General features: G+C 72.2%; 51 protein-coding genes and 2 pseudogenes (2 of these 53 cut by a window edge). 33 read left to right on the top strand and 20 right to left on the bottom strand.

What is annotated here, in order from left to right; genetic code table 11:
- Positions 1-143: the end of a formate dehydrogenase accessory sulfurtransferase FdhD gene (gene fdhD / locus BUS84_RS22975; RefSeq protein ID WP_074315473.1), read on the top strand. The gene continues 712 nt to the left of window position 1, outside the view; only the last 143 of its 855 coding nucleotides appear in the window; its start codon lies beyond the left edge, outside the window; it ends in the stop codon at positions 141-143.
- Between the two features lie 8 nt (positions 144-151).
- Here the strand turns inward: fdhD and BUS84_RS22980 are convergent, their stop codons facing one another.
- From BUS84_RS22980 to BUS84_RS22990, 3 genes and pseudogenes are all read right to left on the bottom strand, one after another.
- On the bottom strand, positions 152-847 hold the full coding sequence (locus BUS84_RS22980; protein WP_074315475.1) for a GAP family protein: 696 nt from the start codon (positions 845-847) through the stop codon (positions 152-154).
- 156 nt (positions 848-1,003) lie between these two features.
- Positions 1,004-1,276, bottom strand: a complete 273-nt coding sequence (locus tag BUS84_RS22985) for a hypothetical protein (RefSeq protein WP_074315477.1) — start codon at positions 1,274-1,276, stop codon at positions 1,004-1,006.
- A 25-nt stretch (positions 1,277-1,301) separates the two neighbouring features.
- Positions 1,302-2,346 (bottom strand): annotated as a pseudogene (locus tag BUS84_RS22990) (DUF4192 domain-containing protein).
- Positions 2,347-2,540: 194 nt separating this feature from the next.
- Here BUS84_RS22990 and BUS84_RS22995 point away from each other — a divergent pair.
- From BUS84_RS22995 to BUS84_RS23015, 5 genes are all read left to right on the top strand, one after another.
- On the top strand, positions 2,541-3,455 hold the full coding sequence (locus BUS84_RS22995; RefSeq protein WP_074319031.1) for a fructosamine kinase family protein: 915 nt from the start codon (positions 2,541-2,543) through the stop codon (positions 3,453-3,455).
- Entirely contained in the window at positions 3,452-4,465 is a 1,014-nt protein-coding gene (gene moaA / locus BUS84_RS23000) for a GTP 3',8-cyclase MoaA (protein WP_074315479.1), read from the top strand. The genes BUS84_RS22995 and moaA overlap by 4 nt, the downstream gene beginning before the upstream one ends.
- Positions 4,466-4,468: 3 nt before the next feature.
- Complete coding sequence (locus BUS84_RS23005; protein ID WP_074315481.1) at positions 4,469-4,723, top strand: MoaD/ThiS family protein; 255 nt, start codon at positions 4,469-4,471, stop codon at positions 4,721-4,723.
- A 13-nt stretch (positions 4,724-4,736) separates the two neighbouring features.
- Positions 4,737-5,981 carry a metallophosphoesterase gene (locus tag BUS84_RS23010; RefSeq protein WP_074315484.1) on the top strand — a complete coding sequence of 415 codons (1,245 nt, stop codon included), beginning with the start codon at positions 4,737-4,739 and terminating at the stop codon, positions 5,979-5,981.
- 61 nt (positions 5,982-6,042) lie between these two features.
- Entirely contained in the window at positions 6,043-9,234 is a 3,192-nt protein-coding gene (locus BUS84_RS23015; RefSeq protein WP_074315486.1) for a UvrD-helicase domain-containing protein, read from the top strand.
- An 865-nt stretch (positions 9,235-10,099) separates the two neighbouring features.
- On the opposite strand, the gene BUS84_RS23025 is transcribed toward BUS84_RS23015, so the two are convergent.
- A complete protein-coding gene (locus tag BUS84_RS23025) occupies positions 10,100-11,104 on the bottom strand; it encodes an EamA family transporter (RefSeq protein ID WP_208869722.1) in 1,005 nt (334 codons plus the stop codon).
- 624 nt (positions 11,105-11,728) lie between these two features.
- Here BUS84_RS23025 and BUS84_RS41330 point away from each other — a divergent pair.
- The 3 genes and pseudogenes from BUS84_RS41330 to BUS84_RS23040 form a co-directional block, all read left to right on the top strand.
- Positions 11,729-12,004 (top strand): annotated as a pseudogene (locus BUS84_RS41330) (LppU/SCO3897 family protein); the annotation flags it as partial.
- Positions 12,005-12,398: 394 nt separating this feature from the next.
- The gene (locus BUS84_RS40935; RefSeq protein WP_074319034.1) at positions 12,399-12,806 is read left to right on the top strand and encodes an LppU/SCO3897 family protein; all 408 of its coding nucleotides are present in this window, start codon (positions 12,399-12,401) and stop codon (positions 12,804-12,806) included.
- Between the two features lie 134 nt (positions 12,807-12,940).
- Entirely contained in the window at positions 12,941-14,182 is a 1,242-nt protein-coding gene (locus tag BUS84_RS23040) for an ATP-binding protein (RefSeq protein ID WP_074315489.1), read from the top strand.
- 28 nt (positions 14,183-14,210) lie between these two features.
- Here the strand turns inward: BUS84_RS23040 and BUS84_RS23045 are convergent, their stop codons facing one another.
- A complete protein-coding gene (locus BUS84_RS23045; protein WP_074315491.1) occupies positions 14,211-14,759 on the bottom strand; it encodes a GNAT family N-acetyltransferase in 549 nt (182 codons plus the stop codon).
- Positions 14,760-14,893: 134 nt separating this feature from the next.
- Between BUS84_RS23045 and BUS84_RS23050 the strand changes: the two genes are divergently transcribed.
- Together BUS84_RS23050 and BUS84_RS23055 are read left to right on the top strand one after the other, a co-directional pair.
- Positions 14,894-15,439 (top strand): DoxX family protein, encoded by a 546-nt coding sequence (locus BUS84_RS23050; RefSeq protein ID WP_074315493.1) that lies wholly within the window; start codon positions 14,894-14,896, stop codon positions 15,437-15,439.
- 214 nt (positions 15,440-15,653) lie between these two features.
- A complete protein-coding gene (locus tag BUS84_RS23055; protein ID WP_074315496.1) occupies positions 15,654-17,120 on the top strand; it encodes a glycosyltransferase 87 family protein in 1,467 nt (488 codons plus the stop codon).
- Positions 17,121-17,124: 4 nt separating this feature from the next.
- Here the strand turns inward: BUS84_RS23055 and BUS84_RS23060 are convergent, their stop codons facing one another.
- From BUS84_RS23060 to moaC, 4 genes are read right to left on the bottom strand one after another with little or no spacing between them, the layout of a single operon-like run.
- Entirely contained in the window at positions 17,125-17,553 is a 429-nt protein-coding gene (locus BUS84_RS23060) for a molybdenum cofactor biosynthesis protein MoaE (protein WP_074315498.1), read from the bottom strand.
- Positions 17,550-18,809 carry a molybdopterin molybdotransferase MoeA gene (locus BUS84_RS23065; RefSeq protein ID WP_074315500.1) on the bottom strand — a complete coding sequence of 420 codons (1,260 nt, stop codon included), beginning with the start codon at positions 18,807-18,809 and terminating at the stop codon, positions 17,550-17,552. The genes BUS84_RS23060 and BUS84_RS23065 overlap by 4 nt, the downstream gene beginning before the upstream one ends.
- Positions 18,810-18,862: 53 nt before the next feature.
- Positions 18,863-19,333 (bottom strand): MogA/MoaB family molybdenum cofactor biosynthesis protein, encoded by a 471-nt coding sequence (locus BUS84_RS23070; RefSeq protein ID WP_074319036.1) that lies wholly within the window; start codon positions 19,331-19,333, stop codon positions 18,863-18,865.
- The gene (moaC, locus tag BUS84_RS23075; protein WP_074319035.1) at positions 19,330-19,821 is read right to left on the bottom strand and encodes a cyclic pyranopterin monophosphate synthase MoaC; all 492 of its coding nucleotides are present in this window, start codon (positions 19,819-19,821) and stop codon (positions 19,330-19,332) included. The genes BUS84_RS23070 and moaC overlap by 4 nt, the downstream gene beginning before the upstream one ends.
- Before the next feature lie 782 nt (positions 19,822-20,603).
- Here moaC and BUS84_RS23080 point away from each other — a divergent pair.
- The 5 genes from BUS84_RS23080 (at position 20,604) to BUS84_RS23100 (ending at position 26,373) form a co-directional block, all read left to right on the top strand.
- On the top strand, positions 20,604-23,132 hold the full coding sequence (locus BUS84_RS23080; protein ID WP_074315502.1) for a putative bifunctional diguanylate cyclase/phosphodiesterase: 2,529 nt from the start codon (positions 20,604-20,606) through the stop codon (positions 23,130-23,132).
- A gap of 40 nt (positions 23,133-23,172) precedes the next feature.
- Entirely contained in the window at positions 23,173-24,513 is a 1,341-nt protein-coding gene (locus BUS84_RS23085) for a glycosyltransferase 87 family protein (protein WP_425293502.1), read from the top strand.
- A gap of 40 nt (positions 24,514-24,553) precedes the next feature.
- The gene (locus tag BUS84_RS23090; protein ID WP_074315504.1) at positions 24,554-25,186 is read left to right on the top strand and encodes a phosphoribosyltransferase; all 633 of its coding nucleotides are present in this window, start codon (positions 24,554-24,556) and stop codon (positions 25,184-25,186) included.
- A 19-nt stretch (positions 25,187-25,205) separates the two neighbouring features.
- Positions 25,206-25,586, top strand: a complete 381-nt coding sequence (locus BUS84_RS23095) for a TFIIB-type zinc ribbon-containing protein (RefSeq protein ID WP_074315506.1) — start codon at positions 25,206-25,208, stop codon at positions 25,584-25,586.
- A gap of 109 nt (positions 25,587-25,695) precedes the next feature.
- Positions 25,696-26,373, top strand: a complete 678-nt coding sequence (locus tag BUS84_RS23100; protein WP_074315508.1) for a maleylpyruvate isomerase N-terminal domain-containing protein — start codon at positions 25,696-25,698, stop codon at positions 26,371-26,373.
- 19 nt (positions 26,374-26,392) lie between these two features.
- Here the strand turns inward: BUS84_RS23100 and dnaB are convergent, their stop codons facing one another.
- Positions 26,393-27,775 (bottom strand): replicative DNA helicase, encoded by a 1,383-nt coding sequence (gene dnaB, locus BUS84_RS23105; protein WP_425293503.1) that lies wholly within the window; start codon positions 27,773-27,775, stop codon positions 26,393-26,395.
- A gap of 489 nt (positions 27,776-28,264) precedes the next feature.
- Here dnaB and BUS84_RS23110 point away from each other — a divergent pair, with 489 nt between their 5' ends.
- Entirely contained in the window at positions 28,265-29,746 is a 1,482-nt protein-coding gene (locus BUS84_RS23110) for a hypothetical protein (RefSeq protein WP_244298700.1), read from the top strand.
- Between the two features lie 81 nt (positions 29,747-29,827).
- Here the strand turns inward: BUS84_RS23110 and rplI are convergent, their stop codons facing one another.
- The 4 genes from rplI to rpsF form a co-directional block, all read right to left on the bottom strand.
- Complete coding sequence (gene rplI / locus BUS84_RS23115) at positions 29,828-30,274, bottom strand: 50S ribosomal protein L9 (protein ID WP_074315514.1); 447 nt, start codon at positions 30,272-30,274, stop codon at positions 29,828-29,830.
- A 14-nt stretch (positions 30,275-30,288) separates the two neighbouring features.
- Positions 30,289-30,528, bottom strand: coding sequence for a 30S ribosomal protein S18 (rpsR, locus tag BUS84_RS23120; protein WP_013289355.1), 240 nt, complete (start codon positions 30,526-30,528; stop codon positions 30,289-30,291).
- Positions 30,529-30,569: 41 nt separating this feature from the next.
- A complete protein-coding gene (locus tag BUS84_RS23125; RefSeq protein WP_172899022.1) occupies positions 30,570-31,109 on the bottom strand; it encodes a single-stranded DNA-binding protein in 540 nt (179 codons plus the stop codon).
- Positions 31,110-31,187: 78 nt separating this feature from the next.
- Positions 31,188-31,478: a 30S ribosomal protein S6 gene (gene rpsF, locus BUS84_RS23130; RefSeq protein WP_074315517.1), complete on the bottom strand. Its 291-nt coding sequence runs from the start codon at positions 31,476-31,478 to the stop codon at positions 31,188-31,190.
- A gap of 638 nt (positions 31,479-32,116) precedes the next feature.
- Between rpsF and BUS84_RS23135 the strand changes: the two genes are divergently transcribed.
- Together BUS84_RS23135 and BUS84_RS23140 are read left to right on the top strand one after the other, a co-directional pair.
- Positions 32,117-32,908 (top strand): deoxyribonuclease IV, encoded by a 792-nt coding sequence (locus BUS84_RS23135; RefSeq protein ID WP_074315518.1) that lies wholly within the window; start codon positions 32,117-32,119, stop codon positions 32,906-32,908.
- The gene (locus BUS84_RS23140) at positions 32,905-35,298 is read left to right on the top strand and encodes a hypothetical protein (RefSeq protein WP_074315520.1); all 2,394 of its coding nucleotides are present in this window, start codon (positions 32,905-32,907) and stop codon (positions 35,296-35,298) included. The genes BUS84_RS23135 and BUS84_RS23140 overlap by 4 nt, the downstream gene beginning before the upstream one ends.
- On the opposite strand, the gene BUS84_RS23145 is transcribed toward BUS84_RS23140, so the two are convergent.
- Together BUS84_RS23145 and BUS84_RS23150 are read right to left on the bottom strand one after the other, a co-directional pair.
- On the bottom strand, positions 35,255-36,820 hold the full coding sequence (locus BUS84_RS23145) for a glycosyltransferase family 87 protein (protein ID WP_084757565.1): 1,566 nt from the start codon (positions 36,818-36,820) through the stop codon (positions 35,255-35,257). The two genes, BUS84_RS23140 and BUS84_RS23145, sit on opposite strands and share 44 nt — an antisense overlap.
- A 125-nt stretch (positions 36,821-36,945) precedes the next feature.
- A complete protein-coding gene (locus BUS84_RS23150) occupies positions 36,946-39,390 on the bottom strand; it encodes a transglycosylase domain-containing protein (RefSeq protein ID WP_244298702.1) in 2,445 nt (814 codons plus the stop codon).
- 31 nt (positions 39,391-39,421) lie between these two features.
- Here BUS84_RS23150 and BUS84_RS40140 point away from each other — a divergent pair, with 31 nt between their 5' ends.
- Entirely contained in the window at positions 39,422-39,856 is a 435-nt protein-coding gene (locus BUS84_RS40140) for a hypothetical protein (RefSeq protein ID WP_244298704.1), read from the top strand.
- 139 nt (positions 39,857-39,995) lie between these two features.
- On the opposite strand, the gene BUS84_RS23155 is transcribed toward BUS84_RS40140, so the two are convergent.
- Positions 39,996-40,445, bottom strand: a complete 450-nt coding sequence (locus tag BUS84_RS23155; RefSeq protein ID WP_074315524.1) for a DUF5318 domain-containing protein — start codon at positions 40,443-40,445, stop codon at positions 39,996-39,998.
- Positions 40,446-40,620: 175 nt separating this feature from the next.
- Between BUS84_RS23155 and BUS84_RS23160 the strand changes: the two genes are divergently transcribed.
- Together BUS84_RS23160 and BUS84_RS23165 are read left to right on the top strand one after the other, a co-directional pair.
- The gene (locus BUS84_RS23160; protein ID WP_074315526.1) at positions 40,621-41,259 is read left to right on the top strand and encodes a PadR family transcriptional regulator; all 639 of its coding nucleotides are present in this window, start codon (positions 40,621-40,623) and stop codon (positions 41,257-41,259) included.
- A 23-nt stretch (positions 41,260-41,282) separates the two neighbouring features.
- On the top strand, positions 41,283-42,362 hold the full coding sequence (locus BUS84_RS23165) for an inositol-3-phosphate synthase (RefSeq protein WP_074315528.1): 1,080 nt from the start codon (positions 41,283-41,285) through the stop codon (positions 42,360-42,362).
- Positions 42,363-42,444: 82 nt separating this feature from the next.
- Here the strand turns inward: BUS84_RS23165 and BUS84_RS23170 are convergent, their stop codons facing one another.
- Positions 42,445-42,924, bottom strand: coding sequence for a methylated-DNA--[protein]-cysteine S-methyltransferase (locus BUS84_RS23170; protein ID WP_074315530.1), 480 nt, complete (start codon positions 42,922-42,924; stop codon positions 42,445-42,447).
- 175 nt (positions 42,925-43,099) lie between these two features.
- Here BUS84_RS23170 and BUS84_RS23175 point away from each other — a divergent pair, with 175 nt between their 5' ends.
- Entirely contained in the window at positions 43,100-43,621 is a 522-nt protein-coding gene (locus BUS84_RS23175) for a hypothetical protein (RefSeq protein ID WP_208869911.1), read from the top strand.
- 26 nt (positions 43,622-43,647) lie between these two features.
- Positions 43,648-45,183, top strand: a complete 1,536-nt coding sequence (locus BUS84_RS23180) for a flotillin family protein (protein ID WP_074315536.1) — start codon at positions 43,648-43,650, stop codon at positions 45,181-45,183.
- A 47-nt stretch (positions 45,184-45,230) separates the two neighbouring features.
- Here the strand turns inward: BUS84_RS23180 and BUS84_RS23185 are convergent, their stop codons facing one another.
- A complete protein-coding gene (locus BUS84_RS23185; RefSeq protein ID WP_074315538.1) occupies positions 45,231-46,691 on the bottom strand; it encodes a CCA tRNA nucleotidyltransferase in 1,461 nt (486 codons plus the stop codon).
- A gap of 127 nt (positions 46,692-46,818) precedes the next feature.
- Here BUS84_RS23185 and murJ point away from each other — a divergent pair, with 127 nt between their 5' ends.
- From murJ to BUS84_RS23220, 7 genes are all read left to right on the top strand, one after another.
- Positions 46,819-48,564, top strand: coding sequence for a murein biosynthesis integral membrane protein MurJ (gene murJ / locus BUS84_RS23190; protein ID WP_074315540.1), 1,746 nt, complete (start codon positions 46,819-46,821; stop codon positions 48,562-48,564).
- 442 nt (positions 48,565-49,006) lie between these two features.
- A complete protein-coding gene (locus BUS84_RS23195; RefSeq protein ID WP_074315542.1) occupies positions 49,007-50,614 on the top strand; it encodes a protein kinase family protein in 1,608 nt (535 codons plus the stop codon).
- Between the two features lie 43 nt (positions 50,615-50,657).
- Positions 50,658-51,377 (top strand): RNA polymerase sigma factor SigM, encoded by a 720-nt coding sequence (sigM, locus tag BUS84_RS23200; protein ID WP_074319038.1) that lies wholly within the window; start codon positions 50,658-50,660, stop codon positions 51,375-51,377.
- Entirely contained in the window at positions 51,374-52,369 is a 996-nt protein-coding gene (locus tag BUS84_RS23205; protein ID WP_074315544.1) for a hypothetical protein, read from the top strand. The genes sigM and BUS84_RS23205 overlap by 4 nt, the downstream gene beginning before the upstream one ends.
- Positions 52,370-52,550: 181 nt before the next feature.
- Positions 52,551-53,501, top strand: a complete 951-nt coding sequence (gene trxB / locus BUS84_RS23210; RefSeq protein WP_074315546.1) for a thioredoxin-disulfide reductase — start codon at positions 52,551-52,553, stop codon at positions 53,499-53,501.
- A gap of 31 nt (positions 53,502-53,532) precedes the next feature.
- Positions 53,533-53,856: a thioredoxin gene (gene trxA, locus BUS84_RS23215; RefSeq protein WP_074315548.1), complete on the top strand. Its 324-nt coding sequence runs from the start codon at positions 53,533-53,535 to the stop codon at positions 53,854-53,856.
- 170 nt (positions 53,857-54,026) lie between these two features.
- On the top strand, positions 54,027-55,196 hold the full coding sequence (locus BUS84_RS23220) for an N-acetylmuramoyl-L-alanine amidase (RefSeq protein WP_074315550.1): 1,170 nt from the start codon (positions 54,027-54,029) through the stop codon (positions 55,194-55,196).
- A gap of 33 nt (positions 55,197-55,229) precedes the next feature.
- Here the strand turns inward: BUS84_RS23220 and BUS84_RS23225 are convergent, their stop codons facing one another.
- Positions 55,230-55,895 carry a GNAT family N-acetyltransferase gene (locus BUS84_RS23225; protein WP_074315552.1) on the bottom strand — a complete coding sequence of 222 codons (666 nt, stop codon included), beginning with the start codon at positions 55,893-55,895 and terminating at the stop codon, positions 55,230-55,232.
- Positions 55,896-56,190: 295 nt separating this feature from the next.
- Here BUS84_RS23225 and BUS84_RS23230 point away from each other — a divergent pair, with 295 nt between their 5' ends.
- Together BUS84_RS23230 and BUS84_RS23235 are read left to right on the top strand one after the other, a co-directional pair.
- Positions 56,191-57,504: an aminotransferase-like domain-containing protein gene (locus BUS84_RS23230; protein ID WP_074315554.1), complete on the top strand. Its 1,314-nt coding sequence runs from the start codon at positions 56,191-56,193 to the stop codon at positions 57,502-57,504.
- 7 nt (positions 57,505-57,511) lie between these two features.
- Positions 57,512-57,671 carry the beginning of a D-alanine--D-alanine ligase family protein gene (locus tag BUS84_RS23235; protein ID WP_074319039.1) on the top strand. It continues 845 nt past the right edge of the window, so the window shows 160 of its 1,005 coding nt (coding positions 1-160); it begins with the start codon at positions 57,512-57,514; its stop codon lies off the right edge, out of view.

Here is a 57,671-nt window from a genome sequence, read left to right on the forward strand (position 1 = left end):
CCGGAGTGCCACTGCTGGCCGCGGTCTCCGCGCCGAGCACCCTCGCCGCCGAGCTGGCCGACGAGGCGGGGATGACGCTGGTCGGCTTCCTGCGCGGTAACACGATGAACGTCTACGCCCGTCCCGAACGGGTCACCATCTGATCCACCAGTCAGTCGAGCAGCCCCAGCCGGATCGCGGCGTCACGGGCCAGCAGGAAGCCGGCGATGCCGAGGATCCAGCCGAGCATGCCGCCGGAGTGCCGCACGATCCAGGCGTTGAGCCGGACCAGCACCGGCTCGACCAGACTCGGCCACGCCATCCGAGCCCCCAGCAGCAGCGCCGCCGGCAGCACCATGACCAGGCAGTAGCCGGCGAGCAGCCCCACGATCTCCGCCACGCCGAGCTCGGAGGTGGTCAGCAGGCCGACCGCGCCGAGGTACGGCAGCATCGTCGCCACCTCCGCGAGCGCGGCGAGTAGCGCCAGCCCCACCAGCCATCGCGCCGAGGAGTCGCCGGCGGTGACCCGGTCCCGCCAGCGCAGCACACCGCCGCCGCGCGGGCGTCGTTTGCCGTCGTAGCGGAAGCTGAGCGCGAACAGCCCGATCCCGAGGACGAGCTGCGCCCAGAGCACCGGCCGGTTGTCAATCGCCCCGCCGAGTACCTCGGCCAGCCGGCTGCCGCCCACGGCGAGCAACAGCCCCACGGCGAAGTAGAAAACGGCGATCGTGCCGAGGTAGACGAGGATCCGTCGGGCGTTGACCGTCCCGGGCGCGAGCAGCAACCAGACCGGGATGAAGAGGGTGCCGATGCTGGTGCTGTCGACTAGGGCCAGGCCCGCGAGCGAAAACAGCAGTCCGACGCTCATGTGTGGCATTCGTCGGGTAGGGGCACCTGATGATTGTCCGGTGGCGCCTGCTCTGCCGAGTCGGCCGCAGACAGGAGAAACGGGTACATCGTTCGGACCACACCGAAGGTCCCGATCGACTGCCAGCCGTCCGGGCGCCGGAGAGGCAACCGCTCGTCAGTCCAGTTCGAGGATGCTCCAGTCGGCCGGCAGGACCTTCGCCGCCGCCCCGGGCTGCACGGTCGCGTAGTGCGCCCCGTACGTGAGCGCCGCGCGGGCGGCGTGACCGAGTGAGATAGCGCCGTCGACGGCGCGGGCCAGCTTGCCCGTGGCTCGGAGGTCATCGGCGTCGAGCGGCAGTAGGCGTACCACCGGTGCCGTCATCAGCGGGGTCAGCAGCGCGCCGCCGACCTCGTCGGCGGTGCCCGCGTAGGCGGCGGCCAGACACATGGAGGTGAGCGCTGTGCGATGCCGGTCACAGGCGGCCGCGTCGGCTCCTCCTGCGGGGGCGGACCACGCCGGGCAGACCGATCGACGGCCAGCCGTCCAGCTCGGACGGAGGCACGCCGCGCCGGAGCAGGTCGTCCAGGAGCAGGGCGAGCGAGTAGTCGGGGTGCAGGCTCAGCGTGCGCTCCAGCGCGACCGCCGCCAGCGCCCCCTGCCCCGCGCGCCAGGCGGCGAACGCCAGCAGCGCGCCCGGTGCGGCGGTCAGCTCCGACTCGGCCCGGCGCAGAACATCGGTCCAGAGCGCGATGTCGCGGTCCCGACCATCGGTGCGTTCCCAAGCGTGGTCGCGGATCGGCAGGTGCGTCAGCAGGAGGGTCAGCCAGGCCACCTCGTCGTCGTCGAGCCGTTCGCCGCGCCGTTGCCGGCGTTGCGCCTCGCGGACCGCCGCCACCCCGGCGGAGCGCAGCGCCCGGCCGCCGAGCAGGTCGCTCGCGGGCGCCCGCTCGACCAGCTCGGCCAGGCGCCGCTCGGCCCGGACGGTGGCCGCGCGCAGCGCGTCCCGCGCCGGGCCGTCCACCGGTGACACCTGCGCCACGAGGGCGGCCCGGTCGGGGAGCGCGACCTGGCCGGCGAAGACCGCCGAGGCGGTCACCTGGTTGGCCGCCGGGTCGTAGCGCCGGCCCTCGGGCGGGCAGCAGTCGGCCTCGGCGCAGAGATAGGACCACCACCTGCCGTCGGTCACCCGCAGCGCGTCCAGCACCTCCAACCCGGCCCCGGTCAGGGCGGCGCACCGCGTCCACGCTCGGCGTCACCCGGTCGGGCGGCCCGTAGCCGACCACGGTCGCGGCCTCCGCGCCCTGGTGATGGATCACCCCGGCCAGGTGCCGGGCGCGCTCGACCGGATCGGCCGACGCGTCGGGCAGGTCCGCGCGGGCGGCGAAGATGATCCGCCGACCGCGCAGCGCCACCGCGACCACGCTGTCGGCGGGGTGGAAGCCGAGCAGATACGGCACGGCGGCGAGCAGGTCGGCGGGTGAGCGGACGGCGAGCCGGGGGCGTTCGGTCGAGGTCATGCCGGGAGCCTGCGCCGGGCTTCCCCGGCTTTGCCGCCCCTGTGGACGACACGCGGCTCATCCACAGTCACTCCGCGTGTTGTGCCTGGTCAACGCTTATCCCCAGGTGCTGGAGAGCAACAGGTCGTACCGGTGGCCGACCCGATGTGTTCGGGCGGCGCCGTTGTGTCGTGGGGAGCGGTTACCGTGCGCTGATGGACCTGGCGTATCTGCGCGCGCACCCGGCACACCTGCCGACGTTTCTGACCCACCAGCGGATCAGGGAGACGCCGGTCGCCGGTGGGGACATCTGCGCCGCCGCCCGACTCACCCTGGACGACGGCCACTCGGTCTTCGCCAAGTCCTGGCCCGAGCGGGCCGGCCGGCCGGTGCCGGAGGGCTTCTTCGCCGCCGAGGCGGCCGGGTTGCGCTGGCTGCGGGAGTCCGGTGCGGTCGCCGTACCCGAGGTGATCGTGGCGTTGCCCGACCTGCTGGCGCTCGACTGGGTGGAGCCCGGCGAGCCGACGCCGGAGGCGGCCGAGCGCTTCGGCCGGGAGTTGGCCGACCTCCACCGGGCCGGCGCACCGGCCTTCGGTGCGACCTGGCCCGGTTTCATCGGAGCGCTCGGGCAGGACAACACCACCGACGACGGCCCCTGGTCGACGTGGTTCGCCGAGCGGCGACTCGATCCCTACCTGCGGCGCTCGGTCGACGGCGGCGCGCTGAGCAGCGACGACGCCGCGCTAGTCGAGCAGGTGATCGGCCGCGCCGGCGAGTTCGGCGCCGATGAGCCGCCGGCCCGCATCCACGGCGACCTGTGGCCGGGCAACGTGCTGTGGGGCGCCGACGACCGGGCCTGGCTGGTCGACCCGGCGGCGCACGGCGGGCACCGGGAGACGGATCTCGCCCAGCTGGCGCTCTTCGGCGGCATCCCGCACCTGGACCGGGTCCTGGCCGCCTATCGGGAGAGCTGGCCGCTCCCCGACGGCTGGCGCGACCGGGTGCCGCTGCACCAACTGCACCTGCTGCTGGTGCACACCGCGCTGTTCGGCGCCGGATACCGAGATGCGGTCGTCCAGAACGCCCGCGCCGCCCTGGGCCGGCCCGAGCGCGCTACGGTCGACAGGTGAGTGTCGCCCCGCGGACCGACGGCGTCCTCGTCGACCGGTTCGGCCGGATCGCCCGGGACCTACGTGTGTCCCTCACCGACAAGTGCAACCTGCGGTGCACCTACTGCATGCCGGCCGAGGGGCTGCCCTGGCTGGCCGGTCCCGAGCTGCTCACCGACGCGGAGATCGTCCGGTTGGTCCGGGTGGCCGTCGAGCGACTCGGCGTGACCGAGGTGCGGTTCACCGGCGGCGAGCCACTCATCCGCCCCGGGCTGGTCGGCATCGTGGCCGCGGTCGCCGCGCTGGAGCCCCGCCCACGGATCTCGCTCACCACCAACGGCATCGGCCTGGACCGGCTCGCCCCGGCGCTGCGCACGGCCGGCCTCGACCGGGTGAACGTCTCGCTGGACACCCTGGACCCTGACCGTTTCACCCAGCTCACCCGCCGCCCCCGGCTGGACGCGGTGCTCGCCGGGCTCGCCGGCGCCGCCGACGCCGGGCTCAACCCCGTGAAGATCAATTCAGTGCTGATGCGCGGCGTCAACGAGGACGAGGCGCCGGCCCTGCTGCGCTTCGCCGTCGACCACGACTACCAGCTGCGGATCATCGAGCAGATGCCACTGGACGCCCAGCACGGCTGGAACCGCAGCACGATGGTCACCGCCGAGGAGATCCTCGCCTCCCTGCGTACCCGCTTCGACCTCAGCCCCGACCCGGCCGAACGCGGCGCGGCGCCGGCGGAGACCTGGCTGGTCGACGGCGGCCCCGCCCGGGTCGGCGTGATCGCCAGCGTCACCCGCCCCTTCTGCGGCGACTGCGACCGCACCCGGCTGACCGCCGACGGCCAGGTCCGCGCCTGCCTCTTCGCCACCGAGGAGTCCGACCTGCGCGCCGCGCTACGCGCCGGCGCCGACGACGACGACCTGGCCCGGCGCTGGCGCACCGCGATGTGGGGCAAGCGCGCCGGGCACGGCATCGACGACCCCACCTTCCTCCAGCCGACCCGGCCGATGTCCGCGATCGGAGGCTGAGACGTGGACCCGACGCCGCTCACCATCCGCTACTTCGCCGGCGCGCGCGCCGCCGCCGGCCGCTCCGAAGAGGTCACCGCCGCCGGCCGATCGCTCGACGACCTCACCGTCGAGCTGGCCCAACGGCACGGCGACCGAATGGCCGCAGTGCTGCGAGTGGCGAGTTTCCTCGTGGACGGCGTCACCTGTCATGATCGTCAAGCACCCCTGCCAAGTGGGGCCACGATCGACGTCCTGCCCCCGTTCGCGGGCGGCTGAGGGGGGCGCACGGATGCTGGCGGTTCTGGGGTTCGTTGCCGTCCTGGCACTGGTCACCGGTCTCATCCATCTCTACCTGTGGAAGCGACTGGTCCGGGACACCACCACACCGGGCCGCTGGCGGCGGATCGGCGCGATCGCGGCCCTGGTGTTGGCGCTCCTCGTGCCGGTCACCCTCGCCGGCACGGAGGCCGGGCTCTACTGGCTCGCCTGGCCGGGCTACCTATGGCTCGCGGTGATGTTCTACCTGCTGGTCCTGCTCGCCGTGCTGGAAGTGCCGATGCTGGTCACCCGGCTGGTGCTGCGCCGCCGGGTCATCGCCGCCGAGCCCACCACCGCCGCACCCGAGCCGGTGCTGGTCGGCGCCGCCGGGCCCACCGACCCGCCAGCCGCCAGCGCGGTTCGTGCGCCCGACCACGACCCGGCACGCCGGCTGTTGCTGGCCCGCGGGGCGGCCATCTTCGCCGGCCTCACCGCCACCGGCATCACGGGGTACGGGGTACGCACCGCGCTCGGCCCGCCGCAGCTGGACCGGGTGCAGATCCCGATCGGCAAGCTCCCGCGCAGCATGGACGGCCTGCGCATCGCCACCGTCTCCGACATCCACCTCGGCCCGCTGCGCGGCCGGGCGCACACCGAGCGCATCGTCGCCGCGATCAACCGCCTCGACGCGGACCTGGTCGCGGTCGTCGGCGACCTGGTCGACGGCTCGGTCGCCGAACTGGGGTCGGCCGCCGCGCCGCTGCGCGACCTGCGCTCCCGGTACGGCAGCTTCTTCGTCACCGGCAACCACGAGTACTACTCCGGGGTCGAGGAGTGGGTCCAGGAGGTGGACCGGCTCGGCCTGCGGGTGCTGCAGAACCAGCGGCAGGAGATCCAGGCCCGGGGCGGCGTGCTCGACCTGGCCGGCGTGAACGACCTCTCGGGCACGGGCACCGGCCTCGCCGCCGGGCCGGACTTCGCCGCCGCGCTCGGTGACCGCGACCCGAGCCGACCGGTGGTCCTGCTCGCGCACCAACCGGTGGCGGCGAAGGAGGCGGCGCGGTACGGCGTCGACCTGCAACTGTCCGGGCACACCCACGGCGGGCAGATAGTGCCGTTCAACCTGGCCGTCCGGCTCGAACAGCCGGTGGTCAGTGGGCTCGGCGAGGTCGACGGCACCAAGGTCTACGTGACCAACGGCGCCGGTTTCTGGGGTCCGCCGGTCCGGGTCGGGGCCGAACCGCAGATCACCCTGGTCGAGCTGCGCTCGGCATAGCGGACGTCACGTCCGCGCGTGGCGGCGGGCGGCCGGCGCGGCGAGCGTGACAGGATGCGGCGTGCCCCCGTTCAGCGCCGTACCCCCCGGTGGCCTCCCGCCATTCGTCGCGGACCTGCACATCCACTCGAAATACTCGCGCGCGTGCAGCCGCGACCTCACCCTGCCGAATCTCGCTTGGTGGGCCCGGCGCAAGGGCATCGCCCTGCTCGGCACCGGAGACTTCACCCACCCCGCCTGGTACGACCACCTGCGGGAGACGCTGCGCCCGGCCGAACCGGGGCTCTACCGGCTCGACCCAGAGGCGGAGCGGGACATCGCCCGCCGGCTGCCGCCCCGACTCGCCGGCACGGCGGAGGCGGATCCGGTCCGGTTCATGCTGAGCGTGGAGATCTCCACCATCTACAAGCGGGACGACCGGACCCGCAAGGTGCACCACCTGATCTACCTACCCGACCTGGACGCGGTGGCCCGGTTCAACGCCGCGCTCGGCCGGATCGGCAACCTCGGCTCCGACGGCCGGCCGATCCTCGGCCTGGACTCCCGCGACCTGCTGGAGATCACCCTGGAGGCGAGCCCGGACGGCTATCTGGTTCCGGCGCACATCTGGACGCCGTGGTTCTCCGCGCTGGGCTCGAAGTCCGGCTTCGACGCGATCGCCGACTGCTACGCCGACCTGGCCGAGCACATCTTCGCCGTGGAGACCGGCCTCTCCTCGGATCCGGCGATGAACTGGCGGGTCGGCAGCCTGGACCGCTACCAACTGGTCTCCAACTCGGACGCGCACTCCCCGCCGGCGCTGGGCCGGGAGGCGACCGTGCTGACCGCCGAGCGGGACTACTTCGCCGTCCGGGAGGCGCTGCGGACCGGCGACGGCCTGGCCGGCACCATCGAGTTCTTCCCGGAGGAGGGCAAGTACCACGCGGACGGGCACCGGCTGTGCGGGATCAACTGGTCCCCCGAGCGGACCCGGGCCGCGGACGGACGCTGCCCCGAGTGTGGCAAGCCGCTCACCGTGGGCGTCCTCAGCCGCATCGAGGAGCTGGCCGACCGAGCGGAGGGGCATCGGCCGGCGCATGCGCGGGAGGTCACCCACCTGGTGCCGCTGGCCGAGATCCTCGGCGAGATCAACAGGGTGGGCGCCCGATCGAAGAAGGTCGAGGGGCGGCTCAACGAGCTGCTCGCCGCGCTCGGGCCCGAGCTGGAGATCCTGACCACGACGCCGCTGACCGACATCGCGCAGGCCGGCGGCGAGCTGCTCGCGGAGGGCATCGGGCGGCTCCGGCGCGGCGACGTGCGCCGGGTGCCGGGCTACGACGGCGAGTACGGAGTGATCACCCTCTTCGACCCGGCGGAGCTGGGCGCCAGCGCCGGCACGGCGCAGGAGACGCTGTTCGACGTACCGGTGCCGGCGCAGCGGAGACCCGCGCAGTCGGCAGCTCGGGCGGCGGCCAGGCGCCCCGCGGCGGCGAAGGCGGAGCCGAAGCGCAGGACAGCCCCACCACCCGCCCCACCGATCGCATCGCCGCCGTCACCACATGAGCCGTTCGAGCCGATGCTCGCGGGCATGGAGGAGGTCGGCACCGGCCTGCTGGACCGGTTGGACGCGATGCAACGGGTCGCCGCGTCCGCGCCCGGCGGCCCGCTGCTGATCGTGGCCGGCCCGGGCACGGGCAAGACCCGGACACTGACGCACCGGATCGCGTACCTCTGCGCGGAGCTGAACGTCTTTCCCGAGCACTGCCTGGCCATCACCTTCACCCGCCGGGCCGCCGAGGAGCTGCGGCACCGCCTCGACGGCCTGCTCGGCCCGGTCGCCGAGGACGTCACCGTGGGCACCTTCCACGCGCTGGGGCTGACCATCCTGCGCGAGAACGCCGACGCGGCGGGCCTGCCGGTGGACTTCCGGATCGCCGACGACGCCGAGCGGGCGGCGGCCCGGTCGGAGGCCGGCGACGACCAGGCCAGCTACACCGCGCTGCTGCGTAAGCAGGATCTCGTCGACCTGGACGAGCTGGTGAGCCTGCCGGTCGAGCTGCTGCGGGCCGACCGGGAGCTGGTCGGGCGGTACCGGGACCGCTGGCGGTGGATCTTCGTCGACGAGTACCAGGACGTCGACGCGGTGCAGTACGAGCTGCTGCGGTTGCTCAGCCCGGCCGACGGCAACCTCTGCGCGATCGGCGACCCGGACCAGGCGATCTACTCGTTCCGGGGTGCCGACGTCGGCTACTTCCTGCGCTTCTCCCAGGACTTCACCGACGCCCGGCTGGTCCGGCTCAACCGCAACTACCGCTCCTCGGCACCGATCCTGGCCGCCGCCGTGCAGGCCATCGCTCCGTCCTCGCTGGTGCGTGGCCGGCGGCTGGATCCGGCCCGGCTCGATCCGGAGGCACCGCTGGTCGGTCGCTACCCCGCGGCCTCCGTCGCCGAGGAAGCCGACTTCGTGGTTCGTACCGTGGACGAGCTGGTCGGCGGGCTGTCCCACCGGTCGCTGGACTCGGGTCGGATCGACGGCCGGTCCACCTCGCTGTCGTTCTCCGACATCGCCGTGCTGTACCGCACCGACGCGCAGGCCGCGCCGATCGTGGACGCCCTGACCCGGGCCAACATTCCGGTGCAGAAACGCTCACACGACCGGCTGCGGGACCGGCCCGGGGTGGCGGCCATCGCCCGCGAGCTGCGGCACGCCGACGGGCTGGCCGGCTCGCTCGCCGCCCGGGTGCGCCTGGCCGGCCAGGTGGTCGCCGAGCGCTTCGCCGTGCCCACCCTGGACGGTGCCGGCGCAGGACGTCCCGAGGACGTCCGCTCGGCCGTGGATCTGCTGACCCCGCTGGCCCGCCGCTGCGGCGACGACCTGGAGACATTCCTGTCCCAGCTGGCCACCGGCGCGGAGGTGGACGCGCTCGACCCGCGGGCGGAGGCGGTCACCCTGCTCACGCTGCACGCCGCGAAGGGCCTCGAGTTCCCAGTGGTCTTCCTGGTCGGCGCCGAGGACGGGCTGCTGCCGCTGCGCTGGCCGGGCTCGACACCCGATGAGGATGCGGTCGCCGAGGAGCGGCGGCTCTTCTTCGTTGGCCTGACCCGGGCCCAGGACCGGCTGTACGTCACGCACGCCGCCCGCCGTACCCGCCACGGCGTCGAGCGCGACTGTGCGCCGTCGCCATTCCTCGGCGCGATCGACCCGGGGCTGTTCGAGCGGTTCGGCGAGACCGAGCCGCGCCGACCGAAGGACCGCCAGCTCCGCCTCATCTGACGGTCCCCGCTCCCGTCGCGGCAACCGACGTCCCGCGACGATCCGCGCGGCGCGGTCAGGCCGGCCGGTCGAACGAGCGCTATACCTCTGAGGCATATTTATATGACTCACAGGTATAGCGCTAGTTCCAGCGAGTGCCGCTGACGGCGTCACCCTGAGTGAAACCGGCAGCTGCGCGGGGACCAGCGACGGCCGGCGGCCGGCCGGATCAGCCAGGAGCGCGGCGAGCCAGGCGCCCGCGAGCAGAGCCGGGCCGAGTGGCAGCAGGGTGTCCCGGCGCACCCGCCGGGCGGCGAGCAGGCCGAGCACCACGCCGCCGTGCAGCAGGTGCGGCAGGAGCAACCCGGCCAGCAGGGTGTCCCGACCCAGCCAACCGAGCGGCAGGCCGAGGTCGGCGGCGAGCTTCACGTCCCCGAAGCCCAACCGGGAACCGGGCAGCAGGGCCAGCAGCACGTGCGCCCCGCCGGCGACCGCCGCGCCGGCCAGCGCGCCGAGCAGCCGCCCCGGGTCGTCGGCCAGCAGAGCCGCACCGGACAGGCCGCCCAGTGCGAGCAGTGCCGTGGCCAGAACCAGCATGTCGGGCAGCCGCACGCAGGCCAGGTCGACCACGGCCAGCACCAGCCCCAACGACGCCACCGCGAGGAAGACCGGCAGCGCCGGGTCGCCACCGAGTGCGACGGCGAGCCCGAGGAACACCACGCCCGCCACCGCCGGGCTGAGCCACACCCACCGGCCGGGCCGGGACGGCGACGGCAGGTGCGCCGGCCGGGTGGTGAAGGGCCCGGCCAGCCGAGGAACGGCGAGGCCGACCAGCACGCCGAGCAACGCCACCGGCACCAGCGCAGCGGCCGACATGCGCCGGCGGTTACCGCCGGTCGCGCTCGCGCGCGGTCCCCGACCGCGATCCCGCGCTCGGCCGGCGGGGGCGTTCCGTGCTCACCACCAGGGCCACCCCGGCGACGATGACCGCTCCGCCGAGCAGCACCTGCGGGGTGATCGGCTCGGCCACCAGCAACGCGCCGAGCGCCACCGCGACCGCCGGGTTGACGTAGGCGTACGTCGAGACCAGCGAGATCGGCGCGTTGTGCAGCAGCCAGACGTACGCGGTGAAGGCCACCAGCGAGCCGGCCACCATGAGGTAGCCCAACGCCAGCCAGGACCGGGTGCTGACCTCGGCCGGGTGGAAGTCGCGCAGCTCGCCCCGCCCGGCGGCGACGACGGCCAGCACCAGCGCGCCGGCCACCATCTCGTACACCGTGGCGACGAACGGGTCGGCGGGCATCCGGATCCGGCCGGACAGGAACGATCCGACCGACCAGGAGGTGGCCGCCGCGACCACGGTCAACGCCCCGACCAGCGGCACCGCGTCCGCGCTGCCGGCGGGCAGCACCAGCAGGACCAGACCGACGAAGCCGAGGGTGACCCCGGCGAACGTCCAGACCGGGGGTCGGTCCCCGGTGGCGGAACGCAGCAGCACCACGAGCAACGGCACGGTCGCGACCAGCAGCGCGGCGATCCCGGACGGCACCGCCACGCCGGGTGGCCCGGACTCGGCGAGCACCACCAGACCGTTACCCCCGGCGAGCAGGAGCACCCCGACCAACGCGGCGGAGCCGAGCTGTCGGCGCTCCACCCGCAGCGCGCCCGGCCCCCGGCGCAGGCGCAGCACCGCCGCCAGCACCGCACCGGCGACGGCGAACCGCAGGGCGGCCGACGTCAACGGTGGCAGCGTCTCCACGGCGATCCGGATGCCCAGATAGGTGGAACCCCAGAGCAGGTAGACCACGATCAACGCGGTCCAGATCAAGGTCGGCGCGGTGCCGGCGCCACGGGTGGCCAGGGCTGCGGCACTCGGTGAAGGTGAGCTCATCGGTGGACCACGCTACGGTGACCACGGAGTCGGCGTCGCGCATTGGTGGCCGGCCTCTCACCACTTGTGCAGGAGGGCGGCATGACGAACTACGGACCACCGGGTGGCGGCGTCCCGGGACCGTGGCGTGAGCAACGACCCGACGAGACGCCCGGACGGCCGCCCCAGCAGGCCTACCCGCCCTCGCACGAGCCCTACCCGCCGGTGGTCCAGTCGTACCCGTCGGCGCCCCAGGGGCGACCCGGTCCCTACGGCGACACGCCCTACGGCGGCGGACTCGCCGCGCCCTACGGTGGCGGGTCGGACACGCGCTACGGCGAGTCGGAGAGCTCCTACGGCGGCGGGTCGTACCGGCCGAGCGGAGCGCCCCCGGCGTACGGCGGCGGGCAGCCGTACCGGCCCGACGACGGCCCGCACGGCGGGGATCCCGCGCCGGCTCCGGGTGGGCGCGGTCGAGGTCCGCTGATCGCGGTGCTGGCCGTCGTGCTGCTGCTGGTGGCTGCCGGTGGCGGAGCGTTCTGGTTCCTCAGGGGGTCGGGCGATCCCGCCCCGGTGACCGCGCCGACCGGCTCGGCCGTCGCCGGGGAGCCCGGCGCGGACGCGGCCGACCCGGCCGCGCCGGCACCGAGCGCCGCAGCGCCGGAGTCGTCGGCCGACCCGCGGTTCGTCAAGGTCGGCCAGTGCGTCCGCAACGATGGCGCGGCCGGCGACAAGCCCAAGCTGCTGATCAGCGGCTGCGCCCCGAAGTCGTACGAGGTGCTGCGCCGGATCGACGGCCCGACCAGCGGCGAGCGGGACGCCGAGGCCAAGTGCGCCAAGGTCGAGGGCTACACCAACTGGTACTTCTTCGACAGCGAGCTGGACACCCTCGACTTCGTCCTCTGCCTCAAGCAGCGCTGAGGCCACCCACCCTGGGGATGACATGACAACCTACGGACCATCGGACGCCGGGCAGCCGGACGACCCGTACCAGCGCCCGGCGACCGGCCCCGACGGCCCGCCACCGGTCGACCCGACCCGACAGCAGTGGGGCCAACCGCCGGCCGACGCGGAGCCGCCGACCGCGCCCCTGTGGGGTCCGCCGCCGACCTCGGGCCCGGGTTACCCACCGCCCAGCCCAGGGGCGGGTTACCCACCGCCCAGCCCTGGGTCCGGATACCCACCGCCGCCCGGTCCGTTTCCGCCGGCCGGTCCGACGCCCGGGCAGCCGGGCGCGCCGTGGGGCCCGCCGGCGCCCGGCGGGTACGGGATGCCGCCCGCCCCGCCGGCGAGGAACACCGGCCGGAAGGTCGCCCTGATCATCACGCTGGTGGTGCTGCTCCTGCTCTGCCCGTGCCTCGGCCTGGCAGGGTGGGCGGTCTGGAAGGCCGTGGACGCCGACAGCAACGCCGCGCCCGCACCGTCAGTGAGCGCGCCGGCCGTTCCGCCCGTCGAGCCCAGCGATGTGCCGTCCCCGGCCGCGCCGAGCCCGAGCGAGGACGAGTTCGCCAAGGGCGACTGCGTGGTCAACGACGGCACCGAGGACGACGCGGAGTTGCGCAAGGTGCCGTGCGGCCCCAACACCTACCAGGTGCTGCTGCGGATTCCGGCGACGAGCGACGGGGACCGGTGCGAGACGCTCGCGCCGCAGGCCACCGCGAACTACGTGCACGACAACTCGATCGACCTGTTCGACTACGTGCTCTGCCTGAAGAAGCGGTAACCGGTAGCCAAAACTAGGGCTGTCTAGCGTGGATGCTAGACAGCCCTAGTTTATTGTCGACGCCCCCGACACGCCGGTAGCCCCATCTATCCATGTCTAGCCCCTCAGCTAGAGGGCCCGATACTGTGCGATGCGTGGATCCGGTCCGCAACCCGTACGCACCGGGCGCCGGTCAGCGCCCGCCCGAACTCGCCGGGCGGGGGCGGGAGCTGGACGTCTTCGACATCGTGCTGGAGCGCATCGCCCGAGGTCGCCCCGAGCGCAGCCTGATGCTCACCGGGCTGCGCGGTGTCGGCAAGACCGTCCTGCTCAACACCCTCCGGTCGCAGGCGATCAACCGCCTCTGGGGCAGCGGCAAGATCGAGGCGCGGCCGGATCAGTCCCTGCGCCGCCCGGTCGCCGCCGCGCTGCACATGGCGGTCCGGGAGCTCGCGCCCCGGCACCGCGCGCCCGACCGGATCGACGCCTTCCTCGGGGTCCTCAAGGCGTTCGCCCAGCGGTCCGCCCCGACCGGCCGGGGCGGGAGCGCCCCGAAGCTGCGCGATCGGTGGCAGCCCGGAATCGACGTACCCGCGGCGAGCGGTCGGGCCGACTCCGGCGACATCGAGATCGACCTGGTCGAGCTGCTCAGTGACGCCGCCGCCGTGGCCAGCGACGTGGGCACCGGCATCGCCGTCTTCATCGACGAGATGCAGGACCTCGGCCCGGAGGACGTGTCGGCGCTCTGCGCCGCCTGCCACGAGCTGTCCCAACTCGGCGCGCCGCTGATCGTGGTCGGCGCCGGCCTGCCGCACCTGCCGGCCGTGCTCAGCGCCGCGAAGTCGTACTCCGAGCGGCTGTTCCGCTACCAGCGCATCGACCGGCTCGACCGGATCGCCGCCGACCAGGCACTCTGCGCGCCGGCCGAACGCGAGGATGTGGAGTACGAGCAGAAGGCGCTCGACCTTCTCTACGAGAAGTCCGGCGGCTACCCCTACTTCGTCCAGGCGTACGGCAAGGCGACCTGGGACCATGCTCCGCGCTCGCCGATCACCGCCGCCGACGTCCGGGTCGCCGCGCCCGAGGCGGAGGCCGAGCTGGCGGTCGGCTTCTTCGGCTCCCGGTTCGAGCGGGCGACCCCCGCCGAGCGCGAGTACATGCGGGCGATGGCCACGTTGTCCCTGGTGGAAGGCGAGTCCGGCGGCCCGGTCCGCGACGACATGGACGCCGCGGTGCCCACCGCGGAGATCGCCCGGGCGCTCGGCCGCAAGCCGGCCAGCCTCTCCCCGGCGCGGGACGCGCTGATCAAGAAGGGGCTGATCTACTCCGGTGAGCGGGGCACGGTGGCCTTCACCGTTCCGCACTTCGGCCGGTACCTGCGCACCCAGCCAGCCTGACGGCGGGCATCGCGCCGATCCGGCGCGCTCAGACCCGGGACCAGGGCACCGGAAAGAGCACCTCGCCGCAGGGCGGCGGCCCTTCCTCGCTGGTGGACGGCGGCAGCAACAGCGCCTGCCACGGCTCACCGAGACCGGCCCACGGGCTGCTCACACCCAGCTCGCTGGCCGGGCCGAAGCCGAAGCGGCGGTAGAAGGCGGGATCGCCCAGGACCACGACCAACCGCTCGCCCAGCTCGGTGGCGGCGTCCAGAGCGGCCTGCACCACCGCCGTGCCGTGCCCCAGCCGCTGCCGGTGCGGAGCGACCGCCACCGGGCCGAACACCAGAGCGGGCGCGTCGCTGCCCCGCTCCGGTCGCACCCGCACCCGGGTGAGCAGCGCGTACCCGACCACCTCGCCGCCGTACTCGGCGACCATGGCCAGCTCCGGCAACCAGGCGTCAGTGCCGCGCAGCTCGTCGACCAGGCTCACCTCCGGCGGCGTCGCCACGTCGGGCCGGGCGAACGCGGCAGCCAGCACCCGACGCACCGGGCCGGTGTCGGCCGGGTCCTCGGGTCGTAGCCGCAGCGTGGTCACCCGCGCGACGTTACCCGTGACGGACGGTCCATCAGCGATGGTCGCTCGAATCGGCGTGGCGGATGTGTACGGCCACCGATCCGGATCCGGCGGTTGCCGGGGTAGCAAACGCCGTGACGGGGTATGACTGATCCATGACGCCCGTACGCTCCCTCGCCCGCGCCATGCTGAGCGGCATTTTCGTGGTCAGCGGGTACCGCAACTTCCGCAACCCGGACCGGCTGGCGGTGGCGGCCAGGCCGGTGACCGACAAGCTCGCGCCGATGCTGCACAAGGCGCATCCGAACTTCCCCACCGACACCAAGACGCTGATCCGGCTCAACGCCGCGGTGCAGGTCAGCGCCGGGCTGATGCTGGCCACCGGGCGGTTCAGCCGACCCGCCGCGCTGGTCCTCGCCGGCTCGCTGGTGCCGGTGACCATCGCCGGGCATCCCTTCTGGAACAACGACGACCCGGTGGCCCGGAACAACAACCAGGTGCACGTCCTGAAGAACCTGGGCCTCTTCGGCGGCCTGCTGCTCGCCGCGGCCGACACCGGGGGCAAGCCGGGTCTGCGGTGGCGGACCGGCCATCGCATCGGCCATTCTCGACGTTCCATGCAGCGCGCCGTCCGCACTGCCCGGCGGGAGGCCCGGATCGCCGTCCGGTCCGCCTCCACCGCGCGTCGACTTCCGGGCTGACCTGCCTCGATACGTTCCGGCCTCACCCCCACCCCCGCTAAGGCCACGAATTACCTGAACCACCCGGTAGGCGTTAACGCGGTGGAAATGTCAAAAACATGTGTGGGATCGGACACGGTCGCATAACGCGGGAGGCACTGACGTGAGGCGCCGTTCTAGGCTCCGTGCAGGACCTGGACGGGTAGGACGATCTTGGTACGGGGGTGGCCACGCCATGCCGACGACTGTCGGTAGACGGGCAGACCGCCTCGCCCAAATTCAACGCGTGACCCGTGCGATCGAACGCGCGACGCGTGGGGTCGATCGCGGGACAGTCGTACGGGGTGCCATCGTGGCCGCCGTCGCCTACGCCGCATGGCTCGCCATCGGTGCGTTCGGGCGGCCGTACAACTTCTTCGACATGAAGATCTACCACGGCGCGGTGGTGTGGTGGGCGAGCGGCCACGAGCTCTACGAGTTCATCGCGCCGGGCACAACTCTCGGCTTCACCTACCCGCCGTTCGCCGGCCTCGTCATGCTGCCGATGGCACAGTTGCCGATCGGCGCCGCCGGAAGGGTCAACGCTCTGGCCAGCATCGCCGCGCTGGCGCTGGTGCTGGCGGGGCTGCTCCGCCCCATCGTGGACCGGCTGGGCTGGCCGCTGTGGTTCACCGTGGCCCTGGCGGTGCCGCTCGCGGTGGCGATCGAGCCGGTCCGGGAGACCCTCGGCTACGGCCAGGTCAACGTCCTGCTGTTCGCGCTGATCATGGCCGATCTGATCGGGCTGCGGTGGCGCTCCCGCCGGGGCACCCACTACGCGGCGACCGACGGCCCCCTGCTGCGCTTCATCTACGGCGGTGCCTGGGCCGGAGCGGGCATCGGCCTGGCCACCGCGGTCAAGCTCACCCCGGCGCTGTTCATCGCCTACCTGCTGATCACCCGCCAGTGGCGGGTGGCGGCCACCGCGATCGGCACCACGATCGGTGTGACCGTGGGGACCTTCGCGATCGTCGGTGACGAGTCGCGGGCCTACTTCGGCAGCGTGCTCTGGCAGACCGAGCGGGTCGGCGCGGCGGACATGACGCCCAACCAGTCGCTCGCCGGCCTGCTGGCCCGGCTGTACGACTCGATCGAGACCCCCGGTCTGCTCTGGCTCGCCTTCTCGGTGCTGATCCTGGCGCTGGGCCTGTCCCGGGCGGCCAGCTCCCGCGCCGACGGTGACGAGCTGACCGCGTTCACGCTGGTCGGTCTTACCGCCAACGTGATCAGCCCGATCTCCTGGACGCACCACCTCGTCTGGGTGATCCCGGCGATCATCGTGCTGGCCGACGCGGCGGTACGCCGCCGGGAGGCGAGCCGGGGGTTGACGCAGCGCAATGGCCAGGGCCTGGCGTTCGGGGGCCTGCCCGGGGTCAACGGGCTCCGCCCGCCGATCTGGTACCCGGCGCTGACCGGGCTCCGGCACGGCGTCGCCGCGATCGGGCTCTACCTGCTCTTCCTGGTCTCCCCGATCTGGCCGTACGAGCACCAGCTGCCGGAGATGTCGCACTATCAGGACGGTCTCTTCGGCGCACTGATGGAGAACTCGCTCGCGCTCGCGCTGATCGTGCTGGTCGCCGCGCTGCCCTGGCGCCCGGGCGCAGAGCCGGCGTTCTACGGCGACCGACTCGCGCGGGCCGTGCTGGTCAACGGCCGACGCTGAGCGGTCAGGGGCAGTTGACCCATTCCTCGGTGCCGTCACCGAAGACCTGCCGCTTCCAGATCGGCAGCCGCGCCTTGACCTCGTCCACCAGACGGGCGCAGGCCTCGAAGGCCGCCGCGCGGTGCGCGGTGCTCACGGCGGCGACCAGCGCCACGTCGCCGATCGCCAGCGGGCCGACCCGGTGCGAGACCGCCACCGCGTAGACGTCGGGCTCGGCCGCGATCTCGGCGGCCACCTCGCGTAGCACCTGCTCGGCACTCGGGTGCCCCTCGTACTCCAGGCTCACCACCGGGCGCCCGTGGTCGTGGTCGCGGACCACGCCCTGGAAGGAGACGACGGCGCCGGCCCGCCGGTCGGCGACCGCCGCCTCGTGCGCGGCCAGATCCAGTGGCTGGTCGGTGACCTCGCCGAAGGTGAGCGCCGGCGCCGTCACGATGCACGCTCCCCGGGCAGCAGCGGCAGTGGCACGATCGGCACCCGGTCGCCCGGATCGCCGGCGGTGCCCGGCCGGATGACCGCGAACCCGTCGGCACCGGCCAGGCCACGCAGCATCGCCGAGCCGACGTGCCGCACTGGGGACGCGGTGCCGGCGGCCCGGTCCAGCCGGACCAGTGCCAGGTGGGTGTGATCGCCACGACCGGGCACCGCCTCGGCCAAGGTGGCCTGCGGCAGGACCGGCATCGGACGGCCCTGGAGGCCGGCGAGCAGCGGGGCGACCAGCGACACCAGCGCGACGATGGCGGACTGCGGGTTGCCGGGCAGCCCGGCGACGAACCGGACCCGCCCGTCGTCGCCGGCCAGCCGGGCCAGCAGCATCGGGAAGCCGGGCCGGACGGCGACCGTGTTGACCACGTAGTCGGCGCCGAGCGCCTCGAGCGCCGGGTGCAGGTGGTCGACCGGGCCGTGCATCGTGCCGCCCGTGGTGCAGACCAGGTCGGCGTTGGCCAGCGCCGCGCGCAGGGCGGCCACGTGTGCGGGCAGCGTGTCGGCCACGGGGCCGACCACGTCGGACGGCCGGACCTGGCAGCCATACCGGCGCAGCCACGCGGGCACCGCCGGCCCCAGCGCGTCCCGGACCCGGCCGGCCGCGGGTGGACCCGCGGCGAGCAGCTCGTCGCCGAAAACCAGAAGCGCGGCGCGCGGCGCCCGCCGGACCTGCAGGGTGTCGTGCCCGCAGGACGCCGCCAGGCCGATCACCGCCGGATCGACCGGCGTGCCGACCGGCAGCAGCTCCTCGTCGGCGTACGCCTCCTCGCCCAGTTGCCGCCACTCCGGCGTTTGTCGGGGCGTGCCGCTGACCAGGCCGTCGGTGGTCGTGGTGGACTCCTCGACGCGCAACACGGCGGTCGCGCCTTCGGGCACCATGGCGCCGGTCGCGATCTCGACGGTGGTGCCGTCCTCGCTGAGCGGCACGGGGGTGTTGCCGGCCAGCACCCGGCCGACCACGCGCCACGGGCCGGCGCCGCGCACCGCCCAGCCGTCCACGCTGGAGGTGGGGAAGGCGGGAAGGTCGGTGCGGGCGGTCAACGGCTCGGCCAGGGTCAGCCCGTCGGCGTCGATCAGGGGCCGGGCGACGGCGGGAAGCGCGGCGGCCAGGCCGACCGCGTAGACGCGGGAGCGCGCCTCCTCCCACCCGGCCGGCGGGGGCGCGGCGACCCAGTCCGCGGTTGGTGCGGTTTCCGTGCTCACCGGCCGAGCCTATCGGGGCGGACCGACACCCGCCGGGCCTGGGCGCGGACCGGTCAGTGGTCTCCGCCGCGAAGTTGGTCGACGGTGTGCGCGAGGATCGGCCCGAGCACGGCCAGCCCGTCCCGGGCGCCGCCGGTCGAGCCGGGCAGGTTGACCACCAGCATCCGGCCGGCCACCCCGGCCAGCCCTCGGGACAGCGCCGAGGTGGGCACGCGGTCGCGACTGTGCGCGCGGATCGCCTCGGCGATGCCGGGAATCTCGTAATCCAGCAGACCTCGGGTCACGTCCGGCGTCCGGTCCGACGGGGTGACCCCGGTGCCGCCGCTGGTCAACACCACATCTATGCCGTCGGCGAGGGCCTCCTGCAAGGCCGCGCCGACCGGCTCGCCGTCGGGCACCACCACCGGCTCGTCGACCTGGCAGCCCAGCTCGAGCAGGCCGGCGGCGAGCAGTGGACCGCTGGTGTCGGCGTAGACGCCGGCCGCGGCCCGGTTCGATGCGACGATCACCCGGGCCCGGATCACGGCCGGTCCTCCGGTCGGACCCACTCGCCGGTCTTGCCGCCCTCCTTGCGCAGCACCCGGACCGCCTCCACCGAGGCCGCCGGGTCGACCGCCTTGACCATGTCGATCAGGGCGAGACCGGCGACCGCGACCGCGGTGAGTGCTTCCATCTCCACCCCCGTCCGGTCCGCCGTGCGGGCGGTGGCGGTGATCTCCACGGTGTCGACGGTGAGCCGCAGGTCGACGGTGACGCCGTGCAGGGCGATCGGGTGGCAGAGCGGGATCAGCTCCGGGGTGCGCTTTGCGCCCATGATCCCGGCCAGCCGGCCGACCGCCAACGCGTCACCCTTGGGCAGGCCGTCGCGGTGCAGCAGGTCGACGACCTCTGGTGTGGTCCGCAGACGGCCCGCCGCGACGGCCAGCCGGCCGGTCACCGGCTTGGCGGAGACATCGACCATGCGGGCCGCACCGGCGCGGTCGACGTGGCTGAGCTGCGCGGGTTCGGTCACGACGGTGAGCCTATCGGTGCGGTACGACCGGTTGGCGCTCGGAAGGAGCGACACCCCGAGGGGGTTGCGGTCGGTAATCATTCCGCTGCCGGTTCGGCGCCTCCCGCAATCCGAATTCGAACATACGTCCGAGAATTGCGGTCAATTGAGGGCGCCGGGTCGCAGGAAACCGACGGGCCGCGAGCACCCTCTGTTGCTTCGGCGTTTCGGGCTGCAACTTGAGTTCGGCAAGCCGCACCTCGATGTATCCAGGACCGGTATCCATGGTGTTCGGACGCTCAGCCCGCGAGAATGGCGATGCCCGGAATTTGAAGCGTGCTCCGTTCACCACAGTTGGAGGACCAGCGGCAATCAGGGCTGGAGCGCAGATTCATCCGACCGGATCTACGCTGAGCCCGAACTCCGGATGAGGCCGGGGAGTCTGCTCGTCAGACTGAGGAGGAACCGTCGGGGCAGACCCCGCGCACATCCTCCGACGACGATTGGCAACATGCGAGCTGCAGAGGCGAACAAGTCGACCGCGCTCCGCTCAGGAGTCATGGACACACCGTCACAAAACCCTCCAGCTTGGCTGATGTTGCGCATACCGACATTTATTACTGCTAACGGCATCGAGTTCGCTTTAGGCTCTCGTCACGAAGACCCCCGGGGATACAGAACCCGGGCCGGGATGAGTGGAGGGAGCGTGCAATGCGCGGCAGCGACTGGCACTGACATCAGAGTGACACTCAGCGGTAAGCTCCCGTCGTCAACATGTAACTGTCGGCGACGACAGGAGCTTCATGAGTCGGGTCACCTCAGAGAACACCACCAGGACAGACCGACAACTACTGTTGCTCGTCGGTCTCGTCGTCGTACTGGCCATCGGCCCGACACTCATCGCCGTCGCCGAGGTGCTGGCCCACCCGCCCGACTCCGTGGGCGACGGGGCGACCTTCGTCGCGCTGACGTTCATGACAGCCCTCGGGACGATCGTCAAGGTGCCGATCCGTATCCGCTCGACCACGCACGCCATCACCTGGATCGAGACGGCGATCGTGATCGGGCTCGCGGTGGCCCCACCCGCCTGGGTGGTGCTGGCAACCGGCACCGGCGTCGGCATCGCATCGGCCGTCATGAAGCTCGCGGTCATCAAGACGGCGTTCGGTGTCAGCAAGAACATCCTGGTCGCCGGTGGAGCGAGCGCCATCGCGCTGACGGTCCACTGGCAGTGGCCACCGGTGGGCCTGGCGGAGCTCGTCACGCTGCTGGGCGCGATCTACCTGGTCGCCGCGCTCCTCGACGACCTGTTGGCAATCCCGGTGATCGCGCTCGCGACCGGCACCCGCATCTCCCGTCAGTTCCTGAACAACCTTGACCTCCGGCTCGCCGGCTTCGGCGTGCGCTTCGTCGTGGCCCTCTGCACGCTGCTGATCCTCCAGGCGGACCCGCGATTGCTGCTCGCCGTCCCACCGCTCATGTTGAGCCTGCACCTGGCCTACTCCGCGCGTATCCGGGGCCGCACCGAGCAGCAGGCGTGGCAGCGGCTCGCCCGCACCACCGACGCGCTCAACGTGGTGGACCTGGACAACGTCCTCACCACCGCGGTCACCCAGGCCGCCGAGTTGTTCTCCGCCGACGAGGTCGAGATCGAGCTGCGCGACGGGCGGACCGTGCGCGGCGGCACCGGCGGCATCACCTTCGACGGCCCGACCGGCACACCCACCGACATCGAGGGCACCATCGTCCCCGCGCCGCTGGAGGGACACGACCGTTCGGTCGACGTCGGCGTGCTGCGACTGCGCTTCCGCGGCCCGGTGCTGCTCTCCGAGCGGGAGCAGTACACCCTGCGCACCTTCGCCTCCGCGCTCTGCACGGCGGTCCGCAACGCCCAGGCGTACGCCGAGTTGGCCCGGGCCGCCGACGAGCACGCGTACGCGGCCGCGCACGACGCGCTGACCGGCCTGGCAAACCGTCGGCACCTGCTGGACGAGGGCACCGAGCAGTTGAGCGGGCGGCACGCGGACGGGGTGACCGCGCTGGTGCTGATCGACCTCAACCACTTCAAGGAGGTCAACGACACGCTCGGGCACGCCGCCGGCGACCAGGTGCTGGTGCAGGTGGCCGAACGGCTGCGGGGCGCCGCGCAGGGCGGTGACCTGGTGGCCCGTCTCGGCGGCGACGAGTTCGCCGTACTTCTGCGCGGGCTGCCGGCCCCGGCGGTCGCCGGGCACCGGGCGGAGACGCTGCTCGCGGCGTTGCACGAGCCGTTCGAGCTGGGCGGCATGCGGATCAGCGTCGAGGCCAGCGGCGGGATCTCCGTCGCCCCGGCCAGCGGCGGCATGACCGAGCTGCTGCGCCGCGCCGACGTGGCGATGTACCAGGCGAAGCGGGCCGGCCAACGGATCTCCACGTACGCCTCGACCCGGGACACCGCCGACCTCGGTCGACTCACCCTCGGGGGTGAGCTGCCACGGGCGGTGGCCGATCACGAGTTCGTCGTCAACTTCCAACCGATCGTCGACCTGGGCACCGGCGAGGTGACCAGCGCGGAGGCGCTGGCCCGCTGGCACCACCCCCACCACGGCATGATCGATCCGCTGCGGTTCCTGGAGGCGGTGGAGCGCTCGGGGCTGCTACCGGCCTTCGCCGAGGCGATCCTGGACCAGGCGTTGATCGCGGCGGCCGGCTGGCGCGACGCAGGCTTCGACGTGCCGGTCGCGGTCAACGTGTCCCCGCGCAGCCTGCTCGACGCGCGCTTCCCCGGCTCGGTGCTGGCCCGCCTGCGCGCCCACGACCTGCCACCGGACCGGCTGGTGCTGGAGTTGACCGAGACGCTGACGCTCAGCCAGCTCGACGTGGTGGACCGGGTGCTGAGCCGGCTGCGCGACGAGGGCGTCCGGTTGGCGCTGGACGACTTCGGCACCGGCTACTCCTCGCTCTCCCTGCTCTCCCGGATCCCGGTGCACGAGCTGAAGATCGACCGCAGCTTCGTGACGACGATGGAGAGTTCGGCGGAGGCTGCCGCCGTCATCCGCTCCACCCTCGACCTGGGCCGCAGCCTCAACCTGGACGTGGTGGCCGAGGGGGTGGAGAGCGAGCCGCAGCGACGGGCCCTCTGGGAGCTGGGTTGCACCGCCGGCCAGGGGCACCTGTTCGCCCGGCCGATGCCCGCCGGCACGCTCCTCGCGGCGTTGCAGCGCGGCTCGGGCGGCCGCCCGGGCACCCTCGCACCGCCGCTGCACGACGCGGGCGCGGTGATCCGGTTGACCCAGAACCGCCGCCAGAACGGCCGGTCCCGGCCCGACCGTCTTCCCCACCTCCCCGCCTGACCGGGCACCAGCGGGGCGGTCTGCCAGACTGGCGCGCGTGATCGCCGACCATCCGACCGCCCTCCGCCGTCGCTGGCGGACGCTCGACACCGCCTCCGGGGGCCTCGCCCTCGACCTCGGCCTCTACGCCGTCTCGGCCGTCTTCGCCGCGATCACCGCAGTCACCTCGACGCTGTTGCCGCATCGGGCCTGGGGCGCGATCGCCGCCGTCGGCTACCTGGTCGCGGCACTGGCGGTGGTCGTCCAGGTCCTGCTTCGCCGGCGCGGCGCGGCCTCCCGGTTGTTCGGCCTGCCGGCCCGGTGGGCGGTCACCGGATTCGCCTGGGCGAGCACCGCCCTGCTGCCCCTGCTCTGGCAGAGCGTCGAGCGGTCCAGCGGACGCACCGACCGGGCCCAGGAGGAGGTGCTGGTCGTGGAGCAGTCCGGGGCGCGCCTGCTGGAGCACGGCACGGCGTACCTCGGACGCGACGCGATTGCCGCCCTGCCGCCCGGCGAGCAACTGCTCGGCTACACGCCGTACCAGCCGGGCATGGCGATGTTCGGCCTGCCCAGAGGCCTGGTCGACGCCTGGTGGACCGATGCCCGGGTCTGGTTCGCGGTGGGCACCGCGCTGGCGCTCGCCCTGGCCGTGGCGACCCTGCGCGCCGCCCGCCCCGCACGCTTGGCCACACCCGCCGGTGCGGACGAGGGTCGGAACGCCGCCCTGCTGCGGGGCGTGCAGACCGCCACCGTCCTACCGATCTGCGCGCTGACCCTCGCCACCGGCGGCGACGACCTGCCCGTACTCGCGCTCTGCCTGCTCGCCCTCGCGCTCGCCGCCGTCGACCGGCCCGGTCGGGCCGGCCTCGCGGTGGGGCTCGCTGGCGCGCTGAAGCTGTTCGCCTGGCCGGTCGCCCTCGTCCTGATCGTGTGGGGGCTGACCCGGCGGGCCGGCACCCGGGTCGCCGCCGGCGCGATCGGGTTGCCCGTGGCGGCCCTGCTCCCGGCCCTGCTGGTCGACCGCGACGCCCTGACCGAGAACGTGCTGCGCTTCCCGCTCGGGCACGGCCTGGTCACCAGCCCCGCGCAGTCCCCGTTCCCCGGCTATCTCATCGCCACCGCGCTGCCCGCCGGCCGGCTGATCGCCGCCGCGCTACTGGTCGCGGCCGGCCTGGCCATCGCCGTCCTACTCGCCCGCCGCCCGCCCCGCACCGCCGTCGCCACCGCGCTGATCTGCGGGTACGGGCTGCTCGCCGCGATCGCCCTGATGCCCTCGACCCGGTTCGGCTACCTGCTGTACCCGCTGGCGCTGCTCACCTGGGCGCCCGCCCTGCACCGCACCACCGACACGTTGACCGTCCCGCTGCCCGGCCAGCTGACCGGTCGGGCCACTTCGGCGTAACTGTCGGGCGGAACGACGCGACAGGGCGTACACCTGAAGCATGACCACGTACCGCGACCGGGCCGAGGCGGGCCAGGTGCTCGCCGATCGGCTCACCGCACTCATCGGCGAGCCGGACGTCGTCGTCCTCGGCCTGGTCCGCGGCGGCGTGCCGGTGGCCCGGGTCGTCGCTGAACGACTCGGCGCGCCACTGGACGTGCTGGTGGTCCGCAAGCTCGGCATGCCATGGGCTCGGGAGGTCGCCTTCGGCGCGCTCGGTCCCGGCGGTGTGCAGGTGCTCAACGAGGCGGTGGCCAGCCGGCTCAGCAGCGACGACATCGCCGAGGTCAACCACCGGGAACAGACCGAGTTGGAGCGCCGGGAGCGGCTCTACCGGGGCGGCCGCCCGCCGCTGGACCTCGCCGGACGGATCGCGGTGATCGTCGACGACGGCCTGGCCACCGGCGCGACCGCCCGCGCCGCCGTCGAGGTCGCCCGCCGACTCGGGGCACGCCGGGTGGTGGTCGCGGTGCCGGTCGGCGCGCAGGAGGCGTACGAGCTCCTGGCCGCCGAGGCCGACCAGGTCGTCTGCGCCCAGCGCCCGGAGGATTTCGGCGCGGTCAGCGTCTACTACGAGGACTTCCACGAGGTGTCCGACGACGAGGTGATCGAAGCGCTTACGGCGACCGCGTGACTCGACCGGGTACCTTCGGATGATGAGTCTCACCTGTCCCAAGTGTCACGGAGAAATGCGCCAGTACGAGCGCAGCGGCGTCGTCATCGACCAGTGCGGGGAGTGCCGAGGCATCTTCCTGGACCGCGGCGAGTTGGAGAAGCTCTTCGAGGCGGAGGCGAACTGGAGCCGCCAGCAGGCCGGTGGCCCGCCGCCGCAGCCCGCTCAGCAGCCGGGGGGCTACCCGCCGCCGCACGCCCCGGCGCAACACCAGCCCGGTTACGGTGCGGTCCCCCCGCCGCCCCCGCCCGCCCACGGCTACCCGCCGGCTCCGGCCTACGGCGGCCAACAGCACCACGGCTACCACGGCCACTACCGGCAGAAGAAGCGCAAGGGGTTCCTCGACGAGATGTTCGGCTGAGCCCAGGCCGTCATCCCGCCCGGGCCGACCCACGCGTCGGCCCGGGCGCCTCGCCCGCCACCATCGCCAACGGTTGGCGGGCGGCAGGGTCCGTGCGAGGCTGCATCGCATGAGCGCGATCCGGCAGGCCGAGGCGCTGGCCCAGGCGTACGACGGGATCACCGCGGTGGTCGACGGCCGGGACGACGCGGACCTGCAAGGACCCACCCGCTGCCGGGGCTGGCTCGTCGCGGATCTGCTCTTCCACGTGCTCGGCGACGCCCAGCGGGCCCTGGTCGCACTGGCCAGTCCCGCCGATGGCCCGGCCGACGTGGACGACGTGAGCTACTGGCGCGGCTTCCCGTCCGGCGGTGGTGACGACGCCCGGCACGCCTGGTGGGTCCGCCGGTCGGCCGCCGCGTTCGACCTGCCGTCCGGGATCGTCCGACTCTGGGGAGAGACCGCCCCGGCGGCGGTCCGGGCCGCCGCCGCAGCCGACCCGTCGGGGTACGTGACCACGCAGGGGCACGTGCTGCGCGTGGCGGACTTCCTCGCCACCCTGACCACCGAAGCCGTCGTCCACCACCTGGACCTGACGCCGGAACTGCCCGGCGCGCCGCCGCCCGGCCCACTGGCGGTACGGGTCGCGGTGGCGACCATGGACGGCCTGATGAGCGACGACGCGGTCCGCCCGACCGCCTGGGACGACCACGAGTTCCTGCTGAAGGCCACCGGGCGTCTTCCGCTCACCGATCGGGACCGGTTGGAGCTGGGCGAGTCGGCCGGCTGGTTTCCCCTGCTGGGCTGAGCGGTGCCGCCCGCGCCGGTCAGACGATGGCCATGTCGACAAAGCGGGACAGGTGCAGCTGGGCCGCGACGGTCACCGTGTCGGTCGGGCCGTTCCGGTGCTTGGCAATGATGAAGTCCGCCTCGCCCGCGCGCGGCGACTCCTTGTCGTAGTAGTCGTCGCGGTGCAGCAGGATGACCACGTCGGCATCCTGCTCAATTGAGCCTGATTCGCGCAGGTCGGACAGCTGGGGGCGCTTGTCGGTGCGCTGCTCGGGGCCACGGTTCAGCTGGCTGACCGCGATGACCGGGCACTCGACCTCCTTGGCCAGCAGCTTGAGGCCACGGGAGAGGTCGGCGACCTCCTGCTGCCGGCTCTCGGTGCGCTTCGGCGAGGTCATCAGCTGGAGGTAGTCGACCACGATCATCTTGAGGTCGTGCCGCTGCTTGAGCCGGCGGGCCTTGGCCCGAATCTCCATCAGGTTCATGCTCGGCGTGTCGTCGACGAAGAGTGGTGCCTCGCTGATCTCGCCCATGCACCGGGCCAGCTTGGTCCAGTCGTCGTCGGAGAGCTGCCCGCTGCGCAGCACGTGCAGCGGCACCCGCGCCTCGGCGGAGAGCAGTCGCATGACGATCTCGACCTTGCTCATTTCCAGCGAGAAGATGGCGGCCGCCTGGTTGGCGCGGATAGCAGCATGTCGAGCAAAGTCCATGCTTGCCGTGCTCTTGCCCAAACCAGGCCTTCCGGCCACGATGATGAGCTGCCCGGCGTGCAGGCCGTTGAGCAGCCGGTCCAGGTCCGTGAAGCCGGTCGGGACGCCGGTCATCATCCCGCCCTGCGCGCCCACCGCCTCGATCTCGTCCAGCGTCGGCTGCAACATGTCAGCCAGGACCGCGAAGTCCTCGCTGACCCGGCGTTCGGTGACGTCGTAGACGGCCTGCTGGGCGAGGTCCACGACGTCATCGACGTCGCGGCTGCCGCCCTGAGCGGTGCCGTAACCCAACTGCACGATCTTGGTGCCGGCCTCGACCAGCCGGCGCAGCACCGCCCGCTCGCTGACGATCCGCGCGTAGTAGGCGGCGTTCGCGGCGGTGGGCACGCTGGCGATGAGAGTGTGCAGATAGGGCGCGCCGCCGATGCGTACCAGGTCGCCGGAGTTGGCGAGGGCCGCGGCCACGGTGATCGAGTCGGCCGGCTCACCCCGGCCGTAGATGTCCAGGATGACGTCGAAGATGGTGGCGTGCACCGGCCGGTAGAAGTCGTTGGTCTTCAGGATCTCGACGACGTCGGCGATGGCGTCCTTGGAGAGCAGCATGCCGCCGAGGACGCACTGCTCGGCTGCCACATCCTGGGGCGGGGTCTTGTCGAACTGGCCGTCGCGCTGCGCAGGCGGCTGGCCGCCGGAGCGTGGCTCCGCCCGCATGTCGTCGGTGACCGACACGGGTCCCCCTCCACTGCGCCGGATCCGGTCCCAGCAATATCGCCGGGGTACGACATTTCCGTCCGACCGGGCCGGTCGATCGGGGGCCATCGCGCCGGCGGTCGAGGCCAACCATACGGACCCCGAGGTCAGCGACTCAACAACGCCGGTGGACGAGCCTCGGGACAACCTGTGGATGTCGGTGGACGAGCATGTGCGCAGCGTGTGCACAGCCTGTGGACAACGCTTGGGGAATTCCCGACCATACTGCGCTGACCTGCGGATATGTGGTCCCCAGCCTGTGGAGGAGAATATTTCGGTCGGGCCTGTGACACGATCGTCCCGTACTATCTCCAGCGAACGGCTACACCTGGACAGCGGATTACGCTTTCGGTTCAGAAGGGTCACACTCCGGCCGTGAGTTACCGGGACTGGGGACGCGGGGAGGGCAGCCCGCGCGAGCGCCAGCCGACCGCCTCGTGGGGTGAGCGCATGCCATCCCTTCCGGTCGACCCGTACGACGAGGACGGGCGCTATCGCACCTCCAGCCGCCGGCGTGCACTGGACCGGGGGCAGGACGAGCCGGTCGACGCCTACCTGCCCCGGTGGGCACTGGAGTCGGGGGTCCGGCACGCTGACGGCGGTGGCCGCCACGCCGCCCCGGATGACGACGAGGCCGAGCCCGAGCTGCCGAGTTCCGGAGCCGGCTGGCGGCCCAGCGAGACGACGAGCGCCCGGCGGCTGGTCAGCGAGACGAGCTGGCGGGAGCGACCGGCGATCGGCGCGGCGCCCGACTCGGACCACACCCGGGAGTGGACACTCGACCGCCCACAGGGGCAGGGGTACGCCGGCCGCCGACGCGCCGACTCGGCGGAGGAGGAGCCGGTCTCCGGCGCGGTCCCGGACCGCCGTCCCCGCCGTGCACCCGCCGGCCGCCCTCAGGTGATCTGGTCCGGCGGCGACCTGGAGCCCGCCCCGACCGAGCCCGCGCCCCGCCGGGACGCGGACCGGCCCACCCGGCGCAGCCGCCGTGCGGCGGAGGAGTCCTGGACGCGCCCGGCGGTCGACCCGTGGGATCGCGGTTCCGAGCGGACGCCCGAGCCCGACCCGCCGTACGCGCCGGCGGTGGACCCGTGGGACGCCTCGGGCGTGCACGCGTGGCCGCCGGTGGCCGATGCGGACGGCACCGACCTGAGTGGGCAGTGGGCGCAGGCGGAGAGCATCGGCGGTTGGGAACGGTCCGACCGCACCGGCCAGTGGGAGCGGTCCGCGGTCGAGGACGACCAGTGGGACCGGACGGTACCGCCCCGCTCCGACCGGTCATCCGCGGCGGAGGGTTGGCCGAGCCGGGACGACCGGTTCTGGTCCGGCACACGGCTGGCCGATGACGATCCCCGCTGGATGGATCCGCCGACGTCGGCACCCCGGTCGCCGGTGGTGGGGTACACCGCCCCGCGCCCGCGCAGCGCACCCGTACCGCGTGCTGCACCCGTACCGCGCGGTGGTGGGCCACGACGGCGGGTGGACCAACCGCAGGTCGGGGTGGCCTCGGTGCGCCGGCGGGTCGAGCCCGTGGCCACGGGCGGCTGGGCCCGGCGCCTGGAGGACGACCTTCTCGACCCGGATCCCGGCGGGTCCGTCCGGCCGCTGTTGTACACCGCCGCCTGTTACCTGGTGCCTGCGATGCTGATCTTCATCTGGCTGCTGACCCTGGACAGCCAGGCGCCGGCCGGGTGCGTCACCGACATCAGCGGGGGCGGGTGCGACTCGCCCCGGTCGCGTGCGTTGGAGTCGCTGCTGGCCGGCTCGCCCCGCTTCGGGCTGGCGCTGGTGAGCAGTCTGGTGGTGGCGGCGCTGCTACGTCGGGTCGGTACGACGTGGCGCTCGGCCACCATCGCGCTCGCCGCCGCGGTGGTGGGCGGGGGCCTCTCCACGGTGTTGATCAGCGCGGTGACCGGTCAGCCGATCGGCTGACCGGGCGCGGGTCCGAAGACGATACGCACCAGGGCCCGTACCGATCGCTCGGTACGGGCCCTGGTGGTGGTGTCGCTGGTGTCAGCCCTGAACGACGTTCAGGTTGAACGAGGCGGTCACCTCGGGGTGCAGCTTGATCTTCACCGGGTAGGTGCCGGTCGACTTGATGTGACCGGGCACCTCCAGCCGACGCCGGTCGAGGACCGGGCCGCCGGAGGCCTTGACGGCGTCGACGATCTCGGCCGAAGTGACCGAGCCGAAGAGCCGACCGCCGTCGCCAGCGCGGGCCTTCAGGTTGACCTTGAGACCCTCGAGCTGACCCTTGACCTCGGTGGCGTGGTCGAGGTCGCGGATCTCGCGGGCCGAGCGGGCCCGCTTGATGACCGTGACCTGCTTTTCCGCGCCCTTGGTCCAGGCGATCGCGAAGCCCTGCGGCAGCAGGTAGTTACGGCCGAAGCCGTCCTTGACCTCGACGATGTCGCCCGGGGCACCGAGGCCGGACACTTCCTGAGTCAGGATGATCTTCATATCGGTGCCTCCTCTCAGCGGGTGGTAGCCGTGTACGGCAGGAGCGCCATTTCACGGGCGTTCTTGACCGCACGGGCGATCTGCCGCTGCTGCTGCGAGGTCACGCCGGTCACCCGCCGAGCGCGGATCTTGCCGCGGTCGGAGATGAACTTGCGCAGCAGCGCGGTGTCCTTGTAATCGATGTAGGTGATCCCGTCCTTGTCGAGCGGGTTCACCTTCTTCTTCGGCTTGCGAAGTGCCGCAGCCTTGGCCATTGCACGTGCTCCTGGTTTGCGATCGCGGGCGCTCGGCGCCATTAGAACGGAGGCTCCTCGTCGAAGTTGCCGCCCGAACCGGCACGCGCGGGAGAGGGTGCGGCCGAAGCCCAGGGGTCGTCGAAGTTGCCTCCGCCGCCACCCTGACCACCACCGCCGCCGCTACCGCCACCGAAGCCGCCGCCGCCACCGCCGGAGCGGGACATCTTCTGCACCTTCGCCGTGGCGTAGCGCAGCGACGGGCCGATCTCGTCGACCTCAAGCTCGATGACGGTGCGCTTCTCACCCTCGCGGGTCTCGTAGGACCGCTGCCGGAGCCGGCCCGACACGATCACCCGAGCGCCGCGCTGCAGCGACTCGGCGACGTGTTCGGCGGCCTGCCGCCAGACGGTGCAAGCGAGGAACAGCGGCTCGCCGTCCTTCCACTCGCCCGACGCCTTGTCCATGAAACGGGGCGTCGAGGCGACTCGGAACTTGGCGACCGCTGCCCCGGAGGGGGTGAACCGCAACTCGGGGTCATCGGTCAGATTGCCGATGACCGTGATGGTGGTGTCTCCTGCCATGACCATCTCCTCGCGCACTCAGCGTCTCGTCGTACAGGCTCGCAGAGCCGTATGACAGAGCCGCGGAGGCTGATCCGGGCGAACCGGGTTGAATGCTTAGCGCATCTCCGGCCGGATGACCTTGGTGCGCAGCACGGACTCGTTGAGCCGGAGCTGACGGTCCAGCTCGGCCACCGCGGCAGGCGTGGCCTGCAGGTCGACGACGGCGTAGATGCCCTCGGCCTTTTTGTTGATCTCGTACGCGAGGCGCCGGCGGCCCCACACGTCGGTCTTCTCAACCGAGCCACCCGCGGTCCGGATCACGTTCAGGTACGTGTCGAGCGACGGGGCGACGGTGCGTTCCTCGAGGCTGGGGTCGAGGATCACCATTACTTCGTAATGACGCAAGACGTGCTCACCTCCTGTGGGCTAAGCGGCCACGGTCCTTCCGTGGCAGGAGGTCGTGCGTCGCTGCCCGCACGTACCGGGGGAACCCGGCCGGACGCGGACAACCTGACCAGGATAGCCGGTCCGGACGATCATGCCTGTGGTGGTAGGGCCAACGCCCGGACGTGCCGACGGGGGCCCACCGTCCGGACCGTTACCGGCCGGTGGTGGACCCCCGTCAACGAGGCCGCGGGGCGTCCCGTCCGCATTCCTTGGGTGGGACCTGGGGAGGAACGACCACACCGATGAGGTTGGACCGAAGACGCCCCGCGGAGCTTTATCGTGTTGTTATCTGACGATACAACGGCTCTCGTACCTTGTCGGGGGAAAAAGCACAAATTTCCGAGATTCTTCATCGGTCGGATCTGATGTGCGGAGGGGGCCGCCCCCGCCACGCCGGGCCGCGCGGCGGGGGTGACCTCGCTGTCGGTCCGTCGACCACCGGTTGCCGTACGCGGCGTTCGCGCCACCGACGGCACCGGCGCTGGCCGCCGACTCCATCCCATCAACGATCGTCGGTCCGTTCGGTGACGCGCTGACGGCGACACCGCACCGGCCGGTCGCCCCACCTGTCGGCGCCGCGACGTAGGCTCGCTCGCATGCGTATCGGAGCCCACGTCGATTCGACCGACCCGCTGGCGGAGGCGGCCGCTCGGTCCGCCGACACCGTGCAGTTCTTCCTCTCCGACCCGCAGGGGTGGAAGGCGCCCAAGCCTCGGGAGGACGCCGAGCGGCTGCGCGCGGCCGAGGTCGACCTCTACGTGCACGCGCCGTATGTGATCAACGTGGCCACCCTCAACAACCGCATCCGGATCCCCAGCCGCAAGCTGCTGCTCGGGCACGCGAACGCGGCCGCCGCGATCGGCGCCAAGGGCCTGATCGTCCACGGTGGGCACGTCAACGCCGGGGACGATCTGGCCGTGGGCTTCGACAACTGGCGCAAGACCTTCGCGTACGCGGCCGACTCCGGCGGCTTCGGCGTCCCCGTCCTGATCGAGAACACCGCCGGTGGCGACAACGCGTGCGCCCGCCGGCTGGACGCGCTGGCCCGCCTCTGGGACGCCATCGGCGACCACGAGGTCGGCTTCTGCCTGGACACCTGCCACGCGTACGCCGGTGGCGAGGAGCTGCTCGGCCTGGTCGACCGGGTCAAGGCGATCACCGGGCGGATCGACCTGGTGCACGCCAACAACTCCAAGGGCGGGTTCAACTCCGGCCAGGACCGGCACGACAACCTGGGCGGCGGGACGATCGACCCGGAGCTGGTGGTGGCGGTGATCCGGGCGGCCGGGGCGCCGGTGGTCGTCGAGACTCCGGGAGGTGTCCCCGGCCAGGCCGCCGACATCGACTTCCTCCGCCAGCAGCTCGGGACGGAGAGCACGGCAGCATGACGACCGGCCAGCCCGGGACCGGGAGCGCCCGGCCCACCCCCATCGGGGACGCCAGGATCCGGCCGGCGACCCCGGCCGCCGCGGACACCCCCACCCCGGCGGCGCGCACCGCCGCCACGGGCTCCGACACCACGGCCTCCGCTGCCGGCCAGGACCGCCCGGTCCGGAGCGACGGTACGACGGCCAGCGCCACCACGGACGACGGCACGAGAGCCGCCACCCCCAAGAACGACGGCCCCCGGTCCAGCCCCGCGGGAAGCGACGGCGCTGAGCACGGCGCGGCCAAGGACCGCGTGGTCACGGGCGCCACGGCCAAGGACAGCGCGGTCACGGGCGGCGCGGCCAAGGACAGCACGGGCAAGGACGCCACGGCCAAGGACAGCGTGGGCAAGGACGCCACGGCCACGGGTAGCGTGGGCAAGGACGCCACGGCCACGGGTAGCGCGACCAAGGACGGCGCGACGACGGGCGGCACGGACAGGGACAGCGCGACCAAGGACGATGCGGCCAAGGGCAGCGACACGACCGGGGGCGAAAAGGCCGAGGGTGAGAAGGGTGACGACGCCGGCGGTCCGGTGAAGACCGATGGCGAAGCGAAGTCGGCAGGATCCACAGGATCCGAGCGCTGGGAGGCGTTCGCCTCCGCGCCGGAGCCGGTGCCCTCCCTGCTCAGCCGGGCGGCGCGCGCCGTCGGCTGGTTCCTGATCCACGAGTGGACTCTGGCGAGCCTCGGCGCGCTGGCGCTGGCCGTGCTGATGACCTGGCCGACGCTGCGCTACCCGCGCTACACCCTTCCGCAGGACTACTGGGACCCCAGCCTGCAGGCCTGGCAGATGGCCTGGTCGGGGCACATCCTGCTGACCGAGCCGGCGCGCCTGTGGCAGTCCAACACGTTCTTCCCCGAGCTGTGGAGCTTCGCGTTCTCCGACACCCTGCTCGGCTACGCCCCGGCCGGGATGCTCGGCAGCGGCCCCGAGGACGCGGTGCTGCGCTACAACATCATGTTCGTGCTGGCGCACGCCCTCGCCACCCTCGGGGCGTACGCGCTGGCCCGGCAGCTCGGCGCGGGCCGGATCGGCGCCGCGGTCGCCGGCGTCGCCTACACCTACGCGCCGTGGTTGCTGGCCCAGGCCGGGCACCTGCACGTGCTCTCCAACGGCGGGATCCCGCTGGCGCTGGCCATGCTGGCGCGCGGGCACGGCTGGTCGCTGCGGCACGGCTACCGGCCCGAGCGCCGGCACGACGGCTGGGTCTACGCCGGCTGGCTGGTCGCGGCCTGGCAACTGAGCCTCGGTTTCGGCATCGGTCTGCCGTTCGCGTACTTCCTGGCCGGCGCGATGCTGGTCGCGGTCGTTCTCTTCTACGCGCGGCGGCTCCGCACCGGCCAGGCCCCGCCGTTCGGCCGCCGGATGCTCGTCGCGAACCTGGTCGGCGGGATGCTTTTCGCCGGGGTGGGTCTGCTGATGGCGATCCCGTACTTCAAGGTCACCCAGCTGCACCCGTACGCCGAGCGCACGATCGGCGACATCAGCATCTTCTCGCCGCCGGCGTCCGGTTTCGTGACCGCGCCCGCGGAGTCGCGGATCTGGGGCGGGCTGCACGAGGGCGCCCGAGCGGCACTGCCGTGGCACCCGGAGATGACCCTGCTGCCGGGCTTCGTGCTCTACGCGCTGGCCGCCGGCGGGCTGTTCTTCTCGGTCTGGCGGCTGCGGCACCGGCTGCTGCTGCTCGTCGGGGTGCTGGTGACCATGGCCTTCGCGATGGGCACCCGCTTCTTCGACGGCAGTTTCACCTACGTCCCGCTCTTCGAGCACGCACCGGGCTGGAACGCGCTGCGTACCCCGGGCCGTTTGATGCTCTGGACCACGCTGCTGCTCGCCCTGCTCGCCGCGGGCGCGGTCACCGCCCTCACCGAACGGGTCCGCGAGCTGGCCGCGCAGCGGATCCCGTCCTGGCCGGGGCCGTGGCTGCGCCTGGCCACCCTGCTGCCGCTGCTGCTGGTCGCCGTCGAGGGCCTGAACACCACCCCGCATCCGGTGGTGCCGACCCAACCGGCCGCGCTGCGCACGGTGGAGGGGCCGCTGCTGGTGCTGCCCAGCAACCAGAGCCTGGACCAGCACGTGATGCTCTGGTCCACCAGCCGGTTCCCGGACGTGGTGAACGGCGGCAGCGGCTTCACCCCGCGCCAGCTCGACGACGTCCGCCGGGTGACTCAGTCGTTCCCCGACCAGACCAGCGCCGACTACCTGCGAACGCTCGGCGTCCGCACGGTGGTGCTGCTACGCGGGCAGGTCGCCGGGACGCCGTGGGAGATCACGATCGACGCCCCGGTCGACTCGCTCGGCATCACCCGACAGGAGATCGACGGAGCCGTAGTCTACCGGCTCTGACCCGTCTTGCGCCGGGCCGTCGGGTCAGGCGGCGGGCCGCCTGCGTGACCACCGCCCGCAGGTGCCGCCAGCGCTCCCGCCATGACACGTCCTGGGCGCCGTCGAGCACGCCGCCGTCCGGGTCGTCCGGGTAGGTGGCCCGCACCGCGTCCAGCTCCGGGTGCAGGATCTCCCGGACGATCAGCACGCAGAGCACCACCACAGTGGTCAGCCGCAACGTGGCGGCCAGCACGAACACGCCCTCCGGGAAGACCGGTCGACTGGTCGCCGCACCGAGCAGTTCGCCGTAGAAGGCGACGAAGTAGCAGACCTCGGCGAACTGCCAGGCCAGGATGGCGCCCCACTTCGGGCGGGCCAGCACCACCAGTGGCAGCAGCCAGAGCACGAACTGCTGGGACCAGACCTTGCTGAAAATGAGGAACGCGGCGACGACCAGGAAGGCGAGCTGGGCCAGCCGCGGTCGGCGCGGCGCCCGCAGCGCGAGAACGGCCACGCCGAGGCAGGCCAGCCCGAACAGGGCGTACGAGATGGTGTTGAGGGTGGGGATGTTGACGTTCAGCCACTCGAACGGGCCGAGCCGGGCGGGGTCGCCGCCGACCTTGCCGTCGAGGTAGCGCCCGATGTACCAGAGCGTGCCCCAGTCGATGGGTCGGGTGCTGTTCAGCTCGAAGAACCGGTCCCAGTTCTCCCGGTACGCCAGCGCGGGGTGCAGGTTCACCAGCACCAGGGCGGCGATGGCGCTGCCGACCGCGATGAGCGCGGCGCGTAGCCGCGCGGCCCGCAGCGCCAGCACCAGGATCGGACCGAGGATGAACAGCGGCCAGAGCTTCGCTGCGCCGGCGAGGCCGAGCAGGACTCCGGCCACCGCCGGTCGTTTCCGGGCCCAGGCCAGCAGGCCGAACGCGGCCAGCCCGATGGCGAGCAGATCCCAGTTGACGGTGGCGGTGAGCACCAGCGCCGGGGCGAGCGCGAACAACGCGGCGTCCCAGGGTCGTCGACGGCGTAGTGCGAGGATCACCGCCACCGTGGCCACCGCGAGCGCGCCCAGCACCAGTGCGTTGAGGTTGTAGAACCACTGGCCCTGGTTGATGCTCGGGTCGCCCTCGCCGAGGGCGTGCACCGGCAGGCCCAGCGCCCCCATGAAGTAGCCGGTCAGCACCGGGTACTCGACCGGGTGGTCGCGGTAGGGCACCTTCCCCTCGTTGAGCCCTTCGGCGTAGTAGAGGGCGAGCACGTCGGTGTAGCAGAACCGGGTGTACTGGGTGTTGTTCTGCCAGGCGCCGTCCTGGCACGGCGACTTCTGCACCCAGTGCAGAGCGAGCGTGAGGCAGGCCAGTGCCAGCACGATCCGGACGGCGGTCCAGAACCGGCGCTCCTGGCCGGCCGGCCGGTCCAGTGCCGTCGCGTGGTCGCCCAGGGGCCCGCCGATCACGCCGGAGATGCCGCGGACGAACCCGTCGGAGCGGGACGGGTGGTCGGTGGTTCCGGCGTCGTCGATGCCGGGCGTCGACTGGGTGCTCATGAAGAGGCATCCTGCCGTACGACCGGGGTGCACGTCCCATCCCGGCGCGCGGATCCGGGTACGGAAACGCTGTCGCCGGCCGAACAGGTCGTCCGGCCGGCGACGGCGTCGTGCAGCGGTGCGGGTCAGTCCCGGTTGGTCGGTGGCAGGCCGGGCAGCAGCCCGCCGCCGTTGCCGCCTGTCCCGGGTCGGCCGGGATCGTGCGGGTTGTTGCCGCCGTTGTTGCCGCCAGGTTGCGTGCAGAACGGATTGGTCAGCGGGTCACATGTCGGCTGACCCGGCAGGCCCGGCAGGCCCCCCGGGGGCGGCGGGGGCGGGGGCGGCTCCTCACCGTTGCCGGAGTCCGGTTCGCCCATGTTCGCCGCTGGCGGGAAGTCGAGCTTGTCCTTGCCCTTCAGCGCCTCGTTCATGAACCGCTCCCAGATGTCACCCGGGAGGTTTCCACCGCTGACCTTGCGCTTGTCCTTGAGGATGAGTGGCTTCCGGTCCTTCACATTGCCCACCCAGACCGCCGTGGCCAACTGCGGCGTGTAGCCGATCATCCAGGCGTCGCCGTTGTCGGAGCTGTCGCCCTTGAGTTCCCAGGTGCCGGTCTTGGAGGCGGCCTTGCGGCCATCGTCGAGGCGGTGGTTGACCGCGGCCGGGTAGTCCTTCAGCACCGACGTCACGTCGGCCACCACGTCCTTGTCGATGCGCGGCTGGGAGTCGAGCTTCTCGCTGCCCTTGGCCACCTTCTCCCACTTGCCGGTGTTCGGGTTCTGCTTCTCCACCGAGTAGAGGAAGTGCGCCTTGTTGTAGACGCCCCCGTTGGCGAAGGTGGCCACACCGTTGGCGTGGTCCAGCACGGTGATCGGGTACTGGCCGTAGCCGACCACGTTGAAGAACGGCTCCGGGGTGATGTCCTCCGGGTCGGCCTTGGTCAGGTCGTACGCCTTAGCCGGGTTGGTGTCGGTACGCCACATGGTGGTGACGCCGGCCTGCTTGGCCATGTCGACGACCTTGGCCGCGCCGATCTCCTCCGTGACGTAGTAGAACGGCACGTTCAGCGACTTGAGCGTGGATACCCTGAGCGTGCAGGAGTTGCCGCAGGAGGGGTTGTCGACGCCGGCGTTGCTGACCTTGAACTTGGTGCCCTCCGGCGTGAAGGCCTTGCCCTTCCATCGGGACTCGAGCGCCTTGCCGGCCTTGAGCGCGGCCGCCAATGTGTAGATCTTGAAGCTCGAGCCGGGCGAGTGACCGCCGCTGATCGCCCCGGTGGAGTCGGTGTTCTTGCCGGCGTAGTCGGTGCCGGTGCCGTTGTCACCGCCGTAGTAGGCGAGCACCCGACCGTTCTTCGGGTCGATCGCGACCACCGCCGCCATCAGGTTGCTCGGCTGGCCTGCCAGCTCGGAGCCCTTGGACTTGCGCTGTGCTGTTTCGACCGCGGCCTTCTGAACCTTGGTGTCGATGGTGGTGCGGATCCGGTAACCGCCGGCCATCAGCGCCTGGGAGCAGAGCGGCTTGGTTTCGGTCACCTGCGTCTCCTTGTCGACGCAGATGCCCCTGTCCCGCATCTCTTCCCGGACGTAGTTGATCACGTTGCCGTACGGCGTGTCGACGCCGAAGTCGACTCCGATGCCGCCCTTCTTCGGTGCCTTGATGTTCTTCGGGTACGCGACGGGCCGCTCCGGCTTGCCGGCCACGCCCAGCCAACCCTCTTTGACCATGCCCTCGATCACGTAGTTCCAGCGGTCCTGCGCGGCGGTCGGGTTGATCGCCGGGTCGTACCCCTGGTGGGTGGCGCTCGGCTCCGGCTGCTTGATCAGGGCGGCGAGCACCGCGCCCTCGTCGGGCTTGAGCGCGCTCACCGACTTGCCGAAGTAGGTCTGCGATGCCGCCTCGATGCCGTACGCGCCTCGGCCGAAATAGATCACGTTGAGGTAGTGCTGCATGATCTGCGGCTTGGTGTACTCGTCGTTGAGCTTGGAGGCGAGGATCGCCTCCTTCACCTTCCGGGCGTAGGTGTCGTCCTTCAGGTTGTCGTAGGCGTTGCGCGCGTACTGCTGGGTGATGGTGGAGGCACCCTGCTTGTCGCCGCCGGAGAGGTTGTTCCAGCCGGCCCGGGCGATGCCCTTGTAGTCCACACCGGAGTGCCGGTAGAAGTTCCGGTCCTCGGCGGCGGCCACCGCGTTCTGCACCCACTCCGGAATCTGGTCGATGGTGACCAGGGTGCGGTTCTGATCGCCGACCTTGGCGATGGGGGTCTTGTTGTCGAACGCGTACAGCGTGGTCGCCTGCGGTGGGGTGATCTCGTCGGGCAGCACCACGTTGGTCGAGTAGTAGGTGAAGCCGACCACGCCGACGCCGGCGAGCATGATGAAGACCGCGAACCCGGCGATCAGCAGGTTGATCCGCTTGCGCTTCTTCGCCCGGGCCGCCGCGGCCGGCTCACCCGGACCGCGACCACCCCGACCACCGCGACCCGGACCGTTCGGCCCGCCAGGGCCGCCGGGTCCACCCGGGCCGCCGGAGACCGGTGAGACGCTCGCCCTGGCGACCGCGGCCCGGCCGCCAACGGATGCCGACCCCACACTGGCCCGGCCCGCCGAGGCGGCGCCGACCGTGGCACGACCGGCCGGTGCGCCCGGCGCCGGGGACACGGGCACTGAGGCCCGGCCCGCGCCAGCACGACCGGCGGCCACGCCGGGTGCCGGCGACACCGGCACCGACGCCCGCCCGGCCCGGCCCGGCCCGGCCGAACCCACCGAGGCGGATCCGGCGACCGCACCGCCGCGCGGCGGCACCGCAGCCGAGCCACCCACCGACGCCCGCCCACCGGCGGCCCGCGGTGTCACCGAGGCACGACCGGGGGACGCCGCGGCCTCGGAGGCCGACCATCCGCTCCCACGGGAGTCACCGCCGGATCGACGGTACGCGTCGTCCGCGCCCGGGTACTGGGCCCGCCCACGCGCAGAACTGGGATCGCCGTACGAGTTCATTCCTCACACCCTGCCGGTCGCGGTGGGGCGCGACTGCGCCGCCACCGGGTTGCCGTGAGTTGCTTCACCCGGGACGCCGGCACGGGGGTGCCGGTTCACCGAGGTCATTGCAGTATCAATCGGACCAATCAGACCAACGAGCGGTCGGCCGTCCCGGGTAGCGTCTACGGCCCCGGGGCCGGTCGAACCAGCTGAGATCACCGTTGCGCCTCTCGCCTCCGCCGGCCGGCGCCACCGGCGCCCGCCGCGTCCTGCTCGCTGGTGCCGTCGCCCTCGCCGGTGAGACCGTCCCGGCCGAGCAGGTACTGCTCGACGAGATGGTTCCAGTCACAGCCGAGGCACACCTCCACCACGAAGACCTGGAACTCACGCAGCGTCATCGCCAGCACGGGCAGCTCGGCCAATGTCCGGGCCTGGCCGGCGGACTGCTTGAGTTCGTCCCCGTAAATGTAGTGGACGAGTGTCAGGTTCTCACTGCGGCAGATGGGGCAGCGCAGATCGGTCGGCTCGCCGTGGAACCGGGCGGCGTTCTTCAGGTACGGCGACGCGTCGCAGACGTCGTACGTGCCGACCCGGCCGGCCAGGAGCTCACGCAGCACCGCTCGCTTCTGGAGCGAGTAGTCGACGACCTGGCGCTGCGTACGCATGCGGAGAAGGGTACGCGGTCAGGCCCGACCAGGCGACCGCGGTCACGATCCGTGACGGCAGCATCCCGGAACGGGGGTTTGCCCTGACATCCTCGACCCGCTAACGTGCGATGTATCGGTCCGATACATCGCGGCGGTTACCACTCCGCGCCGGGGGTAAAGAGGGGATGGCGCAGTGCTCGAGTTCGCCATCCTCGGCCTCCTGCAGGAGTCTCCGATGCACGGCTACGAGCTGCGCAAGGAGCTGACCGCCAAACTCGGCGCGATCCGGGCGGCGATCAGCTACGGCTCGCTCTATCCGACCCTGCGCAGGTTGCAGGCGGCGGGATGGATCACCGAAGCCGCCGAGACACCCGCGACCGCCGAGGAGGTTCCCGCGCTGACCAGCCGACGAGGTCGGGTGGTCTACAAAATCACCGCGGAAGGCAAGGAACGCTTCGCCCAGCTGATCGCACAGGCCGGGCCCGAGACGTACGACGACACGGGCTTCGGAGTGCACTTCGCGTTCTTCGCCCGGACCGACCAGGCGACCCGCCTGCGCATTCTGGAGGGTCGCCGCCGCAAGATCGAGGAACGTCGCGAAGGGCTTCGTGACGTGCTGGGCCGGGCGGCCGAGCGCCTCGACGCTTACACCTTGGAACTGCAGCGCCACGGCCTTGACGCCTGTGAGCGTGAGGTCCGCTGGCTGGAGGAGCTCATCGCCAACGAGCGCTCCGGCCGAGCCCCGACGGTCCCGAACATCGGGACGGCCGGTGGCCGACGAGAAGACAACAGCCCGCCTCCGCCTGGAGAGACCAGGAAAGAGCGGCCGTGACAGAAAAGAAGGAGGCAGACGCTATGGGCTCCGTCCGCGTCGCCATCGTCGGTGTGGGTAACTGCGCCTCGTCCCTGGTTCAGGGCGTCGAGTACTACCGGAATGCCGACCCGAACGACCGCGTCCCGGGTCTCATGCACGTCGCCTTCGGCGACTACCACGTCTCCGCCGTGGAGTTCGTCGCGGCGTTCGACGTGGACGCCAAGAAGGTGGGCATGGACCTCGCGGAGGCGATCGTCGCCAGCGAGAACAACACCATCAAGCTCTGCGACGTGCCGCCGACCGGCGTCAGCGTGCAGCGCGGTCCGACCTTCGACGGTCTGGGCCAGTACTACCGCGAGATCGTCGAGGAGTCCGACGCCACCCCCGTCGACGTGGCGCAGGCGCTGCGCGACGCGCAGGTCGACGTCGTCGTCTGCTACCTCCCGGTCGGCTCCGAGCAGGCCGCCAAGTTCTACGCCCAGGCAGCGATCGACGCCGGCTGCGCGTTCGTCAACGCCCTGCCGGTCTTCATCGCCTCCGACCCGGAGTGGGCGAAGAAGTTCGAGGACGCCGGCCTGCCGATCGTCGGTGACGACATCAAGAGCCAGGTCGGCGCCACCATCGTGCACCGCGCCCTGGCGAAGCTCTTCGAGGACCGCGGCGTCGAGCTGCTGCGCACGTACCAGCTCAACTTCGGCGGCAACATGGACTTCATGAACATGCTGGAGCGCAAGCGGCTGGTCTCGAAGAAGATCTCGAAGACCCAGTCGGTCACCTCGCAGATCCCGCACGAGATGAGCAAGAGCGACGTGCACATCGGCCCGTCGGACCACGTGCCGTGGCTCGACGACCGCAAGTGGGCGTACATCCGCCTGGAGGGCCGCTCGTTCGGCGACACCCCGCTCAACGCCGAGCTCAAGCTCGAGGTGTGGGACTCTCCGAACTCCGCCGGCGTCATCATCGACGCGGTCCGCGCCGCGAAGATCGCGCTGGACCGGAAGATCGGCGGCCCGATCCTGTCGGCCTCGTCGTACTTCATGAAGTCCCCGCCGGTGCAGTACGCCGACCACGACGCCCACCAGGCCGTGGAGGAGTTCATCGCGGGTGAGGTCGAGCGCTGACCCGCTGAGCATCAACGCGGCGAGGGCCGGTCCGTACGGACCGGCCCTCGCCGCGTTCCAGCAACGGGCCGGGCGGGGCCGGTCAGGACCAGGCGCGTTGCAGGGCCACCCGGGCCTCCAGCTCCAGCAGGTGCACCTTGCGCGGCAGGCCACCCCCGAAGCCGACCAGCCGCCCACCCGCACCGACGATGCGGTGGCACGGCACGATGACCGGGATCGGGTTCCGGTTGCAGGCGACGCCCACCGCCCGGGCCGCCCCGGCGTCCCCGACCCGGCGCGCCACCTCGCCGTACGTCAGCGTCTCCCCGTACGGAATGCGGGTCATCTCGCGCCACACCGCGCGCTCGAACTCCGACCCACGGGGAATCGACACGGGGACGGTGAACCCGGTCAGGTCACCAGAAAAGTACGCCCGCAGCTCGGCGATGGCCTGCCGGGACAACGCGTGGTCGGGCTCGTCGACCGCCGCCTCGACCCGACCGAAGTGCGTGCCGCAGACGCTCGCGCCGTCGTTGGCCACGGAGAACTCGCCGATCGGTGAGTCGAGCACGGTCCAGCGCATCCACCCATTCTCCCTGACGCGGACGCCCTCGCCGTCCGGGCCGTCAGCGTCGGGCCGAACACCACTCCACGGCCGCCCGGACCGAATCCGCCGCGGCGCGCGGTCCCGGCGACCCGCGACGGTAGATCATCATCGCGCCCGAACGGGTCTTTCGACGTTGCGCGATATCGATACCGTGCAGGTCGTGGCCACGGGGACGCTCATCTTTCTGATCATCGGCGGTGCCGGCGTCGGAGTGCTGGCGCTGGCCCTGCTCGGCACCGAACTGCTCCAGTTCGGGCACCCCGATGTGGACGGGCCGATCTCGATCGAGACGGTCGCCGGCTTCGCCGGGGCGTTCGGGTTCGGCGCGGCCATCGTCAACGAACTGCTCGGTGCGCGTACACCCGGCATGATCGCGGGCGCCGCGGCCGGCGGCCTGGTCGCCGCCGTGCCCACCGGCTGGTTGGCCTCCCGGCTGAGCCGGGCGGCCCGGAACATGCGCACCGACCCCACCCCCACCCGGGACGACCTGGTCGGCGCACTCGGCCTGGTCGTCACCCCGGTGCCCGCCGACGGCTACGGCGAGGTCCGGGTACGCGTCGCCGGCCAGCCGGTCAAGCTCAACGCCCGCGCCGACCAACCCATCCCGATCGGGGCCCAGGTCTTCGTCGTGCAGGCGCTCAGCGAGACCAGCGTGCACGTCGAGACCTACTGACACCTCCTCGCAGACTGGACACCTTCATGCCCCTGTTAATCGCCATCGGCGGCGCCGTCCTCCTCATCCTCATCCTGGTGTTCTTCGTGCTCTCCCGGATCAAGGTGGCCGGGCCGAACGAGGCGTTCATCGTCACCGGCCGCAAGGGCCGCACCACGCAGACCGCCGACGGCGGCCGGTCGACCGACATGTCCGGCCAGAAGGTCGTGCTGGGCGCCTCGGTCTTCGTGCTGCCCGTGGTGCAGAAACTCCAGTCGCTCGACCTGTCCAGCCGGCGGATCGACGTCGGCATCCGGGGCGCGGTGAGCAAGCAGGGCATCCGCACCGACCTGCACGGCGTGGCGATCGTGAAGGTCAGCGGCACCGAGGACGCGATCCGGGCCGCCGCCCAGCGGTTCCTGCACCAACAGGACGAGATCGACAACTTCACCCGGGAGGTGCTCGCCGGTGCGCTGCGCTCGATCGTCGGTCGGCTCACCGTCGAGGAGGTCATCCGGGACCGGGCGGCGTTCGCCAGCGCGGTGGCCGAGGAGGCCGAACACTCGATGACCAACCAGGGTCTGGTGCTGGACACGTTCCAACTCCAGGACATCCTGGCCGAGGGCTCCTACCTGCAGGACCTGGGCCGGCCCGAGGCCGCCCGGGTGCTCAAGGACGCGGCGATCGCCGAGGCACGGGCACGGCAGCAGGCCGAGCAGGAGCGGCTGCTCGCCGAGGAGGCCATCGCCGAGGCGAACCGGAACCTCTCCCTCAAGCAGGCCGGCATCCAGGCGGAGATCGACGCGGCGAAGGCGAAGTCGGCGGCGGCCGGGCCGCTCGCCCAGGCGGAGCGGGACCAGGCGATCCTCTCCGAGCAGCAGAAGGTCGCCGAGCGCAACGCCGAGCTCAAGCAGCGCCAGCTGGACACCGAGGTGCGCAAGCCGGCCGACGCCGCCCGGTACAAGGTGGAGCAGGAGGCCGAGGCGGCCCGCAACGCGGCGGTGCTGCACGCGGACGCGCAGCGGCAGTCGGTCATCGCCGCCGCGCAGGCCTCCGCCGAACAGGCACGGCTCACCGGTGAGGGCGAGCGGGCCCGGCGGGCCGCGCTCGCCGAGGCGAACGCGATCGAGGGCGCCAAGGAGGGTGAGGCCGAGCAGCGCCGGCGCTCCGCGATCGCGGAGGCGGTGGAGCGGGAGGGTCAGGCCGAGGCGGCGGCCATCCTCGCGAAGGGCGGGGCCGAGGCGGACGCGATGGCGCGCAAGGCGGAGGCGTTCGCCGCGTACGGGGAGGCGGCGGTGCTGGACCTGCTGGTCAAGGTGCTGCCGCAGGTGGTGGAGGCGGCCAGCGCCCCGATCGGGGCGATCGACAAGATGACCGTCATCTCCACCGACGGCGCGTCCTCCCTGACGAAGTCGGTGGCCGGCAACGTGGCCCAGGGGCTCCAGCTCGGCAGCGACCTGACCGGGATCGACCTGGCTGGTCTGCTGGCCCGGCTCGGCTCGGCGTCCAGCGCCGGCGGCAACGGCACTGCGGCCGGCAAGGGCACCGCGGCCGTGGACGGGACGGCCGTCGAGACCCGCTGACGCCGTACGCCGATGGGCGCCGCTCCCGGAGTCGGGGGCGGCGCCCATCAGTCGATCAGGCCCTCGGCGCGGGCCCAGCGCAGCAGCTCCGCCTCGGCGGCGTCGCGGTCCAGCGGGCCGTGCTCGAGGCGCTGCTCCTTGAGGTGCTTCCAGGCCCGGCCGACGACCGGACCCGGCGGTACGCCCAGCAGCTCCATGATCGCGTTGCCGTCCAGGTCGGGGCGGACCCGGGCTAGGTCCTCCTCGGCCGCGATCCGGACGATCCGGTCCTCCAGCGCGTCGTAGTCCGCGCCGAGTTGGGCGGCCTTACGCCGGTTGCGGGTCGTGCAGTCCGAGCGGGTCAGCTTGTGCAGCCGCGGTAGCAGGTCACCGGCATCGGCGACGTAGCGGCGCACCGCCGAGTCGGTCCACTCGCCCCGGCCGTACCCGTAGAAGCGCAGGTGCAGCGCGACCAGCCCGGTCACCTTCGCGGTGATGTCCTTCGGGTAGCGCAGCGCCTTCATCCGGGCCTTGGTCAGCCGAGCGCCGACCACCTCGTGGTGGTGGAAGCTGACCCGGCCGTCGGGCCCGACCGCCTTGGTCGCCGGCTTGCCCACGTCGTGCATGAGGGCGGCCATCCGCAGGATGAAGTCGCAGCCGTCCTCCTCGAAGGAGACCGCGTTCTCGACGACCGTCAGCGTGTGCTCGTAGACGTCCTTGTGCTGGGCGTGCTCGTCGATCTCCAGCTTGAGCCCGGTCAGCTCCGGCAGGAACCGCTCGGCCAGCCCGGTGTCGACCAACAGCCGCAGCCCGGTGATCGGGTCGGCCCCGCAGAGCAGCTTGGTGAACTCGTCGCGGATCCGCTCGGCGGTGATCCGGTCCAGGTCGGCGGCCATCCGGCTCATCGCCGCGTGCACGTCCGGGTGCACGGCGAAGCGCAGCTGGGCGGCGAACCGGGCGGCCCGCAGCATCCGCAGCGGGTCGTCGCCGAACGACTCGCGGGGATCGGCGGGGGTACGGATCACCTTGGCCGCGAGGTCGTCCAGCCCGCCATGCGGGTCGGTGAACCGGTGCTCCGGCACACTGACCGCCATCGCGTTGATGGTGAAGTCCCGGCGCCGCAGATCCTCGGTGAGGCTGGTGCCGTAGACCACCACGGGGTTACGGGTGACCTGGTCGTACGACTCGGCGCGGAAGGTCGTGATCTCCAGCCGGAGGCCGTCGCGCTGGGCGCCGATGGTGCCGAACTCCCGGCCGGTCTCCCAGATCGACTCGGCCCAGCCCTTGATGATCCGGAGCGTCTCGTCTGGGTGCGCGTCGGTGCAGAAGTCGAGGTCGTCCCCGAGGCGGCCGAGCAGCGCGTCCCGCACCGAACCGCCCACCAGGTGCAACTCGTGACCGGCACGGACGAACCGGCGGCCCAACTCGTCGGCGACCGGGGAGACCCGGAGCAGTTCGGCGACGGCGTTGCGCTGCGCGCCGGTGAGTTCGCGGCGGTCGGCGGCGTGGGGAGCGGAGGCTTCGGACATGGGATCCCCAGCGTATCGGGCCCGGTCCGCATCCCCTCCGCCGGGCGCGGGTAACGGGTACCGGTTGACTAAGGTCTGTGACGTGCGGGTCGGTGCCCGGCTCGACGTACCCCCTGGGAGGCTGGAGATGAGCGGCGGGCTCTACCGCAGCGCGAACGCCGCGCACGACGGCGGGCCCGGCGCACGCCCGGGGGACGGTGCCACCTTCATCTCCGCCGAGCCATTGAACCAGCCGGCCATGGAGTCGACCGCGCCGCCGCAGGAGCAGGTGGGCGAGGCGAGCGCCGCGACCAACAGCGCGGTGATGGCGATCGGCAGCCTGGTCAGCCGGGGTACGGGCTTCCTGCGCACGCTGGCGATCACGGCGGCGCTCGGTTCGGCGATCGGCAACGCGTACACGACCGCGCAGATCTTGCCGGGCATGGTGTACGAGTTCCTACTCGGTGGCGTGCTGACCAGCGTGCTGATCCCGGTGCTCGTACGTCGGCGCAAGGCCGATGCCGACGCCGGACAGGCGTACACCCAGCGGCTGCTCACCCTCGCGGTGATCACGCTCGGGGCGGCCGCCTTGGTGGCAGTGGCCATCGCACCGGTACTGACGTGGCTCTACGCGAGCGATGAGGGGGTGCCCGGCTACTCCAACCTGGTAACCAAGCTGGCCTTCCTGATGCTGCCGATGATCTTCTTCACCGGCCTGAGTGCATTGATCAGCGCGGTTCTCAACACACGGGGGCACTTCGCGGCCCCGATGTGGGCACCGATCCTGAACAACGTCGTGGTCATCGGCACCGCTGGGCTCTACCTGCTGATCTTCGGGACTGACGTTCTCACCCCGGAGGAGATGACACCGGGCCGGATCCTGCTGATCGGCGGGGGCACCCTGCTTGGGGTGGCCGCACAGGCCATCGGGCTGCTGCCCGCTCTTCGCAAGGTGGGCTTCCGCTGGCGTTTCCGGTTCGACTTCCGCGCGCTGGGCCTGAGTGAGCTGGGCCGGCTCGGCGCCTGGATGTTCTGCTACGTCGCAGTCAGCCAGCTCGGCCTGATCGTGGTCTTCAACCTGCTGAGCCGGACGGGCGAAAAGGCAGCCGGCCCGCTGATCTACAACAACGTGTTCCTGCTGCTGATGATGGCGCACGGCATCATCGCCGTCTCGATCATCACCGCGCTGATGCCTCGGATGAGCGCGGCCGCCGCCGACGGCCGGTACGCCGACGTCGCCGCCGACCTGTCCCGGGGCACCCGCACCGTCTCGGCGGTACTCGCGCCAATCGCGGTCTGCTACGCGGTGCTGGCCACGCCGATTGCCTTCACCCTGTTCCGGTACGGGGCGTTCGACGACGCGGGTGCCCGGTCGACGGCGCCGGTGCTGTTCTTCGCCGCGGTCGCCCTGGTGCCGTTCGCGATCAGTCAGCTCTTCACCTTCGCCTTCTACGCCCTACCCGACACTCGAACTCCGGCACTGATCAACATCCCGGTGGTGGCGTTGCGGGCCGGGCTCCAAGTCGTTCTCTTCGCCGCGTTCTCCGCGAGCTTCGCGGCCAGCGGCATGATGATCGGCAACGCGGTCTCGTACCTTGCCGCCGCCGTCGGCTCCGCCCTGCTGCTCCGTCCTCGGGTGGGGCGGATCGGCCTGGGCCGGATCATGCGCACCCTGCTCCGGGTGGCGGTGGCCGCGCTGGGTGCGGCGCTGGTCGGCCTCGTGGTGGTCAAGCTGCTACCGGGTGACGACACGCCGACGCGGGCGGAGGCGATCGTCCAGCTCGTGATCGGTGGCGTGGTGATCGGCGGTACCTACCTGGGGCTGGCCATGGTGCTGCGAATCGGGGAGATCACCGAGGTGGTCGGCATGGTCCGCCGCCGGATCGGTCGCTGAGCGCGATCATCCACACACGAAAGTCGTACCTGCACGGATCGTTACCGCAGATCACCAGGCTGGGGATGCACCTGTGGATAACCCCGCGATTCGCCGGTCAGCCACCGATTCGCCTGTGGATAACTGACCGTATGGCTGAGCGTGTCGGTCCGATCGTCGGGAACACGCCCGCTGACGAGAGCATCAACCCGGGCCGGCCCCGGCGTCGGTCACTTGCGGTGAAGCCGTAGATTGGCTAGTACATGTGCCAGCAACGTGGCTGACAACGGTCGTAACCGGACGACTGCTCCGACTGCCGGCACCCCGCCGGGTACGGCGGGAAGATGACATGTCGGAGAGACGGGCAACCCGGGTAAGGTCGCTCTCGACGGGTACGGCAGGCGCCGACGCTGCGCGTCGACACCGGTCGGCCGGTTCCTTCGACGGCAGAGCGGGAAGCCACATGCCCAGCAGTGCGGGTCCATCGATCGACACGATCACCGAGGGAGGACGGGTGACCCAGGTCGGCGAGGGTCAGGAGGCGGACGAGAGCGCTCCGCCGGTCATGACCTTCGGTGCTCCCACGGCCGGTGAAATCCTCGCCGAGCGGTACGAGCTGGTCGAGCACATCAACAACGACAGCGCGGGTCGGCTGGTCTGGCGCGGGGTCGACGTCATCCTGCGCCGCCCCGTCGCGGTGGTGCTGCGCTACCCGGGTGGAGACTCCGCCACCGAGATGCTTCAGGCCGCCGTCGCTGCCAGCCGGGTCATCCACCCCAACCTGGTCGGCGTCTACGACGCGATCGACGAGGCCGAGCGCGCGTACGTGGTGCGCGAGTGGGTGGACGGGCAGTCGCTGCGCGACCTGGCGACCGAGGGCCCGCTGGACCCGGCCCGGGCCACCGCGATCGGCAACGCCGTCGCGAGCGCGCTCGCCGCGGTGCACGCCACCGGGATGGTGCACGGCAACGTGCACCCCGGCACCGTCATGATCAGCGACGAGGGCCGGGTGGTCCTGGCCGACGCGCGCACCGACGGCGCCGACAGCCAGGAGAACGACATCCGGGCGGTCGGCGGGGTCCTCTACTTCGCCCTGACCGGCTACTGGCCGCACGCCGAGGCGCCGCTGCACGGCGCCACCGCCGGTCACGGCCGTGCCGCGATCCCGGACGCGGTCCGCGACGCCAGCGGCGGCATCGCGGCGCCCCGCCAGGTCCGGGCCGGGGTGCCCGCGTACCTGGACGACCTGACCATGGACCTGCTCGACGCGGAGATCGCCCCGCCCTCGTCGGACGTGCTCGCCGCCGAGTTGGCCCGGCTGGACGTGCCGGCCGAGGAGGAGCACTACCTCGACAACAGCGGGCCGTTGCGGTTCGCCGCCGACACCGAGGACGAGCCGTCCCCGCTGGCCGCGGCCGGCGGTCGCAAGGTCGCCGTGGGCATCGCCGGTCTGCTGGCGGTCGCCCTGGTCGGTCTGCTGATCGGGATCAGCGCGCTGGGCGGCGACGACGAGGACCCGCAGGGCAACGCGGGGGCCGCTCCCACCGCCAGCGCCCCGGCCGGCGAGGCCACCCCGGCGGCCGCCACGGTGCGCAAGTTGACCGTGAATGGCGTCCGGATCATCGACCCGGACAGCACGAAGCGCAATGAGCTCCGCGACGCCGACAAGATCATTGACGGCGACGAGGACAAGGGCTGGGAGACGAACACCTACTACCGCCGCCCCAACTTCGGCAACCTGAAGAAGGGCATGGGCGTCTGGCTCGATCTCGGCAAGCCGCACACCGTCAAGTCGGTGCAGGCGGTGCTCTCCGCCACCGGTGCGTCCGCCCAGCTCCTCGCCGGCACTGTCAACCCGCCGCCGAGTTCCGACGGCGACAAGCAGTTGGTCGCGAACTACAAGACCGCCATCGGGCAGCCGTTCGAGGACCACGACGGCACCACCATGACGTTCAACGGCTTCGACGCGGACAAGAAGTACCAGTACCTGCTGTTCTGGATCACCGAACTGCCTCCGGCCGAGGGTGGCTTCAAGCTGGGGGTGCAGGAGATCACGGTCCAGGGGTCGTGAGCTTGGCACCTCCACCAGGGCACCGTCTCCGCTGGACGTGGTGATGGACGGGCGCGACGCCGCAACGGACCTGGAGTTGCTGCGCGCCCACGTCACCGGAGACCGGGACGCCTTCGCCGAACTGTTCCACCGGCACCGCGACCGGCTCTGGGCGGTGGCCCTGCGGACGCTCGGCGACCGGGAAGAAGCCGCCGACGCCCTCCAGGACGCGCTGTTGTCCGCGCACCGGGCGGCCGGCCGGTTCCGCGGCGACTCCGCTGTCACCACCTGGCTGCACCGCATCGTGGTGAACGCCTGCCTGGACCGGATCCGACGCCGGCAGGCGCACCCCACCGTTCCGCTCCCCGACGGCAACCGCGCCGGGGACGGGCCGGGCACCAGAGGGGTGGAGCCGGCGGCACCGGCGCAGGACCATGACACCGCGCTGGTGGTCCGCGAGGCGCTCGCCGCGCTGCCCATCGAGCAACGCGCCGCCCTGGTGCTGGTGGACGTGCAGGGCTATCCGGTCGCCGAGGTGGCGCGCATCCTCGGTGTCGCCGAGGGGACGGTGAAGAGCCGGTGCGCCCGGGGCCGGGCCCGGCTGGCGGTGCTCCTCGGGCACCTCCGCCCCTCAGCCGGCACGGCGACACCCGCAGCCCGCCCGGAGCCATCAGGACCGGTCGCGGACGTGCCCGGCGTCACGCCGGGGAACCCCCGCCCGGCGGAGGGCGTCGGATCGGGGTCGGGCCGGTACCGGCGGGACGCCAATCAGGAGGACACGTGACGACCGAGGGGCACAGGGGGGTCGACGACGACCTGCTCGCTGACTACCTCGGCGGGGCGTTGGACGGCACGCCGCAGCAGGCGGAGGTCGCTCGGCTGGTCGACACGGACCCTGCCTGGGCCGAGGCGTACGCGCTGCTGGCCCCCGCGGTGGCCGAGGTCCGCGCCGACCTGGCCCGGTGGGCCGAACCCACCCCGGAGCTGCCGTCAGCGGTCGCCGACCGACTCGCCGCCGCGCTGGCCGCGGCCGATCCGGTGCCGAACGGCATCCCGGCCGAGGCGGACACCGCCGATGGCGCCGGCATCGCGACACCGGTAATCGTGCCGGTACAGGGCGGAACCGGCTCCGGTCCCCGGCCCGCCGGCCCGTCCCCGGCCGAGTCGGGGCGCGGCACACGAACCGGTCCGGGTCGTCGCCGGCGCGGGTGGGCCCGGCGTGCCGCTCCGGTGGCCGTCGCGGCGGTCGCCGTCGTAGCGGTCGGGCTCGGCCTCAACCAGCTCTCGCAGAACGCCTCGGACACCGCCGGCACCAGCGCCCTGGACCAGCCGGCCAGCGCGCCCGAGGGCGCGGCGGGCACCCGCGCGGCCCGCACCACCGGGCCGCCCCTACACAGCGGTACGGACTACACCCCGGAAAGCCTCGGCGGCGCGACGGGTGGGCCGTCCCCGCTGCAGGCGGACAGCGCCGTCCCAGCAGGGCAGCCCGGGGTCAACGCCGAGCAGGGCCGGCGACCGGCGCCGGAAGGGCTGGACCAGTTGGCCCGGCTGACCGGCGAGGCCGCGCTGACCACCTGCCTGGCCGACGTGGCGGCGGAGCACGGATCAGCCCCGCTGGTCGTCGAGGTGATCGACTACGCGGAGTTCCGGGGCGAGCAGGCGCTGGTCATCCGGTTCACCGACGCCGCCGGGGCCCGCTGGGCCTGGGTGAGCGGCCCGGAGTGCGGCGTCCCCGGGTCCGGCTCGGACAGCCGGTATTCGGCGCGGGTAGGGTGAATCTGCGGGTCACCGGCGCGCTGAGCGTCGGCGTGACCTGACCCACCGGATGTCCGGCTCGGGAATCCCCGGTTCGTACGATGACGTTCTGGAAGTCACCTGCCGGCACCCTCCAGGCGTCGGCACTCGGATCAGCATCGGTGCGTGCGCCGACGCTGACACACACACTCGGGAGACGGCAGTGGACGAGGTCCGCAACCTGATCATCATCGGCTCCGGGCCGGCCGGTTACACAGCGGCGGTCTACGCCGCACGCGCCAACCTGAAGCCGCTGATCATTGAGGGCGTGCAGTCGGGCGGCGCGCTGATGACCACTACCGAGGTGGAAAACTTCCCCGGCTTCGCCGACGGCATCCTCGGCCCCGAGCTGATGGACAACATGCGCAAGCAGGCCGAGCGGTTCGGCGCCGAGTTCCTCACCGACGACGTGACCCGGGTCGAGCTGGTCGACACCGGCGATGCGGGCTCCGGCGCGGTGAACACCGTCTGGGTCGGCGAAACCGCCTACCGGGCCCGCGCCGTCATCCTCTCCACCGGTTCGGCCTGGCGTCCGCTGGGTGTGCCCGGCGAGCAGGAGTACCTCGGCCACGGCGTCTCCTCGTGCGCCACCTGTGACGGGTTCTTCTTCCGCAACCAGCACATCGTGGTCGTCGGCGGCGGCGACTCGGCGATGGAGGAGGCCAGCTTCCTCACCCGCTTCGCCGACTCGGTCACCATCATCCACCGGCGCGACTCGTTCCGGGCCAGCAAGATCATGGCTGACCGGGCGCTGAACAACGAGAAGATCAAGGTCGAGTGGAACAGCACCGTCGAGGAGATCCTGGGCGCCGACGGCAAGGTCACCGGCGTACGGGTCCGCAACGTGCACAGCGGCGAGATCAAGGTGCTGGACGTGACCGGCGTCTTCGTGGCCATCGGTCACGACCCCCGCAGTGAACTCTTCCGCGACCAGGTCGAGCTGGACGACGAGGGCTACGTGAAGGTCCAGGCCCCCAGCACCCGGACCAGCCTGCCCGGCGTCTTCGCCGCCGGCGACGTGGTCGACCACACCTACCGTCAGGCGATCACCGCCGCCGGCACCGGCTGTGCGGCCGCGCTCGACGCCGAGCGGTTCATCGCGACGCTCAGCTGAAAAATCGAACACATCCCGGAGGAGGGGCATAGTGGGAAAGACCAAGGCGGTCACCGACGCGAGCTTCGTAGCTGACGTGCTGCAGGCCGACAAGCCGGTTCTGGTGGACTTCTGGGCCGAGTGGTGCGGGCCCTGCCGCAAGGTGTCGCCGCTGCTCGAGGAGATCGCCGGCGAAATGGGTGACCAGGTCACCATCGTCAAGCTCAACATCGACGAGAACCCGGAGACCGCCCGGGCCTACCGGGTGATGTCCGTGCCGACGCTGACCGTCTTCAAGAACGGCCAGCCGGTGCAGTCGATCGCTGGCGCCAAGCCGAAGGGTGAGCTGGTCCGGCTCATCGAATCGGCGCTCTGACCAGCAGGAACGCCACCGAACCCCGTACCCGGTCACCGGGTACGGGGTTCGGTGTCTTCCAGGCCCACACCACGCCCGTTTTTCCCGCCCGAGCCACCTCGCAGCCCCGGAACGCATAGCCTCAAGCCGGGGCCGCCCGGCCAGCCAGCGTCGTGCAGAGGGGGTCGTGCGTGCGTCCGATCCGACCCGGTGACCGGGGACCCGCGGTCACGGAGATCCGTACCATCCTCACCGGCCTCGAGCTGCTCGCCTCCGCCGCCGCCGGCCCGCTTCTGGACGAGTTCGACCTCGACACCGAGCGAGCGGTCCGCGCGTTCCAGCAGTCCCGCGGGCTCAGCGTGGACGGCCGGGTCGGAACGGAGACCTGGGGCGCCCTGGACGCCGCCCGGTGGCGGCTCGGCGCCCGCACCCTCTACCACGCGGTACCCGAACCGCTCACCGGCGAGGACGTCCGGTCGCTCCAGGAGCGACTGCTGGAGATGGGGTACGACGTGGGCCGGGCGGACGCCATCTACGGCATCCGGACCTCCCGGGCGGTGGCCCAGTTCCAGCGCGAGGTCGGGCTCACCCCCGACGGCGCCTGCGGACCGCACACCATGAACGCGCTGCGCCGGATCGGCCGCAAGGTGGTCGGTGGCCGCCCGCAGTGGCTACGCGAGTCCGACGCGATCCGGCAGTCCGGGCCGGCGCTGGTCGGTAAGACGGTGGTCATCGACCCGGGCCACGGTGGCACCGACCCGGGGGTGGTGGTGCCGGACGGGTCGCTGCGCTGGACCGAGGCGGACCTGATGCACGACCTCGCCAGCCGGTTGGAGGGGCGGCTCGCCGCGTCCGGGGTGCGGGTGCAGCTCACCCGGGGTCCGGCGCCAGACAGTTGCCTGCCGGACACCGACCGCGCGCTGCTGGCCAACTCACTCGGCGCCGACGTGTTCATCTCGCTGCATTTGGACGGGCACGCCAACCCGGACGCGGAGGGTGTGGCGACCTACCACTACGGCACCAACAACGGGGTTACCTCGGCGACCGGTGAGCGGCTGGCCGGGCTGGTACAGCGGGAGATCGTCGCGCGCACCGGGCTGCGGGACTGCCGTACCCACGCGAAGGCGTGGGACCTGCTGCGGCTGACCCGGATGCCGGCGGTCCGGGTGGAGGTTGGCTACCTCACCTCGCCGACGGACCGCACCCGGCTGATCGACCCCCGTTTCCGGGACCGGGTGGTGGAGGCGATCGTGGCCGCGGTGCAACGGATGTACTTCCCGATCGAGCGTGACGTACCGACCGGCTCGATCGACGTCAGCGAACTGCGGGCGGTGGTGGCCGCCGGAACGGTAATCGACTGAGCGGAGTCGGGGGCGCTCGGCCGCGACGTCCGCTCAGCCGCCGGTGGAGCGGGTGGCCGGGGCGGGGCGGACCGGACGGAGCAGGGTCTCCGGGCTCATCGAGCCGAGCAACTTCTCCAGCGCGTACTCGACGTCGGACTTCCAGCTCAGCGCGGTGCGCAGCTCCAGCCGGAGCCGGGGAAACCGCGGATGCGGACGTACCGTCTTGAACCCGACGGAGAGGAAGAAATCGGCCGGCGCCACGCAGCCGCCCGCGGGATCGTCCGCGTCGCCGAACTTGGCGTCCCCGAACGCCTCGATCGCCTTGATCCCCCGCTTGGTCAGGTCCCGGGCGACACCCTGCACCAGCATCCGGCCCAACCCGCCACCTGCGAACGCGGCCACCACGTTGGCGGTCATCAACAGCGCCGCGTCGGCGGATACCGGCGAGGTGGGGAAGGCCATCGAGCGGGGGACGTAGGCGGGCGGGGCGTACATCACGAAGCCCGCCGGCATGCCGTCGACGTACGCGAGCTTGCCGCACGAGCCCCACTCCAGCAGCGTCTGGGAGACCCACGCCTCCTTCTCCAGGCCCGGATCGCCAGCGGCGCAGGCCCGGTCGGCGGAGACCGGGTCCAACTCCCAGTAGACGCACTGTCGACACGGGCGAGGAAGGTCTTCCAACGTGTCGAGGGTCAGGCTGACCAGACGTCGCGACATATGGCGCATCCCCACAATAGGCTCGGTGGTGAGACCGGCACGGAACGACAGCGCCGCCTTCCTGCCCCCGACGAGCGATCGTACGCCGCCGATCGACGGTACGGGAGGGGACGCGCAGATGGCTCACCGGACCGTGGGACACCGGGGACCGGTCCGGGATGTGGACGGTCCGCCGCAGCAGGCCGGCACCCTGGCTCCGGCGGACTAGGATCGACAATCGGTGTCCCCGCCGCCATGGTCGCCAGCGTCCGGGGTACCCGGGGGGAGCCACCCGAGCAGCGATCGAGGTGAGGTCATGACCGGCACGACGCTCGACGACTACACCGACCGGTACGCCCGGCGGGTACGCGGGATGACCGCCTCCGAGATCCGAGCACTCTTCGCGGTGGCCAGCCGGCCGGAGGTCGTCTCGCTCGCCGGCGGGGCACCGTACATCGCCGCCCTGCCGCTCGACGCGGTCGGCGAGATGCTCGGCCGGCTCGGCTCCGAGCACGGCGTGACCACCCTCCAGTACGGCATTGGTCAGGGCACCCTTGAGCTGCGCGAACGGATCTGCGAGGTGATGGCGCTCTCCGGGATCGACGCCGGCTGCGGCGCCTCCCCGGAGGACGTGGTGGTCACCGTGGGCGGGCAGCAGGCGCTGGACCTGGTGGCCCGACTCTTCCTCGACCCCGGTGACGTCGTGCTCGCCGAGGGCCCGACGTACGTCGGCGCGCTCGGGGTGTTCCAGGCCGCCCAGGCGCAGGTGGCGCACGTACCGATGGACGCCGACGGGCTGATCCCGGAGGCGCTGGAGACGGCCATCGCCGACCTGGCCCGGGCGGGCCGGCGGGTCAAGTTCCTCTACACCATCCCCACCTACCAGAACCCGACCGGCGTGACGCTGAGTGAGGAGCGCCGGGACCGGGTGCTCGACATCTGCGAGCGCGCCGGGCTGCTCGTGGTCGAGGACGACCCGTACGGCCAACTGGGGTTCGAGGGCGAGGCGCCGGCGCCGTTGCGGGCCCGCCGCCGGGACGGGGTCTTCTACCTCAGCACGTTCTCCAAGACCTTCGCGCCCGGGCTGCGGGTCGGCTGGATCCTGGCGCCGCACGCGGTCCGCGACAAGCTGGTCATCGCCAGCGAGGCGCAGATCCTCTGCCCCAGCGGCTACGCCCAGGCCGCGGTCGCCACCTACCTGGGCACCATGCCGTGGCGGCAGCAGCTCAAGGTCTACCGCGAGGTCTACCGGGAGCGTCGGGACGCCATGCTCGACGCGCTGGCCGACCTGATGCCCGAGGGCACCAGCTGGACCACCCCGGCCGGCGGCCTCTTCGTCTGGGCCACCCTGCCCGACGGGCTCGACTCGAAGGCCATGATGCCGCGCGCGGTCGCCGCCCGGGTCGCCTACGTGCCCGGCACCGGCTTCTACGCCGACGGCACCGGCACCGGCACGATGAGGCTGAACTTCAGCTTCCCGCCGCCGGAGCGGATCCGCGAGGGCGTCCGCCGGCTGGCCGGAGTGATGGAGCAGGAGATCGCGATGCGCCGGGTCTTCGGCGCCGTGGGTGGCGCCGCCGGGCGACGCGGCCGGGCCGGCTCCGACGTGCCGGGACCCGACTTGGCATGATGCCGGCATGGCTACGACCGCTGCCGAGCGCCTCCACGTGACCAATTCCGCCGTCGCGGCCGACCTGCACGTGCTGGTACTCGCCGGCGGGCTCTCCTACGAGCGGGACGTCTCGCTGCGCTCCGGTCGCCGGGTGCTCGACGCGCTGCGCGCCGTCGGCGTCGAGG

Source organism: Micromonospora cremea (assembly GCF_900143515.1).
GTDB lineage: Bacteria > Actinomycetota > Actinomycetes > Mycobacteriales > Micromonosporaceae > Micromonospora > Micromonospora cremea.

What these genes read in the sequence shown, in the direction of transcription:
- murJ (WP_074315540.1), top strand. Translation starts at nt 46,819, where the DNA reads ATGAGCGGCGGGCTCTACCGCAGCGCGAACGCCGCGCACGACGGCGGG.
- BUS84_RS23055 (WP_074315496.1), top strand. Translation starts at nt 15,654, where the DNA reads ATGCCGACGACTGTCGGTAGACGGGCAGACCGCCTCGCCCAAATTCAA.
- rplI (WP_074315514.1), bottom strand. Translation starts at nt 30,274, where the DNA reads ATGAAGATCATCCTGACTCAGGAAGTGTCCGGCCTCGGTGCCCCGGGC.
- BUS84_RS23090 (WP_074315504.1), top strand. Translation starts at nt 24,554, where the DNA reads ATGACCACGTACCGCGACCGGGCCGAGGCGGGCCAGGTGCTCGCCGAT.
- rpsR (WP_013289355.1), bottom strand. Translation starts at nt 30,528, where the DNA reads ATGGCCAAGGCTGCGGCACTTCGCAAGCCGAAGAAGAAGGTGAACCCG.
- BUS84_RS22980 (WP_074315475.1), bottom strand. Translation starts at nt 847, where the DNA reads ATGAGCGTCGGACTGCTGTTTTCGCTCGCGGGCCTGGCCCTAGTCGAC.
- BUS84_RS23080 (WP_074315502.1), top strand. Translation starts at nt 20,604, where the DNA reads ATGAGTCGGGTCACCTCAGAGAACACCACCAGGACAGACCGACAACTA.
- BUS84_RS23050 (WP_074315493.1), top strand. Translation starts at nt 14,894, where the DNA reads ATGACGCCCGTACGCTCCCTCGCCCGCGCCATGCTGAGCGGCATTTTC.
- BUS84_RS23010 (WP_074315484.1), top strand. Translation starts at nt 4,737, where the DNA reads ATGCTGGCGGTTCTGGGGTTCGTTGCCGTCCTGGCACTGGTCACCGGT.
- BUS84_RS23165 (WP_074315528.1), top strand. Translation starts at nt 41,283, where the DNA reads ATGGGCTCCGTCCGCGTCGCCATCGTCGGTGTGGGTAACTGCGCCTCG.
- BUS84_RS23135 (WP_074315518.1), top strand. Translation starts at nt 32,117, where the DNA reads ATGCGTATCGGAGCCCACGTCGATTCGACCGACCCGCTGGCGGAGGCG.
- BUS84_RS22995 (WP_074319031.1), top strand. Translation starts at nt 2,541, where the DNA reads ATGGACCTGGCGTATCTGCGCGCGCACCCGGCACACCTGCCGACGTTT.
- BUS84_RS23110 (WP_244298700.1), top strand. Translation starts at nt 28,265, where the DNA reads ATGCCATCCCTTCCGGTCGACCCGTACGACGAGGACGGGCGCTATCGC.
- BUS84_RS23230 (WP_074315554.1), top strand. Translation starts at nt 56,191, where the DNA reads ATGACCGGCACGACGCTCGACGACTACACCGACCGGTACGCCCGGCGG.
- BUS84_RS23155 (WP_074315524.1), bottom strand. Translation starts at nt 40,445, where the DNA reads ATGCGTACGCAGCGCCAGGTCGTCGACTACTCGCTCCAGAAGCGAGCG.
- BUS84_RS23025 (WP_208869722.1), bottom strand. Translation starts at nt 11,104, where the DNA reads ATGAGCTCACCTTCACCGAGTGCCGCAGCCCTGGCCACCCGTGGCGCC.
- BUS84_RS22985 (WP_074315477.1), bottom strand. Translation starts at nt 1,276, where the DNA reads ATGTGTCTGGCCGCCGCCTACGCGGGCACCGCCGACGAGGTCGGCGGC.
- BUS84_RS23180 (WP_074315536.1), top strand. Translation starts at nt 43,648, where the DNA reads ATGCCCCTGTTAATCGCCATCGGCGGCGCCGTCCTCCTCATCCTCATC.
- BUS84_RS23095 (WP_074315506.1), top strand. Translation starts at nt 25,206, where the DNA reads ATGATGAGTCTCACCTGTCCCAAGTGTCACGGAGAAATGCGCCAGTAC.
- sigM (WP_074319038.1), top strand. Translation starts at nt 50,658, where the DNA reads ATGGACGGGCGCGACGCCGCAACGGACCTGGAGTTGCTGCGCGCCCAC.
- BUS84_RS23100 (WP_074315508.1), top strand. Translation starts at nt 25,696, where the DNA reads ATGAGCGCGATCCGGCAGGCCGAGGCGCTGGCCCAGGCGTACGACGGG.
- dnaB (WP_425293503.1), bottom strand. Translation starts at nt 27,775, where the DNA reads ATGCGGGCGGAGCCACGCTCCGGCGGCCAGCCGCCTGCGCAGCGCGAC.
- BUS84_RS23170 (WP_074315530.1), bottom strand. Translation starts at nt 42,924, where the DNA reads ATGCGCTGGACCGTGCTCGACTCACCGATCGGCGAGTTCTCCGTGGCC.
- BUS84_RS23195 (WP_074315542.1), top strand. Translation starts at nt 49,007, where the DNA reads ATGCCCAGCAGTGCGGGTCCATCGATCGACACGATCACCGAGGGAGGA.
- BUS84_RS23145 (WP_084757565.1), bottom strand. Translation starts at nt 36,820, where the DNA reads ATGAGCACCCAGTCGACGCCCGGCATCGACGACGCCGGAACCACCGAC.
- BUS84_RS23185 (WP_074315538.1), bottom strand. Translation starts at nt 46,691, where the DNA reads ATGTCCGAAGCCTCCGCTCCCCACGCCGCCGACCGCCGCGAACTCACC.
- BUS84_RS23225 (WP_074315552.1), bottom strand. Translation starts at nt 55,895, where the DNA reads ATGTCGCGACGTCTGGTCAGCCTGACCCTCGACACGTTGGAAGACCTT.
- BUS84_RS23140 (WP_074315520.1), top strand. Translation starts at nt 32,905, where the DNA reads ATGACGACCGGCCAGCCCGGGACCGGGAGCGCCCGGCCCACCCCCATC.